The following is a 57,671-nucleotide window of genomic DNA, read 5'->3' as shown; positions in this document are numbered from 1 at the left end:
CTTTCAGATGTTAAATAACTCTGGTTAACGATCTCTCCTCTTTTCTCAATACATAAAGTCATTACAGCACCAACAAAGTCAGATTTTGTAATGATAGAAGCCTTAATAAAAGGTTCTTCTACTCTATCCATTGTGGAAGGATCCATCATTTCAGATGGGTTGTTAATCAAAATCGGAACTTCAGGTTCTTTTTTGGTATATCCGAAGTACGATACGTTAGGTACCGTAGTAATAACGTTCATATTGAACTCTCTGTCAAGACGTTCCTGAACGATTTCCATGTGAAGCATTCCTAAGAATCCGCAACGGAAACCAAAACCAAGGGCTGCAGAACTTTCCGGTTCAAAAACCAAAGAAGCATCATTCAGTCTTAATTTTTCAAGAGAGAATCTCAACTCTTCAAAATCTTCAGAATCAATCGGATAAATACCTGCGAATACCATTGGTTTTACCTCTTCAAATCCATCAATCGGACCATCTGCAGGTTTTTCGAAAGAAGTAATAGTATCTCCCACTTTTACTTCACGGGCATCTTTAATCCCTGAAACCAAATATCCTACGTCTCCACACTGAATGGTTTTCTTTGGAACCTGCTTCAGTTTTAGGGTTCCCACCTCATCTGCTCCATATTCTTTTCCTGTAGCAAAGAATTTGATCTTTTCATTTTTGGTGATACTTCCGTTGACTACTTTGAAGTAAGCTTCAATACCTCTGAATGGGTTGTAAACAGAATCAAAGATCAAAGCCTGAAGAGGACCGTCTGGATTTCCTACCGGCGCAGGAATTCTTTCAACAATCTGCTCCAGTAAGTGATGAACACCTTCTCCTGTTTTTCCGGAAACTCTCAATACATCATCATATTCACATCCGATAAGATTCATGATCTCATCAGTTACTTCTTCAGGGTTGGCAGACGGTAGGTCAATTTTATTCAAAATTGGAATAATCGTTAAATCATTTTCCAATGCTAAATATAAATTACTGATCGTTTGTGCCTGAATACTTTGCGCAGCATCCACAATTAGAAGAGCTCCTTCACAGGCAGCAATAGAACGGGAAACTTCATAAGAGAAGTCTACGTGTCCTGGTGTATCAATCAGGTTTAGAATATATTTTTCTCCTTTATATTCATAATCCATCTGGATCGCGTGAGATTTGATGGTAATCCCACGTTCCTTTTCCAAATCCATATCATCTAGCGTCTGAGACTGTAGTTCTCTTTGAGTAACGGTATTCGTATACTCCAAAAGACGGTCTGCCAAGGTACTTTTACCATGGTCGATATGAGCGATTATGCAAAAATTTCGTATGTTTTTCATTTAAGAATCTTGTAATTTGCAAAGATAAAAAAAAGAGAGAGATTATTGTCTTTCATCATCTTATTGTATCAATTTATTTAAAATAAGTGATAAGAACGATAAAGATAGTCGGGTATTTTCTCTTTAAATTAATTAAAAATATAACTTCCGGTTAATGAATCCAGATATACATTTGGCATTTCTGAAGTATCAACATTTTTACCTCTTCTACCAGGCCCAGAATCAATGGCTGCACCAATCATCGCTCCTACAATTCCTCCCGCCATTGCTCCTATCAATACTCCGTTTCCAGTATTGGCCGGAATAAGTTCTGTTTTAGTGGCAATAACATAAAACCCTTTATCGTCTTTTATCATTTCTAGATATCCTACCGGAGTAGATCTGTAAGCTTTACCATTTTCTATATACCCAAATACCTCTTCATTACCAATAACCTCGTTGTTTATATTTGCGTTAGTATCTTTAATATTGGTTACTCTTCCTTTTTTATTTTTATCTATAACGTAATTCGGTTCAGGCTTCTGCTCATAAAATGATCTGAAATCTTTATAAACTCCGTCTTTTAATTCCGTGCCACCAAAAAGCAGAGAATTCTTGGTAATAAAATTCTCATAATTCGTTAAATCTCCTTCAGACATTGCACCTCCTAAAGGCAAGCTCACATAAGATTCCCTAATCATCCCGGTTACAACATTAGATATCTGACTTGCGATATATTTAGGAAAATTGGAATCGGATGTGATCACGTTTTGGATACGGTTTAGAAAGTAATATTTATTGTTTCTTTTGATAAAACTTGAAAATTTAAATTTGATTTTTGTCATGGAAGTTTTTTCTTCCGGATCCTCATTATAAACCTTTAGGTCTTCCAGCATTAGGACAATATCATTATTACCTTTCACTTTGTTATCTTTTAAGAACCAATTTTCAATATAATTTTTCAAATCAACATTGGCAAATTTAAGAGTAAAGGTTTCTTTATGAAAAGGTATATTTCCTATTTCTTTATCGGGTCTGTTGTCAATAACTGTTATTGATTTTGTAGTTCCTTTTCGATCTTTAATACTTTGCTTCAATTCTACTACTTCTGTTTTCTGTGCGGATAATGAAACCGCCAACATTAAGAAGAAAAATACTTTTTTCATTTATTATTTTCCGGCAAAAGTATAGATTTAAAGGTAAAAATTAAACGGCTCTCACAAAAAAAGATTTGTAAGAGCCGTCTAACATTAAAAAAATAAACTATTATGGGTTTTGTTTAGGTCCCGAAGTATTATTGTGTACATGAGGTTTTCTTTCGTTCATTTTATCTCTCATCATCCCCTCAGATTGAAATAGCTTCAGAACTTTCTGGCAGGGAATCACCTGCTGCATTTTCTCTGCATATCTTTTTCTGTTATCCAAAAGCTTCTGCCCTATTTCAAAGCTTTGCTGCAATTTAGCCTTAGCTTCGTCATCTGATAATGTTTCAGGGTTAAAGCCTGGATCAAACTGACTTTTTATCTGTTTCTGACTGTCCAGATACTCGTTATAAAGCTGTGTAAATTCTGCCTTATCTCCGGGATCTACATTCAGATTATCCATGATCATATTATTCCTGAATTTTTTAAGGAGTTCCTTTCTTTCTTCAGGAGAAAGATTATTGATGACTTCCTTTCTCTGCTTAGGGTCCATCTTTTTCCAGTCATAATCTGTATTTTGAGCATTTAAGCCAAAACAATAAATAATAAAAAACGTCAATAGTATCTTTTTCATCTTTCTTTATTAGTTATATAAATCCAAATAAACATCCTGGGTTGAATTGCTCGCCAGTTCTGCAATTTCAGAATTGGAAAACGAGTCCAGATATTCATTCATCCGTGTTTCTTCTTTTTTAGTTACAGGTTTCACTATTTTTTGTGAAACAGTTTCTTTATCATTTCCTCCTTCGCTTTTCACAGCAAAAGAAGCATTATTTTTCTGACTTTCAACTGTTTGATTATTATTTTCAACAGAAGTTAAATCTCTTTTCAATGTTTCATAAGCAAGCTCACCCTCCGTTGTAGGCTCCCCTTTATGATTAGCATAGGTATCTTTTGAATTCAGATTTTTATCGGCCGAATCATTATTGAAATTAAGAATAAAAGTTATTCCAAAGATCAAAGCCAGTGATGCAGCAACTGCATACATCCAATTTAACTTAAAGACCGGCGCAGGTGCTTTTTGCTCCGGCTTTATATCATTCATAACCCTCTCCTGAATATTTTCAAACAAATTTTCAGGGACTGTGTAAATGTTTTTACGTTCTAGTTTTTCTATGTCGAACTCTTTCATCTTTGTTTTCTCAAAAATTATCTTTCGTAATTTTCCTTAATATATTCTTCTATTTTCTGTTTGGCATAATGATAATTTGTTTTCAGCGTTCCTACTGACATATCTACAATTTTAGATATTTCTTCATAGGGCAAATCATCATAATACCGCATCATAAATACCAGTTTCTGCTTTTCCGGCAGGCTTTGTATGGCGTTCTGCAGTAAAATCTGTATTTCTTCGGCATCTCCTTCCACATTATAGGCCACCAGGTTCTGCATGTGATACTCAGGATCTTCATCTGTTTTCTGCATTTTCTTCAGTTTATTAACCTGCTGTAATGCTTCGTTGGTAGCAATCCTATACAGCCATGTATACAACTGGCTATCGTTTTTAAACTGATGAAAATTCTGATAAGCTTTAATAAAAGTTTCCTGCAAAGTATCCTGAGCAAGATCTCCGTCCACAATAATTCTTCGTATGTGCCAGTACAATCTGCTTTGATAGGCATCCATCAAGGCACGAACACCTTTATTCTGTGTCCGCGGATCCTGCATCAACGAAATAATTTCCGCGTCCTTAATCTTCATAAGATGCCTTTCACTGTTTTGGATTACAAAAATAACTGAAAGTTAAATTAAATATTCAATTTTCAGTTTAAATATTAAAAATAATATGAGACAGTTACGCAATAAACGTGCCTCTATTTAAGTTTTGGGTTTCTGTACCGTTCTTCCTTTCCCGACTCATCTTAAAATCTTATATTTGTTAGATGCAAATTGTAATTATCGGTTCTGGAAATGTGGCCTATCACATGGCAAAAGCTTTCAGTTTGAAGGGCATTTTCCTTGCTCAGATTTTTGGGCGGAACGAAAAAGAATTGAGTAAAATTTCCGAAGAGCTGAGTATTCCTTATTCTACGGAACATCTGGAAGATGCAGATCTGTATATCATCTGTGTAAGTGATAATTCTGTAGGAGAAGTCTCGAAAATGATTACCAAAAAAGATTGTCTGGTGGCTCATACTTCCGGTTCTCTTCCTAAAGAAACATTAAGCGGAGCATACAGAAAGGCTAGTTTTTATCCGTTACAGACCTTTTCAAAATCCAAAGAACTGGAATATGATAAGATTCCGTTTTTTATTGAAGCCGAGTACGAAAAGGATACCAAAATACTTTTTGAGCTTGCTTTCAGAATTTCGAAAAATGTAATGGAAAGCAATCATGAGAAAAGAAAATACATTCATTTGACGGCTGTTTTTGCCTGCAATTTTGTGAATCATCTTTTTTCAAGAGCTAAAGAAATTTCAGATTCTCAGGAAATACCATTTGATTATTTTTTACCCCTGATTGACGAAACGGTTCAGAAGATCCATGAAATAGAACCTAAACAGGCTCAAACAGGACCAGCAGTAAGAAATGACCTTAGGGTTTTAGAATTACATGAGCAGCTATTACAAAACGAAGAAAGTATTAGCATTTATAAGACAATGAATCATTCTATTCAAAAAATGTATGAGTTATAAAGAGAAATTAAAGGATATTAAGGCCTTTGTATTTGATGTAGACGGTGTTTTTACGGACGGAAGTGTTTATCTGATGCCGGGAGGAAATATGTGCAGGGTAATGAATGTACTGGATGGCTATGCGGTTGTTAAAGCCTTAAAAAATAATTATTTAATAGGTATTATTACCGGAGGAAATGATGAAATGGTAAAACACAGAATCAATTACCTTGGTATTCAGGATTATTATCCGAAATCTCATAATAAAATTGAGGATTTTGAAGATTTTAAAAAGAAGTATAATCTTAAAAATGAGGAAATTCTGACCATGGGAGATGATCTCCCGGATATTCATATCATGGAAAGTTCTGCTATTGCAGCATGTCCTGAAAATGCAGTTCCTGAGGTAAAAGGGATATCTGATTATATTTCTACAAAGAAAGGAGGAAGCGGTGCTGTACGAGACGTTATTGAACAGGTAATGAAGGTTCAGGGCAACTGGCATGATGATAACACCCAATCTGTATAACGATATTTATGAAATTACTTTTAGCGTCTCAGTCCCCAAGAAGAAAAGAGCTTCTTTCCAGCCTTGGTTTTGAATTTGAAGTGGTAAAAATCGACTGTGAGGAAATTATTCCTGACTCGATTGAGATAGAAAATGCAGCAGCCTATTTGTCTGAATTAAAAGCAAATGCTTTCAGAGCTCTGACAGATGATGAAGTTTTACTAACAGCAGATACTGTAGTGGCCATAGATGGGCAAATTTTGGGTAAACCAAAAGATGAAGCTGATGCTCATAATATGCTTAAAAGCCTTTCGGGGAGAACTCATCAGGTGTATACAGGAATTACCATCAAAACTGCAGATAAAATATACACAGAAACTGATGTTGCTGATGTGATTCTGGCTGAGCTCACTGATGAAGAAATTCAGTATTATATTCAAAAGTATAAGCCTTTTGATAAAGCTGGAAGTTATGGGATTCAGGAATGGCTGGGAATGGCAAAAATTAAAAGCCTGACAGGTAGTTTTTACACTATTATGGGGCTTCCTACCCATCTTGTTTACAAAATTTTAAAAGAGATTTCCGTTATTTAAAAATCATAGCGGTTTCTGAGCTCCATAAAGATGTAATAAAATATTTCCGGGAGAAATATAAATATTATTCATTATAAAATTTTATTATTTTTACAAAATCATCAAACTGCTGATAATAAAAAGCAGATTAGCAAGTTATATTGAATAATGAAAAAGAATATATTGTTCCTTTTAGTGATTTGTCTCATTGCTTCCTGTGCTACCAAAACAAAGAAGCCGGAGCAGCGTTCAAAATTATTGAAAGGATTTTCCACATATTATAACACGCTGTTTAATGCCAAAGATGCCTTAAACAGTGAGTTTACAGCCAGAGATAAGGGACATAAGGACAATTTTTATGCGCCTTATATTCCTATTCTTACGTTTGAAGAACAGCCTTTAGGAAGTGATTTAGGGCAATCAACTGCTTTTGCAGAAAACTCCATGAAAATGGCAGAGGTTGCTAACAGACCATCCGGAAGAAATTCCGGAATTCCGAATATGCAAAACGGCCCGGTAAATGATTCTTCCAATCCTGATGGCGGCACTCCGGCTAAAGGAGCAACCACGCTGGAAATTGCTGAAGCTAAAGCATTAAAGGCCATCAATAAATACTCTGTTACCAGAAACGGGGAAGAAAAAAATAAGCAGATCTTTGATGCTTATATCATCCTTGCCCAATCCCGAATTTATAGAAATAAGCCGTTGGAAGCACTGGACGCCCTTAATTATCTTTTCACTCGTATGAAGGATGATAAAAGGATTCCATTGGCAAGAATTTACCAGGGTGTAGCCTATGATAAAATCAAAGACTACCACAGAGCTCATGAAACTTTTGCTAAGCTAAAGAGTGACGGAATCAATAAAACTTACTCCAAATTATTGAGTATTTATTATGCTGAATCACTTTTGGATGCTGGAAAAAAAGAAGATGCTGCCAAAGAACTCGATGTGGCTTTTGAACTGAACTCTAACAGAAAACTGAAGAGCAGAATTGCTTATTTAAGAGGTCAGGTTCTTGAAAATCTGGGACAAAATGACAAGGCAAGAGAAAGCTACACGGCTGCCTACAAATATTCCAGTGATTTTGAATTTGAAGTAAAATCTCAGATTGCCATTGCCAAAACTTTCAATGGTAAAGGAGATTACAACGGAGCAAAAAATTATCTGGAAGGAATCAGTAAAAAAGGAACATATGGTTCCAGGAAAAATGAATTTTACTATGCTTTAGGACTTATGGCCAATAAAGCAGGAAAACATGATGAAGCACAGCAGTTTTTCAGAAAATCATTATTTGAGAAGGTTTCTGACCCTCAAATCCGCGGGTTGACTTATTATGAAATAGGGAAAAGTTATCTTGAAAAGAATGATTATATCGGTGCCGGAACTTATTATGATTCTGCCCTTGCCGTAATGACCTATGAGCCTTCAAAGATCTTATTAAAGGATCAGTCTGCATACATTAAAAAGATTTCTAAGAACTATTATCTGATTAAAAAGAATGACAGTATCCTTTCTTTAGCGAAGATGGATAATGCTCAAAGAACTGACTTTTTCTCGAAACATATTGCCAAATTAAAGATCAAAGAAGAGAAAGAGGAACAGGAAAGAAAACGTGCAGAACGAAACAAGGGATTTGATACCGGCGATTATAATTCAAATTCTATTTTCGCCAATAATAATTCGAGTTCATTTGAAGATTTTGGAGTAACTACAAAAGGTTTTTATTTCAACAATACCGGAACCATAAGTAAAGGAACTTCTTCATTTAAGCAGGTATGGGGAGAAAGAGCACTTTCTGATAACTGGCGTTTTTCTAAGAAAATGGCTTCTATTGAGGATATGAAAAGTGAAGCTCTCGGGGTAACCACTGCTCCTAATCCAAGACGTTTTGAACCGGCATATTATATTGAGCAAATTCCAACGAATCAGGAAAAACTTTCACAACTTAAAAAAGATAGAGATACTGCATCTTTGGGCCTTGGTATTATGTATCAGAATTATTTTACCAATACTCCACTGGCTACGAAAACGTTGTATGATCTTGTGGATGTAAAACCGGAAGAAAAGGTAATGCTTCAGGCGTTGTATGAGATTTTTGCCATGAATTATGAGCGAACTCCACAGGCCGCTGAGAGAGCAAAACAAATTCTACTAGCCGATTATCCTTATACTTCATACGCTGAATTTGCAAGGAATCCTAAAAACAATTCCTTCGTAAAATCAACAGCGGACGTAGAAAATGAGTATAAAAAAGCCTATGCTTTATATGAATCTGAGAAATTTGTAGAAAGTAAGGAGATTATTGACCAAACGATCCAGAAGTATCCAAAAGATGCTTTAGTTCCGAAATTATACCTCTTGAATGCTTTTAATACAGGAAAAGCTACCGGAAAGGAAGTCATGATTCTTCAGCTTGAACAGATTGCTTTAAACTACTCCAAAACTCCGGAAGGAATAAGAGCCAAAGAAATGCTGAATTATCTGAAAAGTGATCTCAGCTTTCAGACTACTGACAATAAAGGAAACTTAGTTTCTCAACAGCCGGGCTCTCCTACTCCACCTGCCACTAAAAACAAAAATATTCCGGATATGGCAAATGGTCAGAATAGCCAAGGAAACTTAAAAGTCAACAATTCTGATGTCAAACAGGTACAACCTATGCCAAAAACAGAGAATATGATGAACAATACTCCTCAACAAAAATCTGATAAACCTAAATTAAGAAACAAGAATATCCCTGATCGGCCACAAAAACAATAAAACAAAAAAGCGAAGACTAGATCTTCGCTTTTTTTATATATTTTTTTCAGATTGCTTAGAACTCTATGCTCCCTTTTTCTTTACTCCGTGGAAATCTTTAAGATAAAAAGGCTCGAAATAAGCCGTATCTTCAAATTCTTTCTTTTCTATTTTCTCCAGAGTCTTTTTAATCAGGTATTGTGCGGATGGATAAATATTTTCCCTAAAGTCTGCATCAGGAAGATTTAAAATATCTTTGGCTTTCTTAGCACCGTCTCCTACAAAGACTACCTTCTTATCTCTAAATTCTTCAAAAGAAGTTTCATCTAAAATTTTTGCTTCCGTTGCAGAGATTTCCTTTCCTGTAGAACCGTCATAAACGGCCGTATAAACCTCCATTCTCCTTGCATCGATCAATGGCACTATAAATTCATAGTTTTGTCCTAAAAAGGGCTCTATCATGCTTTCAAGAGAATTAATAGCAATAAACGGAACCTTAAGTCCATAACAGAATCCTTTTGCAGAAGCAGCCCCAATTCTTAATCCGGTATAAGAACCCGGCCCTTTACCTAATGAAACGGCTTCAATGTCTTTCAGTGAAATTCCTGCCCCTTCCAGAGCCCATTCTACATAGGTATGAAGACTTTCAGATTGTTTATAGTTTTCAGAAACCTCTTCACATACGCATAGCAGCTTTTCGTTATCTGATACAGCTACTGAACAGTTTTTAGATGATGTTTCAAGATATAGAATTTTCATTTTCTTGTTTTAAGCTAAAATGGCAACCTTGCGGAAAGGCAAAATCGCTTTTAAAATTTTCTGCAAATTTAGTCCTTTATTTTGATACTATTTTTTATAGATCGTTCTGGGTTCAGCCTGAGCACTGGGGTAGATACACATATCAGCAATGGTAACGTGTTTTGGAGCGTTTACACAATATGCAATAGCATCTGCTATATCCTCAGCTTTTAAGGCTTCATAGCCCTCATATACCGTTGCTGCTTTTTCACTATCTCCTTTGAATCTTACCAATGAGAAATCTGTTTCTACAGCTCCCGGTTGAATATTGGTTATTTTAATCCCGAATTCAGTAAGCTCGAGTCTCATCCCTTCAGAGATAACATCTACTGCTTTTTTGGTCGCGCAATACACTACTCCATTGGCATAGGTTTGTCTTGCTGCCACAGAGCTTATGTTTACAATATGACCTAAGTTTTTAGTTTTCATGCCAGGGATGATCATTTTGGAAACATAGAGAAGGCCCTTCACATTCCCATCAATCATAGAATCCCAGTCATCTGTCTTACCGGATGAAAGCGGATCCAACCCATGAGCGTTCCCAGCATTATTAATCAGGACATCAATATCTTTCCATTCTTCGGGAAGCGAATTAATTGCAGTTTCTACTTCTTCAAGATTCCTTACATCAAACCTTAAACTAAATATTTCGGTAAGCTGAGATAATTTGTCATTTAAAGATTTAAGTACATCCTCTCTCCTTCCACAAATGATTATTCTGTTTCCTTGCTTTGCCAGAAGTTCTGCAGTGGATTTACCGATACCGGAAGTAGCCCCGGTGATTAATATTGTTTTCATACAACTGATTATTTATTTTGAATGTAGCAATGTATCAGTATAACAATTTACCAATGGCTGATCTTTATTGTTACACTGATATACTTTTATACTGATACATTATTTACTATATTTTTACTTGGTTAATTTGCATCGAATGCCTGAAAAGCGTCGGCAATATGGTCAATAGTTAAATTTCTGTTTTCATCCGGCAAAACGGAAATGATATCAAATCTCACCTCATTCTGTTTATCGAATTTCTCCAGATAATGGTTCGCAGCCAGGACAATGGATCTGATCTTTGTTTTGGTTACCGCTTCCTGAGGCAGCAAAAAGATATCAGTTGATCTTGCCTTTACTTCAACAATAATAATTAATCCCTCTTTTTCAGCAATGATATCAACCTCTGCTTTCTGAAATCTGAAGTTTCTGACCAGAATTTTATACCCGTTTTTCTGAAGATAATCAGCAGCCATATCTTCAGCTATCTTTCCAAAGTCATTATGATCTGCCATATCTTATAAATTCAATAAGTGAATAGAAGGGTAGTAGTCTTTAAAACTCAATCTTAACTTTAGTATCAGTCTTTATTTTAACCGTTCCACCAATTAAAAGTGGCCGGTTATCTTTAATATGTCCATTCGGGAACCCGAATACTACAGGGAATTTGTATTTTGAAATTCTTTCGGAGATCATTTTATAGGCAAATTCGTCAAAGCTGGATTCATACTCTTTATTCTCTTTTTCATCCCCCATATTGGTCATTCCGCCTACGATAAGTCCTTTGATCTTATTGAAAACACCTGCTAATTCAAGACTCATCATCATACGATCCAGAGCATAGAAGTTTTCTCCGATATCTTCGATGAATAAGATTTTATCTTTAAAGTCAAAAGAATATTTGGTTCCCAGAAGCGCATAGATAAGGGCTAAATTCCCTCCAACCAATTCTCCTTCAATATTCCCCTTTTTATTTAATGGATGAGATTTTAAGCTATATTTAAGTGTTTTCCCTTTTAAAATATCAAAGATCAGGTCATAGCTCTCATCAGTTACTCCAAAACTGGATGTTTTGATCGTCTGTCCATGGATGGAAGCAAAACCTTTTTTCAACAAATAGCTTTGTATAACGGTATTATCAGAGTAGCCAATATACCATTTCGGGTTTTCTGTAAAGTTTTTCAACTTCAGATGCTGAATCAGGTGCTGACATCCGTAGCCGCCTCTGGATGCCCAGATCGCCCCAATCTCTTTATCGTTTAAAGCCCAGTTGATATCTTTTATTCTTTCCTTTTCTGTTCCGGCGTAATTGTATCCGTTTGAAAATTTGGTGTAAAGGTGTTCTCCCAAAACAGGTTCAAATCCTTTACTTTTAATTAATTTTATTCCCTTTTCTAACTGAGAAGTATCTACAGCTCCGGCAGGGGAAATAACAGCTATTTTAGCTCCTTTTTTAAGAGCTTTTGGAAAGATATTTTTTTTCATTTTGTTTGTTGATATTTTACTTCTTTTTTCTCAGCTTCTTCCAGTTGTCTGTCAAACTGATTGAATGTTTTAAAGCTCTGAAGGAAGATAAAGAAACTGAATACGATAAGAATCACTCCTACAACTCTTCTGATCCTATTGGCCAGTTTCTGGGTAAGTTTATCGTGAAATTGCTTTGCCAAAAATATCTTCGCAAGATCAATGCCAAGATAAGTTCCTATTACAATGCTTATGTATAAAATAAAACTGCTGGTGTCCGGATATTGATTCCTTACGGAAATTACCGTTACCAACCAGAAAAGGATGACTCCGACATTTAAAAGATTAAAGAAAAAACCATTAAAAAAGGTTTTAATATAATTCTGGCTAATGATCTTATCTTCACCGGGCATATGCATTTTGGTCTTTGTAACCAGCATCACAATCCCATAAACAAAAATCAGAATAGAAGTGATCCTGTAAAATCCCGGATGTTTATCTATGAGTGTAACAATATCTGCACTGGCATAATAGGCTGCTACAATACACAGCAAATCTGCAGTGATTACTCCAAGATCCAATGACAAGGCATGTTTTGGGCCTCTTGAGAAACTGGTCTCTATTAACAGGAAGAATATAGGTCCTATAAAAACCAGACTCAACATGAATCCTAAAATAACGGCAGATAGTACAAGTTCAAGCATTTAATAAATTTTAAAATGAAAAAATTTCATTCCGATTTATACAAAGTTATACTTTATGATTTAATTATTCAATAAAGATGTGATATATCAACTTTTATTTTACCTGCTATTTGAGACTAAGATTTTAGAAAGGAAGCCGGAAGCGGGGAGAAGGGAAGTTATCATAGTATGAAAAAACTAACGGAGATTAAAGCATCATTTTTTACCTTTTCAAAAAAACAAAGAGGCTATTCCTGAGTTGGAACAACCTCTTATTATTGTTTTATTTTGGATTCCTGATATTACTCAACAATCTTAAAATCCAATTGTTTTTGGATCAGATTTGCTTTTACAACTTTAATCTGAACCTGATCTCCTAACTGGTATTTATTTCCGTGTCTAACTCCGTATACGGCATGTGTTTTCGCATCATACATATAAGAATCGTCCACCAAATCTCTTAACTTAATAAGACCTTCAGCTCCGTTTTCAGGAATTTCTACCCAGAATCCAAATTCTGCCACTCCGGAAATAACTCCTGTGAACGTTTCACCAAGATGTTTTTCCATAAATTTTACCTGCATGAACTTGATGGAATCTCTTTCTGCATCAGCAGCCAATCTTTCCATAGAGCTGCAGTGTTTTGCTTTTTCTTCTAATTCCGGTCTGTTTGGAGATTTTCCTCCGTCCAGATAATGTTGAAGAAGACGGTGGGCAAGCAAATCCGGATAACGACGGATAGGAGAGGTGAAGTGACTATAATAATCAAACCCAAGTCCGTAATGTCCGATAGGCTCTGTAGAATATACCGCCTTACTCATGCTTCTCATAGCAAGGGTTTCTATCATATTTTCTTCTCCTTTTCCTTTTACATCATGAAGAAGCTTATTCAAAGATTCAGCAACCTTTTTGGTATTGGCAAGGTTCATCTTGTATCCGAAAGTAGACACAAAGTCTCTTAATGATTCCAGCTTTGCAGGATCCGGATCATCGTGAACCCTGTAAATAAATGTATTTTGAGTAATATCTCCTTTCTTATTTAGCGATACAAACTCTGATACTTTTTTATTGGCCAAAAGCATGAATTCTTCGATCAGGTGATTGGAATCTTTACTGATTTTAAAATACACTCCAATCGGCTCATTATTTTCATCTAAATTGAATCTTACTTCACTTCTGTCAAAAGTAATAGCTCCATTTCTGATACGTTCATTACGCATGATCTTAGCCAATCTGTCAAGTACATTGATTTCCTCAGCCAAATCTCCTTGGCCAGTTTCAATACGTTCCTGAGCTTCTTCATAGGTAAATCTTCTGTCTGAATGAATCACCGTTCTTCCAAACCATTGCTTTTGAATTTCTGCCTGATCGTTCAGTTCAAAAACTGCAGAGAAAGTATATTTATCTTCATGTGGGCGAAGAGAACATACATCATTACTCAACACTTCCGGCAGCATCGGAACTACTCTGTCTACCAAATACACCGACGTTGCTCTCTTATATGCTTCATCATCAAGTATTGTTCCCGGAACGACATAATGGGATACATCGGCAATGTGAACCCCGATTTCCCAGTGTCCATTTTCCAGTTTTCTGATAGATAGTGCATCATCAAAGTCTTTCGCATCCTTAGGGTCAATGGTAAACGTACAGATATTACGCATATCCCAACGTTTTGCTACTTCTTCATCCGTAATGCTTCTGTCTATCTTATCCGCATCTTGTTCTACTTCCGGTGGAAACTCATAAGGCAAGCCATATTCTGCAAGAATAGAGTGTATCTCTGTTTCATGTTCTCCGGGAGCACCCAGTACTTGTGTAATTTCTCCTTCAGGATTTTTATCTCCAGGTCTCCATTCTGTCATCTTTACAATGACCTTATCTCCATCCCCTGCATTATTGAATTTTGTCTTTGGAATAAAGATATCTGTATTGATTGATCTTTTGTCGCAAACCACAAACCCGAAATCCTTGTGGGCTACCTTCTGAAAAGTCCCCACAAACTCTGTCCGGTTTCGCTCTAAAACCTCCAAAACTGAACCTTCCAGTTTCTTTCCTTTATAATGATAAGTTATAATAAGAACCTTATCTCCCTGTAGGGCATCCTTTACATTTTTGGCGTGAACGAAGACATCATCTTCTAATCCTTCTACCTTAACGTAAGCATTTCCGCTTTGGTTGAAATCGATAATTCCGGTTAACGTTCCTGCAATTTTCAGGTTTACGATATACTTTCCTCTTTCTACTTCTTTAATCTTTTCCGATCCCTGAAGTTTATGCAGTGCCTGGATTACAAGTTCCCTTTGTCTTGGATTTTTGTAATCTATTCCGTCAGCAATCTGCTTATAATTATAAATTTTTGATGCGTTTGCATTCATGAAACGAAGGATCAGTCTTCCGATCTCCATCAGTTTCAAATCATTTTTATGACTTATATATTTTCTTTTTTTTGGCATTTTAATTTTTTTAAAATTTCTTAAGTTGTTATATCATGAATGAAATTTCTTTAATTCCTAAATTTTCACATTCAGAATAACAGTCTTTATTGTTTACCCAAACTCCTGTTTTATTTTTAATCATTTTATTAAACAAAGCTATAAAATCTATATCAGGACTTTGAATATCTTCTTTATTTTTATGTATTTTTTTACAAAGCTCTTTTGGTATTTTTTTCAGCCATTATGATCTTTTTGCTTTTTACAGGTTAAAACAATTTATCATAAAAAATAAACCACAGATCCTTTTATTTTTATCAAACCTTAATGTTTAATTTAATCTTGTTTTTTCTAAATCTACTTTACAACGGAAGCTTTAGTTTTGTATAAATTTACTACAAATCTGGAGAAGAAAAGAGAAAAACCTTCTATAAAATATCTTTAAAAATATTACAAAGGTTCAGGAGAAGTATAGAATGTTATTTCTATTGAACACTGCAAATGTACAAATAAAAAATAAATAAGGCCTGCAATCAAATTACAGGCCTCAGTATATTTAGCAAACAGCAATCTTATCAACTCTGTTCTGGTGTCTTCCACCTTCAAATTCTGTAGAAAGAAATTTGTCAACAATTTCAATCGCCAGTTCTTTTGATATAAACCTTGCCGGTATAGAAATCATGTTCGCATCATTATGCTGTCTTGCCAGTGTTGCAATCTCCGGCATCCAGCAAAGTGCGCATCTGATCTTCTGATGTTTGTTCGCAGTGATCTGAACCCCGTTTCCACTTCCGCAGATCAAAATTCCAAGCTCATTTTCTCCGTTTTCCACAGAGGTTGCAGCAGGGTGAACAAAGTCTGGATAATCCACACTGTTTGTGGAAAACGTTCCAAAATCCTGAACCTCAAACTTTTCTGAAAGGTAGTTCTTAACAATCTCCTTATATTCATAGCCTGCATGGTCCGCTGCGATAGCAATTTTTCTTTTCATAATACTCTTATTAAGCTTTTTTAGATTTTATTTCCTTACAAAGGTAAGAATAATAACAATTCGTGTTAGTAAAGCGTGAGTTAATTGTGAAAAGGTATGTTAATAAGTGTGGAAAACTATTTCCAACTTTCTATTTTCAAAGATGAATTTATTTCGTAATAGAAAATCTATCCTAAACTTTTCCCCACAACTTTCCAGATCTTTTCTTAAGCTATCCCCAGGTTTTTCCATAATAAAATAACTAATAATGTTTTGTTCACAAAGTTATCAACAATTGTGAATAAGTGTCTGAATATACAGGTTTACAGAGATTTATATTGTGAGTTATTTATGAATTGTGTACCAGTTGAGTATTATGAACTTTATGCCTAAAACTTATCCCCGTTACTAACAATACATAACAACAACAGCTTTATTTTTTTTTTAAAAGAGAAAAGAATTGTTGATTAATGGATGATTGAGTTCGGGGAAAGTTTTTGAAAACTTTTATTTCGATCAATCTGTTGAAAAAGTTTAAAACCTTACATTTGTGAAACGAAAAATTAGAGAAGTTTATGGAATTGACCCTGCCGAAATTTGCTGAAATGTAACTTAGGCCGAAGTGGGCGATTGCCTGACATTTGAGAAAAAATAAATCTAAAGATAAAAATGAAAACAATTAACGACTTCAATTTTAAAGATAAGAAAGCTCTTGTAAGAGTTGACTTCAATGTTCCACAGGATGACCAGTTGAAAGTGACTGACAATACCAGAATTGTTGCGGTGAAACCAACCGTTGAAAAAATCCTTCAGGATGGTGGTTCTGTTATTTTGATGACACATCTTGGAAGACCAAAGGGAGAGGTGAAAGATGAGTTTTCTCTAAAACATATTATGGGTGAAGTTTCCAATGTTCTTGGAAAGGAAGTGAAATTTGTTGATGAATGTATTGGTGAGAAAGCTGAACAGGCGGCGGCTGATTTGAAGCCAGGAGAGATTTTATTATTGGAGAATGTTCGTTTTCACAATGAAGAAGAAAAAGGTGATGAAGGTTTTGCTGAGAAACTTTCAAAGCTGGGAGATGCTTATGTAAACGATGCTTTCGGAACGGCACATAGAGCTCATGCTTCTACAGCTGTTATTGCAAAATTCTTTTCACAAACTAAGTTTTTCGGTTTATTGATGGCTAAAGAGCTTCAGGCAATCGATAAAGTTTTGAAAAGTGGCGAGAAACCGGTTACCGCAATTTTGGGTGGATCTAAGGTTTCAACTAAGATTACCATTATAGAAAATATTCTTCCTGCAGTAGACAATTTAATTATTGGAGGTGGGATGGCTTTCACATTTATTAAGGCACTAGGTGGAAAAATCGGAAACTCATTGGTTGAAGAAGATAAAATTCCTTTAGCATTGGAAATTTTAGCTAAGGCAAAAGAACATAAAGTTAAAGTATATCTTCCATCTGATGCAATCATTGCTGAAAGTTTCAATAACGATGTTGAAAGAAAAGAAGTTGATATCTATGCAATTCCTGAAGGATGGATGGGATTGGACGCTGGTCACAAATCAAGAGATCAGTTTAATGATGTACTATTAAATTCAAGAACAATTCTTTGGAATGGGCCAATTGGTGTTTTTGAAATGTCAAACTTTGCCGGAGGTACTATTGCTCTTGGAGACAGTATTGCTGAAGCAACAAGATTAGGAGCTTTCTCTTTAGTAGGAGGTGGTGACAGTGTTGCATTCGTTAAGCAATTTGGATATGCTGATAAAGTAAGTTATGTTTCTACAGGTGGAGGAGCAATGCTTGAAAGTCTTGAAGGACTTGAGCTTCCTGGAGTAGCTGCCATCAATAATTAACAGAGAAAAAAAATCAATATTTCTAAGCCTGCTAATAATATTAGCAGGCTTTTTTATACCTATATTTTCATTGAGAAATTCTGAATTGATCGAGTATTTTAATGTTTCATGATATAACCTGAGGTTATATTGAATTATGGTGTTTTGATTTACTGAAAGTTATATTTTTATGCCGGTTAATAAAGGAAAATTTAGACTATGAATCTTAATGAAAAAGGAGTAATTACCATCATTTAATCATATTGTTTTGTTTCCGGATTATGGAGTATTTGGTTTGAATTTTATAATATTTTGAATGCTGGTTAGGGTAAACTTTAATTGATAAAAATTGCTTTTTTTAATCTTTATTTCGGCAGAGCTGAAGAAACATTTTTCTTGAAATTAGAAATAAAATATCTGAATTAATTACAGGAAAAAGTAAACTTTGAAATATACTTTAGAATTCAAATTTGGATATCATTCGTTAATGTTCCGATAGACTTTTCTTTAAAGTCGATCTCAATAATTTTCTAATATTTTTTTATCATTTTCTAAGAATTAATTTTAGTATAAGAATCCTAAAGAGATTAAGATATCGATACCATTTTTTTGAATGTAGAAAGAGGAGAGTGCTTTTACGTTTTTTAGCTTTGATAGCGCTTAATTTTTTAAGATGTATTCATTAGACCTTGAGTAAAGATCATTTTTATTTGACTGGTTTTAACTGTTTATATGTATAATTGAAATGAATAGTTAGTAATCTGATTTTTAATTGATAATATGAGTGTTACCTATCTAAGGTTTTTGTTTCCTAAATATTGTTTAAATGATGAATTTTATGTTTGAATATCATTGTTGTATTTATCTGTTTTTCAGTGATTAAACTATATTTATTTTTATTTATATCTCTTGTTTTTATCATTTTTTCATCCTATTTTTATCCTATTTTTTTTACATTGTATATGCTTAGTTTTTTATTTTAAGAAGTTGTATATCAGTGAATAAACTGTTATTTTTAAATATAAATAGCAGTAGTATAAGTGTATAACCATGATATTTTTGTTCTACTTTTTTTTAAAGAACATTTGTATTTTCAGTTTCACATGACATGATCATCATATGATAATGTAAATTTCCCTCATGGCTTAATTTCCTTACTATAGATTTTAAGTCTAAATTTTTGGTTTTTTTTTGAAGTTAAAAATATTCCGATTTCATTCAAATTATTTATTTTGTTCAGATTTTAGAAAATTTGAAAGAATTAACCTCTGAGAGTTTTCTTAATATAAAGCATTTCCATTTTCCACGATAGAGTAGGGGAATGTACTTGAGCTTTAAAATTTGGGATTAATTTGATTTCTGGGCAAAATCTAGATTTTATTTTTTAGAACTGTCTGAATATTTTTTAGAATAGCATAAAAATTGACTTTTAGAAATATACCTAAAATCTAAAAACTGTAATTTTTTGAGTGTTTATATGCAAAATAAAAATAAGCTCTTAAATGAGGTGTTTTTGTTAGAATTTTGGTTTTATAATTCAATTTTTATCTTTTCAATGTAAATTTCTCTCTTTTCAGCGTAAGCTTTTCAGAATTTAGTAAAATTTTTTTTTGAGCTGTGAGCCACTCAAAAAAAATTGAGTTTTTAGAAAAGTGGAGTAGGGGAGTTAAAAAAGTAAGTTGAAACTTTTCATCATTTTTGAATTAATATTTAAATTGGAACACAATTTAATTTTAATAAGAAATAAAAAACTCAGGAGATATTTTCCTGAGTTTTTTAGGTTTAAGAGTCGAAAATGCTGAAAAATGACCTTCAGAAATAGCTTAAAAATCGATTATCTATCTTTTTTCGATAATGTATATCAAACTTGAAAATTCGTTAGAAAAAGAGGCTTTTATGTTCGAAATCGTTCCGTAAATGCTTGCTTTTAGCCAGAATAGAGGAGATTTTTTATATTTTTCGCTTAACATAGAGATGTAGTAGGAGTCAAGGATTAAAGGTTTGATCTTTCTCATTTTCCAATCTGTTTTTTTAGAAATCAGATTTTCCATTCCGTTTTTAGAAAAATGATAGATGTGTCTCGGTACATCATAGGCAGCCCAATATTCTTTATAATGTTTTGCATCATAAGAAGTAGGATTGGGAACCGCAATAATAAGAAGTCCTTTGTCTTTTAATTTCGTGTGAAAAATATTGAGCATTTCATCCTGGTTCTCTATATGTTCAAACACATGCCATAATGTAATTGCATCAAGGCTTTTGTCTTCAATTTTTTGAATATCGTCCAGGATCTTTGCTTTTGTAATTTTTCCCTGTGCTGCTTTTCTTGCATCTGCATCCGGTTCAAATCCTAAGGTTTCAAAATCATTTTCTATATACTTTACAAATTCTCCGGCACCACATCCATAGTCTAATACTTTTGATCCTTGTTGAATTCTTTCAATAAGGATATTTTTTTTGTACCGCAGATTAAATGACTGAAGAAATTTATATAATTTTTCTTTCAGGCTTCCGGAATCTTGGTGATGGGAAATGTAATCTTCGCTTTCGTAGTATCTGGAAATATTGGAAGGAATAGGGGAGGTTTTGTAGACTCCTTTGGTTTCTGTTTCTTTAATTTCAAATATTTCCTGTGAAAGAAAATGATCTTTTATTTTCATTGAATTCGCTATCTGTTATATTTAAAAATTTCTAAGTATATACAAATCTACATTCATTTTATATTATTCTGAATACTGGCAAAGGTTTGCGGAAGTAGTCCAGAAAGTGAAATGAAATATCTAACCTATGTTTGATATTCTTCATTCGGATAAATAATGGTAGATATGTAATAGTATATATCCATCTAAAAAATTAAGATATTCATAAACTTTTATAAGCTTTATAAATACCTTAATTTTCGTTTTTATTGTAATAAATGTTTCACGTGAAACATTTTTAATTTAACGTCCCAAATACACTAGTAAAACGTTGATGTCGGCTGGAGAAACACCACTTATCCTTCCTGCTTGTGCAATGGTCTTTGGGCGTACATTGGACATCTTTTGTTTTGCTTCTGTAGAAAGGCTTGAAAGCTTCGTATAATCAAAATCTTCTGGAATTTTAATATTTTCCAGACGGTTTAACTTGGCTACATTCTCCTTTTCTTTTTCAATATATCCTTTATACTTGATGTTGATCTCAGCTTGTTCTCTTACTTCTTCGTTATATTGAGAAGAGACTTCTTTAATGAAATCTATTCCATCAAGTTTTTCTAGAGTTATATTAGGTCTTGTAAGAATTTGGGCGGCTCTGTAGGCTTGATCTACGGGGTTGCTTTCTATTGATTCTAAAATAGGGTTAATGACACCCGGTTTTAAAGAAGTTTCACGTAAAAACTCTTCAAGTCTCTGACTTTCAGATATTTTAGTTTCAACTTTTCTTAGTCTTTCTTCTTTTGCAAGTCCAAGGTGGTATGCTTTCTCAGTTAATCTGATATCTGCATTATCTTGTCTCAATAGAAGTCTGTATTCGGCACGTGAAGTAAACATTCTGTATGGTTCTTCAGTTCCTTTTGTAATCAAATCATCAATTAATACTCCAATATAAGCTTCATCTCTGTTAAGAATAAATTCACCTTTTTCATGAACTTTGTTGTGAGCATTGATTCCTGCAATCAAACCTTGGCCTGCTGCTTCTTCATATCCTGTAGTTCCATTGATCTGTCCTGCGAAATATAAATTGTCAATCAATTTTGTTTCTAAGGTATGTTTCAATTGGGTAGGAGGGAAGTAGTCATATTCAATAGCATATCCCGGACGGAAAACTTTTACATTTTCAAATCCTGGAATATGTTTCATGGCTTTGATCTGTACATCTTCCGGAAGTGAAGAACTAAATCCGTTTACATAAATCTCAACAGTTTTCCATCCTTCCGGTTCTACGAAAAGCTGGTGTCTGTTTCTTTCTGCAAAACGATTAATTTTATCTTCAATACTTGGACAGTATCTTGGGCCTAAACTTTGAATAGTTCCATTAAACATTGGACTTCTATCGAAACCTTCACGAAGAATATCATGAACAATTTCGTTAGTATATACAATATGACAACTTAATTGTTTGGTTAATTTTGGAGTATCAAGATAGCTGAACTTCTGAGGATTTTCATCACCTTTCTGTTCTTCCATTTTTGAATAATCCAAACTTCTTCCGTCAACTCTTGGTGGAGTACCGGTTTTCATTCTTCCGGCTTCGAAGCCTAAGCTTACCAATTGTTCGGTGATACCAAATGCTCTTGGTTCACCCATTCTTCCACCACCTAGTTGTTTATCTCCAACGTGAATTAATCCGTTAAGAAAAGTTCCGTTGGTAAGTACAACTGATTTTGCTTTAATTTCAATTCCTAATGAAGTAACTACTCCGGTTACTTTATTATTTTCAACAATCAGTTGTTTCACCATATCCTGAAAGAAATCAAGATTAGGTGTATTCTCTAAAGCTAGTCGCCATTCTTCGGCAAAAAGCATTCTGTCATTTTGGGTTCTTGGGGACCACATGGCAGGACCTTTTGAAAGATTGAGCATTTTAAATTGGATGGCAGATTTGTCTGCTACGATTCCGGAGTATCCACCCATTGCATCAATTTCTCTTACGATCTGTCCTTTTGCGATTCCGCCCATTGCCGGGTTGCAACTCATCTGTCCGATGGTCTGCATATTCATTGTAACCAATAGCGTTTTTGAACCCAGGTTGGCTGCTGCTGCTGCTGCTTCACATCCTGCGTGTCCTGCACCTACTACGATTACGTCATATATTTCTGAAATCATTTTTATCTCGCTGTTTAAGCTTTAAACCTTAACTTTAATTATCAATGTTTCACGTGAAACATTTTTGAAGAATGCACTCTAGGTAAATGTATATTGTTACTAGAATTGAGTACTTTAGATATCGGACTTTAAGTGATTATTTAATTTTAATTCTTTAAATCCCTATATTTAGTTAAGTACAGATCCTCCATTCTTCGCATCTCTTTTTCCTCTTCTTCCGTCTTGTCTTTATAGCCAATAAGGTGTAAAATTCCATGGGCTAAAACCCTTCTTAATTCATCTTCATAATCTCGGGAAAGGGTAGAGGCGTTATCAGAAATGCGTTGCAAAGATACGAAAATCTCAGCGCTTATTGTCTTGCCTTTTACATAATCAAAAGTGATGATATCGGTATAATAATCATGCTGTAAATAATCCTGATTAATCTTTAGAAGATATTCGTCATCGCAGAAAATGTAGTTGATTTCTCCTAGTTTTTTTCCTTCTGAAAGTATTAAATCTTCCAGCCATTGTTTGTAATCTGCATCTACCGACTCCGGTAAATTTTCGTAAAAGAATTGTATCATTGTATTAAAACCAGTGTCCTAAAATAACACTGAATATGCCTTTTTGATTGTTTTTAAGTGAATGGCTGAAGTTTACTTTAATCTGCCCGAATGGAGATTTGTAACCAGCCGTAATGCCAAGCGAGCTATAATTTACTTTAACCGCATCTTCAAATTTAATGTCATTGGAAAGGTTGGCAAAGCTGAAATTTCCGCTGATAAAATAATTTTTATTAAATCTGAACTGAAGATCATTGGATGCCAAAATTACGTTATTCGTATGTAATTGGGCAAAGTAGAACCCTCCAAAACGTTTGAAATTGATAATATTCTGTTCAAATATTCCACCCAGTCTGTATTGGTAATAGATCGGAAGATTTTCTCCAAGAGTAATTCCTCCGAATAAGTTAAGACGATAGGTAAATTGTTTTCCCAATGGAATATTGATTTTTAAATCTGCCTTTATCTGAACGATTCTTTTTTCTACTTCAGATTTTAAAAGGTCTATTACTTTTCCTTCAGCTGCAAAATAAACGCCTTTTGTTGGAAATTCTTTGTCATCCTGTGTATCTGTCTTCAGAAATACATAAGGATTTAAAAATCGACTGTAACGTCTGTTATCACCATTAATTTCAGCTTTAAAGTAATCGTGGCTTATACCACCGCCAATAGCGTATTTATCCTTCCATACAGACTGTATATAGGCTTCGTTTCTCATCCATTCCCATTTATCTATAATATTATTATCCGCATTTTTCAGATCAAAGCTCATTCCTGATGAATAAATACCAAAACCGGGAATATAGCCATTGTCAATGAAATAGTTCAGATAATACCTTAACTTATCACCTACAATAACATCTACTGAAAGGTTAGAGTTTTTAAATAAAAGTCTCTTTGCTGAATAATTTAGAAGTAAACCTGTTTTGAAAACTTCATCATAATGCAGCCCAAATTTTAAAAAATGTCGAGCATCGTCTTCGGTTACATAAAGCTTTAAATAATTAGCATCATTTTCCTGAACAATATCATAGTTAATGAACTTGTAATTATTCGTAGCAACAAGCTTGTCAACCATTTTATTAATATTTCCATAGGTCTGCAAAGAGGGTAGACGGAGTCCCATTTTCCCCAAAGTATAGTTTTTACCGTAAATTTTGCTTCCTTCTATGGAGATGCTGTCAATCTTATATACATTGGAATATATTGGATTTACGCGCTGTCTGAGACGGTCAAATTGGCGCTTAGGCAGTTGATCCAGGATCTGAGAATATTTTAAACCTTCCACGTAGCCACTATCAAGAATTTTCTTCTTTTCATCATAGCTTGTAGCAGACATCCCTTTAAGGTTAGGCTTAATATTAATGTCTGTATATTTATATTGTTTTCTAGTATCTCTTTTGATTCCGAAATCAATAACCTGGTTCAGAATGGATATAATGTTGTTTAAATCCTCTCTTTTGGATAGATCCTGGTTCAGGTCCACACCAATAACGATATCAATTCCTCTGTCCTTTAAGGGCTTTGAGGGATAATTTACGGTCATTGCTCCATCAATATAAATACTGTCACCAATTTTAACCGGATCCATTAAAGAAGGAAAAGCAGAACTGGCCATGATAGACTGTACCAGATCTCCCTTTTCGAAGATCTGCATATTACCGCTTTCAAGGTTGGTAGCAACGCATAAAAAAGGAATAGGCATTTTAGAAAAGTCTTCAATATTGTCAACATTTTTCAAAAGTTCCTTCAGAAGATAAACATTTCTCTGTCCTGTACTGATGGAAGATGGAAGAGTAATTTTCCCGTTTTTTAATGGAATAGATAAAAGATATTTGTCTACAGATTTATTAAAAAAGCTGGCTTCCTGTCTGGATTTCGGATCCATAATTAAAGAATAGAAATCCGTATCCATTACGATTTTTTCTATTTCTTTACCAGAATATCCGGAAGCATACAGACCACCAACAATGGCACCCATACTGGTTCCGGCAATATAATCCACTTTTACTCCTAATGAATCTAATACTTTAAGTACTCCTACATGTGAAAATCCTTTGGCACCACCACCGGCAAGCGATAGTCCTATTTTAGGGTTTTTTGGAATCACCAGGTCTTTTTTTACCTGAGATTGCATCCATAGTAATGGGAATATGAAAAGAAGAATCAGGAGTTTTCTCATAGTTAATCTTTTATATAAATCCGTTTCACCCGTGGCGAAATGGATGTTAATACTTCATAGGTTATCGTTTTGCAGTAGCCTGCAAATTCTTTTAAACTTGGTTTTGCATTAAAGACGGTTACCATGTCGCCTTCCTTTACATTCGGAACATTTTCCACGTTAATCATCATCATATCCATACAGATATTCCCAACAATAGGAGCCAATGTTTTATTTACGCCCAGGCTTCCAACCTGGTTTCCTATCAATCTTGGAATACCATCTGCATATCCAACAGGAATGGTAGCGATCTTGGTAAGATGATCTGCTTTAAATCTTCTGCTGTATCCAACAGATTCACCGTTTTCAACCATTGATATCTGTGAAATTACGGTTTTAAAACTTACCACAGACTGTAATTGTTTCTGAATTTCAGAATCCGGGGATTCTCCAAGCATTCCGATACCGATTCTTACCATATCATATTGGTGATCCGCATAGCTTGTAATTCCAGAAGAATTTAAAATATGTCGAAGAGGAGCATAACCTAGTTTTTCTATCAGGTAGTTTGAGTTCTTATCAAATACCTTGAATTGATTCATTGTAAATTCCCTTTCCTCAGGCACATCCGAAGAAGATAAATGGCTGAACATACTCTGAACTTTAAGATTTTTTTCACTTAAAGTTTCACTCAACTGATCCAGCTCAAAACCTTTAAACCCAAGACGGTGCATTCCTGTTTCGAGTTTAATATGAATTGGATATTTTTTATCATACCCGGATTTTTGAACAGCTTCATAGAATAATTCTAAAACCCTGAAGCTGTAAATTTCAGGTTCCAGGTTATATTCTATGATGGTTTGGTAACTGTGTTGTTCCGGATTCATTATTATAATAGGAGTGGTGATTCCTTTTTTACGAAGTTCTACACCTTCATCCGCAAATGCTACACCCAGATAATCGATGTGATGGTGTTGCAGGAATTCTGAAATTTCATAACTCCCCAAACCGTAAGCATTGGCTTTTACCATAGCCATCATTTTCGTTTCTGGCTTGAGCAGTGATTTGTGATAATTGATGTTATGAAGAATAGCATTCAGGTTAATCTCTAAAACTGTATCATGTTTTCTGAGCTCAAGAATATCTTTTAGTTTTTCAATTTCAAATTTTCTGGCTCCTTTGAGAAGAATAATCTGATTTTCGATTTCTGAAAGATGTTTGCTTTCGATCAGTTCTTTGGTATCGATGAAAGTATATGTTTTAGAATTAAATAATTCACTAAACTTTGAAATTTCATCACCAATCAGAAATACAGAATCGAAATGTTGCTCATTCACCAATTCTGAAACTTCTTCATACAATTCCTGAGAATTGGTATTCACTCCTACGATGTCTGTTAAGACCAGAGATTTTTTCGGTTTATTATATTCCTTTAAAAATTGAAGGGCAGTTTTCAAAGAATCAAGATCTAGGTTAAAAGAATCGTTGATGACAATATTGCCCTTAATTCCTTCAATTGCTTCAAGCCTCATTTCGACGGCTTTTAAAAGGTTGATTTTTTCAACGATCTTTTTATTTTCGATCTCCAACACCTTAAGGACTGTGATAAGCGCTGTAGCATTGGTTAACGTTGATTCGTCTCTCTGATGGGCAGGAAAACTGATTTCTTCACCAAAATAGTCAACAATGATGTTTTCATCCTTTGTATTTTTTTTGATGAAGACCTGATTTTCTTTTTTGAACCCGTAAGAGATTAATTTTTTATCAGCGTATAAATTTTTTATTTTTTGATCTACCAAAGAATGGTCACCATTATAAATGATCACTTCAGAATCTTTGAAAAGTTTAATCTTTTCATCAATCAGTTCTTCTTCGGAAGAAAAGTTGGCCGCATGAGCATTTCCGATATGTGTTAACAATCCGATTTGAGGATGGAAAATATTTTCCAGCTTTTCCATTTCATTTGGATGGGAAATCCCTACTTCAAAAATTCCCAGCTGGTGAGAATCGTTAATTTGAAGGAGAGAAAGGGGAAGCCCTATCTGAGAATTAAAGCTCTTTGGACTTTTTACCGTTGAAAATTCATTCCATAAACATTGATACAACCATTCCTTTACAATGGTTTTTCCATTACTTCCTGTGATTCCGATGGATTGTAAATGAGAGTTTTCGAAATGATACTTTGCTAATTGTTGTAGAAAATCTACAGAATCCTTAACAATAATCCACGTTATGTTTTCAAACTGCGGATACTGATGTTCAGAAATAATAATGTTGATCCCCCTGTCTATAGCAGCTTCAATGAACTTTTCGCCAGAGTTTTTATGAGTGTTGATAGCAATAAACGCGGTATTCTTAATTGAATAAATAATCCTGCTGTCATAGGCTATATTTTTAACCACTAAATTCTTGTCTCCAATAACCTCGGCATTGGTGATCTTTGCAATTTGTTGTACGGTATAGTTCATTGGTACCCTTTCTGCTTTATTTTTAATGCGAAATTGCAAAAAGGTAAAATTGCAAAGAGGGTAGAAGAGCTCATTATTTTAAGCAGATCTCCTTTTGAAATTTTACAATATTGCTTTTTCGTTTTTCATTTATATTATATGAAGTGAATATATTTTATGGTTTTGAGCTTTTATCTCTTTTAATTACTTCCTTTTTGAAAGTACTTCATCAATAAAAACACGACGGCTTACGGCTTCGTAGCTTTCAGTTTCACCCAGCTCTACCAGATTATCTCCCTGTGAGGTTCTCATAGAGTAGTTGGCAAGGTTACCTGTTCTCTTGCAAATAGCATGCACTTTCGTTACATATTCTGCAGTAGCCATTAAATTTGGGATTGGCCCAAAAGGACGTCCCAGAAAATCCATGTCTAATCCTGCAATGACCACTCGAACGCCGCTGTTGGCCAGTTGATTGGCTATCTCAACAATGCTTTCGTCAAAAAACTGAGCTTCATCTATCCCTACCACATCACAATTGGATGCCAGCAGAAGAATCTCATTCGGATTATCTACTGCGGTACTGCGGATTTTATTCTGATTATGAGAAACAACGTCCTCTTCAGAATACCGGATATCCAGTTTCGGTTTAAAAATTTCTACATTCTGTCCTGCCATTTCTGCTCTACGTAATCTTCGGATCAACTCCTCGGTTTTACCCGAAAACATAGAGCCACAAATCACTTCCATCCAACCACTTTGTTTGGAATGATTAATTGTATTTTCTAAAAACATTTGTTAAATTAGCCGTATATTTTCAACATCAAAAGTAAGCAATTTTAATAAGAATCTTATCATGCAAAATATCCAAGATTTAAAGGAAAAGATTTTATTTGAGTCTAAGAATATCATTGATAATCTGGACAAAATAAATAATATAGACGAATTACTTTCCAAGCAAGATCTTGTGGATGAGCTTGCGAACAGGATTTCTTTTTTGAAATTGCTGGAGAAAAACATCGAATATTTCGTAACAGAAGAACCTGCCCTGAACTCAGACAGTCATTCTGTTTCTTTCATTTCAGGTGAGGCAGATCATCATCATGATTCAGGAAATGAAGTAACCGAAGAAGAAGCCATTTTTAATAATGAGCTGAATGAAATTGACGAGCATGAAAATAATAATTTTATTAGTGGAATGGATGAAGAAGAAGCTTTTAATAATCAGCTTAATGAAATTGTTGAAAATAAATTCCATGAAAATATCATAAGTTTTGTAGCAGAAAATAATGAAGAAAGTGCTCTTGAAAATGGTCAGACTCCCATTGCTTCTACAGATGCAACAGAAGAAGAAGCCGTTTTTAATAATCAATTGAATGAAATTGATGAAAATGAGCATTCTATTGCGAATGGAGCTGTTTTAAGCTTTGTGGATGAAGAGAAAATTCTTGCGGATGCACATCCTGATTCAGATGAAGATATTAATGAAGATATGTTTAAGAATGAAGTAACAGAAGAAGAAGCGATCTTTAATAATCAGCTGAATGAAATAGATGTTGATGATGAAGCTGAAGATAAAAAAGAGGTAGATTTTGCAGCAGTAAGTGACACCAAAGAAAATAAAGTCAGAGAAACCATTCCAAGTATCTTCGATACTGAAATGCTGGATGATGAAATACTGATTGAAGAAAATGAAGAACAATTTGTAACGTCTAATATATCTTTAGAACAGGGAGAACTGGCCTCTGAAACTTCGAATGTTGAAAATATTGTAAATGACATTAAAAATGATCATTTCGAAGAGGAAAAACAGGAAGAAAAAGTTCTTGCTGAAGTATATGACAGAAGAAAAATTGTTGAAATAGACAAACCTGTTCCCGAAGAGACAGAAAAACATCCTTCTGATGAAAGTTTTGAAAATTTAGACGAATATCATCAGGAGAAAAAAATAAAATTAGCCAATATCAAAGGATTGAAAGCAGTTCAGTCCCTGTTTGATGATGATCCGCTGGAAAGAGATTTTCCAAAAGAAAACCAGCCAGAATCTGTAAAAGAAGATGGCGGAAGTATTCTGAAATCTAATATTCCTACCAACTTTATGGAAGCTGATAAGCCGAAAACGGAGTTTAAATTGGATTTGAATGACCGAATTGCTTTCTCAAAAATGTTGTTTGAAGGAAGTCAGGCAGATCTGAATGAAACAGTAGCCCATCTGAACCATTTCAGAACATTGGAGGAAGCCAAGGAATACCTGAGCGATCTTTATTATGAAAGAAAATGGAGTAAAGTGGATGAATATGCTCAGCGACTTTGGATATTGGTGGAAAATAAATTCTTATAATTTTGAGCGGAATCCTATATTTTGTTCCCACACCCGTTGGGAATCTGGAAGATATGACTTTCAGGGCAATCAATGTCCTTAAAGAGGTAGATTATATTTTATGTGAAGATACCAGAACTTCTGGAATACTTTTAAAACATTTTGAAATCTCCAAGCCTTTAAAATCCTATCATTTACACAATGAGCATCAGGCAACGGAGAAAGTAATGACAGACCTTAAAAACGGTCAGAATATCGCAATAATAACTGATGCAGGAACCCCAGGAATTTCAGATCCGGGGTATTTATTGGCAAAAGCAGGGGCAGACAATAATATTGAAATGATCTGCCTTCCTGGGGCAACAGCTTTAATCCCGGCTTTAGTGGTTTCGGGGCTTCCGAACAATGAATTTTTATTTGCTGGATTTTTACCGCAAAAAAAGGGAAGACAAACCAAGTTAAAGCAGCTTGCTGAAGAAAAGAAAACCATTGTACTGTACGAAAGTCCACACAAGATTAATACAACATTAGAACAGATCAAGGAATTCTTTGGTGAAAATACCAAGGCAAGTTTAAGCCGTGAAATTTCTAAGAAATTCGAAGAAACCAAACGCGGAACAATCAATGAGTTAATTGAATTTTCCAAGAGTAAAACTTTAAAAGGAGAGATTGTTCTTATTGTCAATAATTCTATTTAATTTTTAATTGAAAAAACTAATTTTTGTATTGTGTTCTACAGTTTGTATAGCGCAAACTAACCAATACACTAAGGTTCTTCTTTCCAAAAAGACTGGGAGGGAGGTAAGTTCATACTCTGATGGTTTTGGAATAGCTTATGATCCTGTTTCCAAAAAGCAGGGCATTGTAGATGCTAGGGGAAATATTACCTTCGAATCTTCGAATAGAGGTGGAATTTCTCACATTTTTAAAAACAGATTTATTCTTTATTCTGAGGAAGGAAACACAAGAAAATCTGCAATTATTGATGAAAAAGGGAATGAACTGCTTCCTCTTGAAGATCAGGATTTCAATACGCCATGGTGGAGTAAAGAACGTATTATTGCTTCCAGACAGGGAAAGGAAGCTGTTTATGATTTTAGCGGAAAACTCATTATTCCAGATTCAGACAAGGTTCGTTTTGCCGGAAAGGATGCTTTCTTTATTTTAAAGGATAAAAAATGGTTTCTGTATGACTTTAATGGAAAGCAGCTGAGCGATAGGGAATTTAAGGATGATTATAGTTTTGAAAATGGAAAAGCTCTTATTAGTAATGAAGAGAATCAGAGCGAGATCATTGGGAAAAACGGACAAACCTTACATAAGTTTTCAAAGAATGTGGTAGATATAAATGGCTACCCTTATCTGATTACCCAAAATAAAGGCACAGGAAAATATGGCCTGATTGATGCGGAGGATAAAATCATTGCTGATGAAATCTACAGTGATATCACTCCCGAATATTTTGGTAATAAAGAATATATTTATCTTAGAAAAAGCAATAAAACAACTGTTTTTTATAAGAAAGATCAAAAGCTTTATCCCAATAATTTTAAATATTTATACGCGTTATCCAATCATTTTTTCAGAGTTTACAGTGATAAATCAGATCAATCGGGTGTTGTAGATCTACAGGGGAATATAGTGGTTTCTCAGGAGTATGATTTTATTAAAAACTTTACCATCTCGGGAAAGGATTTTATTTATCTTAAAAAAGGAAATGAAGAAAAATTTTTAGATAATGAACTTAAAAATATTCTGAATAAAGACGATCAGATTGTCGGGTTTTATCCTGAAAATCTGATTATCCGAAGACAAGATCGTTATTATCGATTTTTGGTGACAAACAAGACTACAGTCGAACTTAAGGAGGTAAAACAGGTGAAGAATCAGGATGTTGAATACTTTAATATTCTGAATGAGTATTCAAAACCTCTTGTCTGCATGAATAATGCTAATCTTTATGGTATTCTGGATGCAAAGGGTATGGAAATTGTTCCCTTTGCTTATGAAGATATCATTGCCTTTGAAAACTTTGAAAATGAAATTGTTGTAAAGAAAGAAGGTAAATACGGCGTCTTAAATTTTCAGAATGAACCTTTAACAGACATTATTTACGATAAATATAGCTGGATGAAAGAAGTATTAAAACTGAGCAAAGACAAAAAAACAGACTTAATTTATTTCACCAGATTTAGAAATGATGCATCAGAACTATAGCTAAATCATAGAAACTGAACAAAAAAGTTCAGTATTTTTACGTTTTCAATGTGTTGAATAACAATTTATAATATCTTTGCAAACCGTTTAATTCTGAAAAAGAATTATGATACTAAATGAGTCAGCTTTCACTAGCTGAGAGAGTTATAAAAAAATAATCGTCAAGAGATATGAAATTATTAGAAGGAAAGGTAGCACTAATTACCGGAGCTACAAGAGGAATCGGGAAGGGTATTGCTGAAATGTATGCTCAACAGGGAGCAAAAGTAGCATTTACTTATGCCGGTTCTGTAGACAAAGCTAAAGAATTAGAAGCAGCTTTAAGTTCTGTAACCCAAATTAAAGGATACCAGTCTGACGCATCAGACTATGATGCCGCTCAAAAATTGGTAGAGGAAGTAATGGCAGAGTTTGGGCAAATTGATATTTTGGTAAACAATGCTGGGATTACAAAAGATAACTTATTATTAAGAATGTCTAAAGAAGATTGGGATCAGGTAATCAAAGTAAACCTTGATTCAGTTTTCAACCTTACAAAAGCGGTTATCAAACCGATGATGAAGGCAAGATCAGGATCTATCATTAATATGACTTCTGTAGTAGGAATTCAGGGACATGCAGGACAAGCGAACTATGCAGCTTCTAAAGCAGGTGTAATTGGATTTACAAAATCTGTTGCTTTAGAACTAGGTTCCAGAAATATCAGATGTAACGCTATCGCTCCGGGATTTATTGAAACAGAAATGACAGCTATTTTGGATGAAAAAATAGTTCAGGAATGGAGAGATGGAATTCCAATGAAAAAAGGAGGACAACCTGCTGATGTAGCAAATGCCTGCGTTTTCTTAGGAAGTGAAATGGCATCATACATTACCGGACAGACATTAAACGTTGACGGAGGAATGTTAACTTAAAAATATAAAGAGGCTACGCAAAATGTGCAGCCTCTTTTTTTGTCTTCTTTGGCACAAGCCTTTAATCTGAAAAATCTGCGAAAGAAATATTTTATCAGTTAAAAATCTGATTTTCCTGCTCCTGAACCCTGATAAAGGTGGTTCGTTTAGAAAGTTCTTTAAGTTTGGACGCTCCTACATAAGTACAGGTAGAGCGTACTCCTCCTAAAATATCTTTCACCGTTTCAGCAACTGGTCCTTTGTAAGCTACTTTTACAGTTTTCCCTTCTGAGGCACGGTATTCGGCTACACCACCTGAATGCTTATCCATTGCTGTTCTAGAGCTCATTCCATAGAATAGACGGTATTTTTTACCATTCTCTTCAATCATTTCGCCACCACTTTCATCGTGACCGGCAAACATTCCACCTAGCATTACGAAATCGGCTCCGCCACCAAAAGCTTTGGCAACATCTCCCGGAACCTTACAGCCTCCGTCTGCAATAATATGACCTCCTAAACCATGAGCAGCATCAGCACATTCAATAATAGCAGATAATTGCGGGTAACCAACTCCTGTTTTTACACGGGTAGTACATACAGAACCAGGTCCGATTCCAACTTTTATGATGTCTGCTCCCACTAAAAGAAGCTCTTCCACCATTTCTCCGGTTACTACGTTTCCGGCTATGATAATTTTATCAGGAAAATTAGCCCTTGCTGTCTTCACAAACTGAACGAAATGCTCAGAATAACCATTGGCAACATCTATACAAAGAAACTCGATTTTTGGATGCTTTTCAAGGATTAAACGAATTTTCTCCTCATCAGCTTTTCCGGTACCTGTGCTTAATGCAATATACTGATGAATGCTTTCAGGCTGGCTTTGCAGAAACTGATCCCATTCTTCAGGAGTATAGTGTTTATGAACTGCTGTGATGATCTTATCTTTGGCCAGTTCAACAGCCATTTCAAAAGTTCCTACGGTATCCATATTAGCAGCGATAACAGGAACTCCACTCCATTTCTTTTTGGTATGTTTAAAGATAAACTCCCTTTCCAGGTTTACTTCTGAGCGGGATTTCAATGTAGAACGCTTAGGGCGGAACATTACATCCTTAAATCCCAGTTTTATGTCATTTTCTATACGCATTTTGTAATTATTTGTCAGAATAAAGGTAGTAAATAATCTGAAATGGATTATTTTTGAAGCAATGGATTTTCCTGTAACCTTTCATATTTTTGACCAAACCATTCTTGCCCATCCTCTTTTTGAGGCGGTTGGAATGTTTCTGGGCATGCGGTATTATTTTTATCTTAAAAGAAAATCAACAGAGAAGCTATCGTTCAATACTTCTGCTGCGGTTTTGATAGGAGCAACTGCCGGAGCATTATTGGGATCCAAACTCATCGGAAATCTGGAAAATCCCTACACCATGTTTGAAAACTTCAGCTTTCAGAAATTCTGGTCCAGTAATACCATCGTTGGAGGACTGGCTTTTGGATTATTGGGAGTGGAATTGGCTAAAAAAGTAGTCGGACATAAAGAAAGTACAGGAGATCTGATTGTTTTCCCCTTAATGCTAGCCATAATTATCGGAAGAATTGGCTGTTTTCTTACAGGAATTCATGAGGAAACTTATGGTATTCCAACAGATTCTGTTTTTGGGATGCGTCTGGGAGATCAATATCTCAGACACCCTGTCGCCTTATATGAGATAGGTTTTTTGATTGGTCTTTGGATTGTTTTGAAATATATTCAGAAACAAAAGAAATATCCGTCTGGATTTCTTTTTCAGCTCTTTATGCTCAGTTATTTTACTTTCAGATTCTTTTTAGACTTCATTAAGCCAAGGGTGGAAATTGTGGGAAACCTTGGGACGATTCAACTTGTATGTATTTGTGTAATTATTTACTACATTTATACTATTAAAAACATTCAAACCACTCATTTAAAATATTCAAAATGAAACCTTTAACACTTTTGGAAGTTGGTGACCTTACCGGTGTAGTAGTCATGATCGTTGGGATGATGATTATAGGCGCCCTGTTTTTTTCTATTATCGTTACATTTATTGTGAAGTTTGTCTATGAAAGTAAGGATAGCAGAAAATTCAGCAGAAAACAGTTTATACAGACTTTTGTTATTTGTTTATTAGTCTGTGGGCTAATCAGCGGATATATTTGTGGATAAGCCTTTTAAAAATTAATGATGCCAGTAAGAAACTATACTTATTACGATTATACGATCAGTCTTTGTCCGGAATGCCTGAAAAGGGTAGGAGCGAAGATTATTATAGAAGACGAAGCCGTTTTCATGACCAAAAGATGTCCGGATCATGGCTTTTTCAAAACAAAAATTGCTTCTGATGTTCATTATTACAAGAACATCAGAAATTATAACAAAGCTTCCGAAATGCCGCTTCATTTCGGAACCGATGTGGAATATGGATGTCCCTATGATTGTGGTCTTTGCGTAGATCACGAGCAGCATAGTTGTCTTTCCATCGTAGAAGTTACGGACCGTTGTAATCTCACCTGCCCAACCTGCTATGCGATGTCTTCCCCACATTACGGAAGCCACAGAAGTCTGGAGGAAATTGAGGCCATGTTTGATGTGATTGTAAAAAATGAAGGGGAGCCCGATGTGGTCCAGATCAGTGGTGGAGAACCTACTATTCACCCTGAGTTTTTCAAGATTATGGATATTGCCAAATCAAAACCCATTAAACATTTGATGTTGAATACCAATGGAATAAGAATTGCCAATGATCCTGGTTTTGCTGAAAAACTGGCAACCTATGCACCTGAGTTTGAAGTGTATCTTCAGTTTGACTCTTTTAAACCGGAAGTTTTGGAAGATTTCAGAGGAAAAGATCTTACTTCTGTAAGGATGAAGGCTTTGGAAAAACTGAACGAACTCAATCTTTCTACAACCTTGGTGATTGTTCTTCAAAAAGATAAAAATATTGATGAGATCGGAAAGATTATTGAATTTGCCCTAAAACAGAAATGCGTAAGAGGAATTACCTTCCAACCGGTAGAAATTGCCGGAAGGAACAGAGAAGATTCTGCTCATGAGAAAATCACTTTAACGGAGGTAAGACAGGAGATTTTGAATCAGTTCCCGCTTTTAAACTCTGATGATATTATTCCCGTTCCGTGTAATCCGGATGCGCTTGCAATGGGCTATATATTAAAACTTCAAGGGGAGGTTATTCCTTTAACCCGATATATCAATCCTGCCGATCTTCTGAATAATGAATCCAAAAATACCATTGTTTACGAACAGGATGCAGGGCTTCATATGCAGTTACTGGATATCTTCAGCACCGGTATTTCTGTAGATAAGGTACAACCTAAAGTTAACCAGCTACTTTGTTGTCTTCCTGAAGTATGTGCTCCGGATCTGGACTACGATAACCTGTTTAGAATTATCATTATGAACTTCATGGATGCTCATGATTTTGATGTAAGAGCAGTAAAGAAATCTTGTGTTCATATCGTCAATAAGGACCTAAAATTAATTCCGTTTGAAACCATGAACCTTTTCTACAGAGATGATAAGAAAAGCTATCTGGAAGAATTAAGGAACGAAGATAAGGTGTTATTTTAAACACAAAAATAAGTATTATTTCTAGCTAATTTCTACATTTTCTGAAGCGCAAACATCTGTGCCCATCTGCGTAAATCTGTGGTTAATCAATGAATTTAAAATCTTTTTATGTTTTCCCACAGATGACACGGATTCTCACAGATTATTGTGTATGAGTTGTCGACATAACTATGTAAATCTGCGTTATTTGCCCAATCTGCGAGAACTAAAAAAATAAAAAGCGTGAAATTTGATTTCACGCTTTTTCTATCTTTAAATAACAGTATTACTTAGATTCCTTTACGGCATCAAAAGCCATTACTTCTTCTAGTGTTTTCATGTATTCATACGCTGTAAGGTCAAATTTTACAGGCACAATCGAAATATATCCGTTAGCCAAAGCAGTTTCATCCGCATCTTCAGAATCATCCATATTGTTGAAGTACCCTGTTAACCAGTAATACTTTTTCCCATGTGGATTCACCCTCTCATCAAAGCTTTCTTCCCATTTAGCATTCGCTTGTTTGCAAACTTTTATACCTTTTATTTCCGATGCAGGAAGTTTCGGAATGTTCACATTCAGAACGATTCCTTTCGGCATTGGATTTTCAAGCGTTCTTCTTACAATATTCTGAATAAATTCTTTAGCCTGGGTAAAATCTGCTTCCCAACTAAAATCCAGTAATGAGAATCCGATCGCAGGAATTCCTTCTACACCTGCTTCTACAGCGGCAGACATTGTACCTGAATAAATTACATTGATGGATGAATTGGCACCATGATTGATCCCTGAAACTACAATATCGGGTTTTCTTGTCAGAATTTTATCAAGAGCCATTTTTACGCAGTCTACAGGCGTTCCACTGCATGAATAATCTGTTTGTGGCCCCTCAAGCTTCACTTCTTCGTAGCTTAGCGTAGAGTTAATAGTGATAGCGTGGCCTTTACCACTTTGAGGAGAGTCTGGGGCTACCACAACTACTTCTCCAATTTCGTTCATAAAGCTGATTAGATTTCTGATACCGGGAGCTGTAATTCCATCGTCATTAGTAACCAGAATAAGCGGTCTTTCCATATATTATCTTAATTTTTTATACAAGTGCAGTACAATCTGTTCATTTTAGAATAGAACAAAAAGAATTTTCAACACATCAAATGTAGTTAAAAATAAGACGCAATAAAACAGTGGATTTATCATTCACTGATTTAATTTTAGTAATAAACCGTCTGTATTTTAGTAAGAAAAGAAAGCTGAATGCTGGAAATGGAAAGATTTCAAAGCGAAAGAAATCATCGAATTTTAGCATAAGCTTATTATCTTCCAAATGCTAATTACCATTGAAATTGAAAAATGGGTCCTTCCATCACTAATCAATTATCATTCATCACTTATTACCTATTCCAGCGGCTTTTTCCCTGTAATAATGTTATAAAGAACAACAATAATGGCGATAACAAGCAATACATGTATTAAATACCCTGTACTGATTCCCGGAATAATTCCCAGCATTCCTAAAAGCCATACAACGATGCAGATCACTGCAATTAACCATAATAAACTTCTCATGACACTATATTTTAAAGTTATCCGACTAAATATCAGTATGTTTTATGCCTTTGTGAACTGGAATTATCTTTTGTGGTACTTCTTTATGAATTCTTAAGAATACTTTTTACTGATTATTTTTTTAATAGGAAAGAAATACTATGTATTTACTTTGTATGTAATGATAGGAAAGTGTTCGCAAAATAAAAGATAATAATTTCATTGAATAAAAATTCTTAAAACTGTGCGATATTTATAAATAAGGTATTAAATTTGATCGTTTGTAACAGTCTGCAAATTATTGCTACTTATTACAATACTTACTTTTTCAAAAAATTAATAAATAAAGACAGTTTATGTGGAAAAATTTCAAACTGAATAAATTTTTACTACTGATTCCATTAACCAGTCTAATGTTTTGCTTCAACTCGCCGAAGAACGATGATGAAAAGATGCAGACAATAATGGTGAGCGTAAAAAACACTCTTTCTTACCTGCATTATAGTCCGAAGCCTATCAATGATGCCTACTCAAAAGATGTTTATAAGCACTATTTCGAATTGGTAGATCCTGCCAAAAGATATTTCCTGCAGTCTGATATGGATGAATTCAGCAAGCATGAAACAAAGCTTGATGATTATATCAACCAGGGTGATTTGAGTTTCTATAAACTTACGATTGACAGACTTTACCAAAGAGTAGACGAGATTGATAAGATTACTCAGGACATTTTCAGTAAGCCTATTAACCTTCAGGAAGAAGAAACGCTTACGCTGGAGCCAAAGCTTAAAAAAGTACCTGCCAATAAGCAGGAACAGTATAATGAATGGAAAAAATTCATCAAATACAACATCCTTCAGGAAGTTGAATCGATGAATAGCAAAGAAGAAGCTCAGAAAGAGAAGAAAGATTCTGTTCAGAAGTACAAATTAAATGATACCATCAAGCTTAAAGTTCTTACTCAGGACGAGAAGATCAAAAAAGCTACAGATGAGGTAAAAGATCTTGTGAAAGAGACCTTTACCAGATTCAAAAAGAGAAAGAAAATGGATTGGTTTACCGTGTATATGAATGCTTATACTGAGGTATTCGATCCACATACCAACTATTATTCTCCAAAAGATAAAGAAGACTTTGATACTCAGTTTACAGGAAAAGTAATCGGTATCGGAGCATTGATTCAGGAGAAAAAAGGGAATCTTTATCTTGGTGCTCTTACTATTGGTGCACCAGCATGGAAATCCAAGCAGCTTTCTGAAGGGGATAAGATCCTTAAGGTAAAATCTAAACCAAAAGATGATGCTGTAAATGTGGTAGGAATGCTTTCTGATGAAGCGGTAAGATTAATCAGAGGAGAAAAAGGAACGCCTGTTACCTTAACCGTTCAGAAAAAAGACGGAACGATTAAAGATGTAACCATGATTCGTGAAGAGGTTGCTATTGAAGATACTTTTGCAAGAAGTATTGTAGTGAATGCTCCGAACGGTAAGAAATATGGATTTATCAACCTTCCAAGCTTTAACGCTGATTTTGAAAATTCAAAAGGAAGAAATGCTTCTGATGATATTAAGAACGAGATTGTTAAACTTAAATCTCAGAATATTGAAGGAATCATTCTTGACCTTAGAAACAACGGTGGAGGATCATTAACGGAAGTAGGAGATATTATGGGACTTTTCATGGATGCCGGACCTTATGTACAGGTAAAGGATGGAAATGGAAAAATACAGACTCTAAAGAACAAATATGAGGCTCCAATCTGGACAGGTCCGCTTGTTATTATGCAAAATGAGCTTTCTGCATCAGCTTCTGAGATCTTAGCAGGTGTAATGCAGGATTATGGAAGAGCAATGGTGATTGGATCTCCACAGTCTTTCGGGAAAGGAACCGTTCAGACGTTTGTTGACCTGAACAGATTCCTGAATACTGAAGATGATTTCGGATCTTTAAAACTGACGATCCAGAAATTCTATAGAATTACGGGTGAATCTACACAGAGAAAAGGAATTGTTTCTGATATCCAGATGAAAGATTTCTTTACGTATGCTGAAGTAGGAGAGCGTTATGACGATTTTGCGCTGGCTTGGGATAAAATTCCGGCTACCAAATTCGAAAAACTGAATTTCTTTAACATTCAGGCTCTTGAAAAAGCAAGTGCAGACAGAATGGCTAAGAATAAGAATTACCAGCTTCTGTTAGAATCAGCCCAATGGAGAGAGAAACTGGATAAAGAAGAAAATATTACGCTGAACATCAATAAATTCAATGAGGTAATGAAGCACAGAAAATCCCAGATTGAAAAATTCAAAGTGCTGACTAAATTTGAGAACGGATTACAGTTTATTATGTATCCAAATGAAATTGAAAGAGAGAAAAAAGATGAAGCTTTCAAAAAGAAATCTGAAATGTGGATCAAGAATCTGAAAAAAGATCTTTACCTGCAGGAAGCAATGAATATTGTATCAGATATGGGAGTTAAATCATAAACATAAAAAAACCGATAATGAAAATTATCGGTTTTTTTATTGTGTAAATACTTGATTATTTAATTTCTACACATCCCACTCTTCCGCCTGCATTCCCAGTAGGCTGAGTATGGAAATCATCTGCTGCAGCGTGTACAATAAGACCTTTTCCGATGATGTTTTTAGATTCATCTGTACAGCCAAGACACCATTTGTCGGTCTTGAAGGTTAAAATGGCCGTACCATTCTGATCAGCCACCAAATTTCCTATATCTCCCATATGGAAGTGCTCAGCTCCCCATTTTCCATGATCGTTCTTAGATGGATTCCAGTGTCCGCCTGTAGAGGTTCCGTCTGCTGCAGAGCAGTCTCCTTTTTCATGAATGTGTACTGCATGGATTCCAGGGGTAAGATTGGTTACATTCAGTTTCATGATTACATCATTTCCCTGTTGGGTAAACTTTGCCGTTCCTCCTGTTTGTGTTCCGCTTTTGGCATTTACGCTGTACGTTTTTGTAGTTCCGCATGAAACGGCTAAAAACGCACATCCTGCCAATAATGCTAATGTTTGTACTTTCATTTTTAAATGATTTATAGTGATATTTAGGTTAAATTTATAAAAGATTTTCCAGAACGCTTTATGATTACAGTCTTTTTTCTGAAAGAATATCTGAGGGAGCCATTTAATTTTATTCCGTTTAACCTCAGAATGTGTAGGTTTAACCTCTTAATAATCTAGATTGAAAGACGGATAAAATTGTTTATTTTTATCTTTTTGAGTAAAGGATCACAGTTTTCTTTTACCATCAATACAACAACATTTTTGAAGAGCATTAAAGATGGTTATTCTATATACATTTATCAGTGAAGAAAAGCATCAGTATTTTTTAGATCGGTATTTAAACTCTTTTCCAGAGGAGTTTAGACAGAATATCTTGAAATACAGAAGATGGCAGGATGCTCAGCTTTCCCTGCTGGGAAGAGTTCTTTTACAGGTAGGATTAAAGTCTCATTTTCACATTGATGAAGCACAGATTATGCGGTCTCCTGATAATAAACCTTATTTAAAAGATCAGCATGTCCATTTCAATATTTCTCATTCTAAAGAACTTGTAGTTTGTGCTATTGCAGAATTTCCCATAGGAATTGATGTTGAATTTATAGACCATACAATCAATTATCGGGACTTTCAGTTTCAGATGACAGAGGGTGAATTCCATAAAATTGACCGTTCTGAAGCTCAAATTGGGGATTTTTTTTCATATTGGACTCATAAAGAATCGGTAATGAAAGCTCATGGAGGAGGAATGATGATTCCACTAGATTCTTTTGAAATTGTAAATGATGAATGCGAAATTGAATGTAAAAAATTCTTTACAAAGGAGATATTTATTGATGAAAATTATCAGACTTGCATAGCTTCGGAGGATAAAAACATTAAAAATATAATTCCTTTTCTAATGGCTGTTGAAATTTGAGTTAATTGTTTTTAACACCTTGTTAACCCTTTTATTTAAATGAATTTCAATTATTTAAAATTAATTGTAAAATCATTGTTTAGTGATAAAGTTTATATTTTTTACCTTTTTTTTTTGAAAATTCATTTTTAACTTATATCTTTACTCAGAGAAAAAAAATTATTTAGACACTAAGATTTATACAAATGAAAAAAAATGTATTACTGCTGATTACCCTCAGTCTCAGTGTGCTTTCTTTTGCACAGGTAGGTATCAAACAAACCAATCCCAATCTCAGTTCAGATCTTGAACTGGGCTCTACGAACAAGACACTCCTTTTAAACAGAGTTCCCAACACTGCTGCGGTCGCAAACCCGGTTAATGGGATGATGATTTATGACCAATCAGAAGAATGTGTAAAAGCATATCAGAATGGTAAATGGTCTAAATGTCTCGGAAAAGGATTGATCGGAAAAAAAGCATTAGTTAGTCCGGTTTCATTATTATGCACTTCTGCTACTTTATCTCCCAATCCGGTTGCAGGTCAGGCTTTTAAAGGGACTTTGACAATTCCTTATACAGGAGGAAATGGTGGAAGTTATGAAGCACAATCTATTCAGAACAATGGATTGATTGCTACTTTATCTGCCGGAAACTTCGTGGTAGGGAACGGAAGCTTACAGTATTCTGTTACCGGGACCCCGGATAGGACTGGAAATATTACATTTAATGCAAATATTGCAGGAAATTCTTGTGCTGTTGTTTCTAAATGATATAGTAGATATTTTCCGGTGACCAGTTTCAACTCATTGCAATATCTTTAAGTAATTTCAATGAAAGTCTGTCATTACCTTTATTAATGTACAGGGTGCATGTAGTACATCTATACAGATATTTTCAGAACCTGTTTACTGGAATTTGCTATTCTTTATTTTCATTGCAACATCAATGAAAGAATACTTATATAGACAAATTTTATTAAACCACAACAAAAATTCAACATGAAAAAAAAGTTTTTATTACCTATTTACATTAGTATTAGCTCTTTTTCCCTTGCTCAGGTTGGAATTAATCAACCTAATCCCAATCTAAGTGCAGATCTTGAACTTGGATCTACCAATAAGAGTTTATTACTGAACAGAATTCCAAATACAGGAGTGATTAATAATCCGGTTAACGGGATGTTGATCTATGATGTATCAGAGCAATGTGTAAAGGCTTTCCAGGGAGGCGCCTGGTCTCAATGCTTTTGGAAAGAGACGCCTGCTTTTACCCTAAATTGCGGAGCCGCTACATTTACTCCTAGTTCAGCAACACAAGGATTATCTTATACAGGAACTTTAACTATCCCTTATACTAATGGAGACGGAAGCGCCTACGCTGGACAAACTTTTCAGTCGAATGGGCTAACTGCTACACTTGCTCCGGGAACTTTTGCTGTTGGAAATGGAACCTTACAACTCTCTGTAGCAGGTTTTCCTATCAGTTCTGGAACAGCAACATTTAATATTACCATCAATGGAAGTACTTGTTCTAACCTTACTCTAGTAGTAAATCCGGGTACCCCTATAATTCCGCCCAATATAACAATAGAAGGGCGTTACTTTATTGCTTCTGTTTATGATCAGGACTATTCTCCATTTACAACTCCTACTGGGCCAGCTACAACCGCAAGACCAGTTGCTGCTGACGGAACACCTGAAACATTAGTTGATCTGCAGGGAATAATTCCTACTTCTGGCCTTACGGTCTATGTTCCTGCAACAGCTACCGGAAGTGGAACTGTAGGGGCTTGGAGCCAAACCATTAATATACCAGCCAACCTTACAGAGGATGGAATTTCAAGAAATATTACCTTATCATGGAATTCTCAATCATATAATGCTTCTACTAAATCAATTACTGCAACACTGAAATCCGAAGTTGGGACTTTAAATGCCCGCAAGCTGGATGTAAATGCAGGAATTGGAAATGATTACCTTGGAGTATTATTAGGAAAATTCTTATTACCTAATTCTGGAACTCCAAAAGGATATGAAGTCCGTATCATAGCAGCTATTCCTGATAGAATGTTTAATGAACCTGATGTTCAGGGGAATTTCAACCATAACTTCCTTTATCTTCCTATACAGGCTGAAGATAATAATGTATGGCTGAATCACAATTTAGGAGCAGATTATACCAATGTGAACGGACCTAATTTCAATCTCGGTCAAAAAGCAACATCTTCATCAGATTATCGTGCTTACGGATCTTTATTCCAGTGGGGAAGAAGACCAGATGCTCATGAATTGATTAACTGGACAGGGCCAAACAACGGAACTCCTGTTAATGGGACTACTGGAGTGAAAAGTGATGTACCGGCTAATCCATTGTTTATTGCTGTGGGTGGAGACTGGAGAGTAAATCCTAATTCAAATTTATGGGATAATTCAACTTCTACCAACAATCCATGTCCTGTAGGATTTAAAGTTCCAACAAGAGCTCAGTTAACAAACTACTTGAACATGAATGTTTTAAATGGAGCTTCTGGAGCTTCTGCAAGTAAACTAGGCTTAACTGTACCTGGAATACGAGATGCAGGGCAGGGAACACTGTCTTCTGTATATACAGGACAACAGGGCTTCTATTGGAGCAGTACAACTGATGCTGTAGCCAATCCAGCAGCTTATGTTCTACAGATTCCAACATTTGGAACTGCCAATACAACCAGTGGATCTTCCAAATCACAAGGAAATTCAGTTCGTTGTATTAAAGAATAAAGAGAATTATTGAAATACCATTTATTTAATAGCGACCAGCACTTTGTTGGTTGCTATTAAATAATTATTAAATAACCATTAACAGTAAAAAAACATCTTTTTAAAATATTATTTTTGAATAAGAAAACACGCTTAATAGATTAACAAACATCTCATTCTTAATGAGTTTAGATTCTGTTAAAAATAATATTGACTCAAGCATTGATCTCTCTGGCTAATACCAGCAGTTTTATGTTTTGACTCAGTAATGCTGTTGGAAGAAAAGTCTATACTCACTTAAATTCTAAATATTCACTCTTATATGCAAAGCTTGTTATAAAACAGGCTCTGGTTATTCTCTTTTGTAAATTCTAAAGGGTGGCAGTTGATTTGTGACATCCTAAAATAGGTATTCAGAAGGGATTCCAGAGTATGAAGTGAATAAAAAACGTACCTAACCTAACCTAACCTACCGTCCTTCGGGATATATTGCTATGAAGCTAACACCTTATCAATCTACCTTTTATAATGAATGGATATTGAATCCATCCAGAAGTGACTATAATATTATCTTTGATCAGTCTATGTCCGGATTTGTTGATATCCAGCGACTGAATTCAAGTTTAGTCAGATTTGTTAACAATAATTTACTGTTGAACAGTAATGTTGTAAGTGAGTCAGAAAATTTAGTTTGGAAGCGAAGACCTTTGCTTTCTGAAAAAGCCCAAATATTAACATTTATTGCGGAAGAACCCAGCCCCGGGGAAGTTTTACAGCTTGCCTTACAGCCTTTTGATTTAGAAAAAGAGCAGTTAGCAAGATTTTATGCTATTAAACTGAATAATGGCGGCTATAGAATTATTCATATATTTTCCCATATTCTTGTTGATGGATTGAGTGCAAATAGTATTTATGCAGAACTCAGCACGTTTTACAATGATCTTAGCTATGTAAATCCTATCAGTCTTACAGAACAGGGAGAACGATATGAAAAGCTGAGAAACCAGCTTGAAGATATATTGGGCAATGGGAAAAAAGAAATGTCAGATTTCTGGAAATCCGGATTAGAAGAAGTTGAAAATATAGGGTTTAAATTTTTACAAACCACAGAATCCTTTCTACCAAACTCTCCTGAAAAAGAACAGCCCCTGATTAATCCGGTAAGTGAACTGCGCTTTCACTTTCCCGAATCAGTATTTCTTAAGGTAAGACAATTGATTTCAAAATATAAACTGACACCCTATACTTACGGACAGTTGGTTTTTGCTATTTTACTTCATAGAATTTCAGGAGTTAATAATTTGGTGATAAATTATCCTGTTGGAATTACAGAAGGACAGAACTTTATCTTTGGGGCTCATATTAATACGATTTTAAAAGGATACAGATTCGAAGCGGAATCTTCTCTTCAGGATCTTATCCAACAAAATATAGAATATACCAATCAATTAAAGACAAGTAAGGCACGATATATGCCTATTGAAGAGCTTATCAGCTATGCACCAACTTCCAATATATTAGAATTCGGCTTTGTTCAAACCAGTCTTAAAGATGTGGTAATTCATTATGAAGGAGCCAGCAATGTGATTATTAATAGTGATCTGAATGTGGATTTGGTAGGAAAGTTATCATTTGAACAGGAAGTAAGAGATGGACAAATTAATTATAAAGTTCGTTACGCGAATCAAAAACTAGATGCTGAATTAATTTCCAATTTTGTAGATACTTATAAAAGACTGTTCATTGAAATACTGGAAGATTTATTGGAAGAAAAGGCTGATAAGCTGATCTCTCAATACTCCCTTTTAAGTGAAGATTTCCATCAGACTGTGATAAATAATTGGGATACAATTAATTGGGATACAGAAACAGCCAAAACAATTCATCAGGCTTTTGAGGAACAGGTTATAAAAAATCCTGAGAAAACAGCATTAGTTTATCAGGATATTAAGCTTACCTACAAAGAACTTAATGAGCGTTCAAACCGTTTAGCCCATTATTTAATCAATACCTTTGATTTTAAAGTGGATGAGCTTGTTCCGCTATGTCTGGAAAGATCAGAAAATATGTTGATTGCGATTTTAGGGGTATTGAAATCCGGAGCAGCATATGTTCCTATGGATCCTTCATATCCTGCAGATAGAATTGAGCATATTCTCAAAGATACGGGAGCAAGAGTTATTCTTGCTGAGGAGTCCACCATAGAGAAGATAAATCACCTTTCAGTACAATATCTTTCTTTAAATGACCAGAACTTTAACAGCTTGATGGGCTCACAGGAATCATCAGACCCTATCACGGAAGTTTCTGCAGATCATTTGGCATATGTGATTTATACCAGCGGAACCACAGGGCTTCCGAAAGGCGTAATGGTGGAACATCAGAGTGTCATCAATGTTGTGGATGAAGTTAGAGAAGCATATAGCTTTTCCGAAGGAGAAAAAATAACTGCCTATACTTCTTATGTTTTTGATGTTTCCGTATCTGAATTTTTTAATGCTTTGCTGTACGGAAATGAGCTTCATGTATTGGACGAAGCCACTAAAAAAGATGCAGATCTGATCAGTAAATATTTACTAAACAATGATATTGCCTATACTTATTTACCTCCGGTAATGTTATCTGTTTTACCACGGGTAGATTATCCTTCACTGAAAGGCCTCCTTTATGCAGGAGAGCCATGTGATTATGAAACAGGAAAGTACTGGTCAGAAAAAAAGGTGCTTTATAACCTGTATGGTCCTACCGAAGCAACTATTTATGCAGTCTACAAACAGGTGGAACATGGAGATGTTCATGTTATCGGTAAACCTGTAGGAAATAGTTCTGCATACATTCTGGATGTATATCAACAACTGTCACCAGTAGGAGCTGTTGGGGAATTATATCTGGGTGGAGTGGGAATCGCAAGAGGGTATCTGAATCGTGCCGACCTTACTGAAGAACGTTTCATCAAAAACTCTTTCCAAACGGAAATTCAAAAACAAAAAGGGGTAAACGGAAGATTATATCAAACAGGAGACCTGGTGCGATGGCTTCCGGATGGAAATATAGAATATATCGGCAGAAACGATTTTCAGGTAAAAATCAGAGGCTACAGAATAGAATTGGGTGAAATTGAAGAAAGATTGTCTCAGCATCCTGATATCAAACAGTCTGTAGTTTTAGCCAAAGAAAACAATACAGGAATGAAATACCTGGCAGGGTATTATGTTTCTGAAGAAGAACTGGATGCCGAAAAGCTAACAGAATATTTATCAGAAACATTACCTGAATATATGGTGCCAAGTGTTTTTGTACAATTAACAGCTTTACCCTTAACCATCAATGGAAAACTGGACAGGAAACAGCTGCCTGAACCTGAGTTCAGTGGAGAAAGAGAGTATACAGGTCCTGAAAATGAGCTACAGGAGAAATTATGCAGTATTTATAGTCAGATTTTAGGACTTGAATCTGAGAGTATTGGTATTCATGATGATTTCTTCCGTCTTGGAGGAAATAGTATTATGGCTATTAAACTCATCAGTAAGATCAAGCAGGAGCTGGAAATTCCGGTAAATGTATCTATGGTGTTTGGGCATAAAACAGTGGCTTCATTGTCTCATATCCTTGATCAAAATACTTTTGTTCCTGAATCAATAATCATCAACGCTATACCGGTTTCTGAACCTGAAGAACAGCGTTTATCTTTTGCACAGGAAAGACTTTGGTTCATTGAGTCTTACGAAGGAAGCAGCAGTGTTTATAATGTTCCGATGGTGTTTAAACTAGGAAAGAATGTTTCTCAGGAACTTCTTCAGCAGGTTTTTGACGTGTTGATGCAGCGTCATGAGATATTGCGTAGTGTCATTCTTACAGCAGAAGACGGAGTGGGATATCAGAAGGTAACCAACCAAAAGATTAAGATCCATTTCGGGCAAACAGAAACCAGAACAGAACTTGATCAGGCCCTGGATTATGTAGCCAATAAAATTTTCCATTTGGATCAGGAACTGCCAATAAGTGTTTCTGTTTTCAGAATGGAAGAACATTCTTACTTATCAGTGGTCATCCACCATATAGCCTTTGACGGATGGTCTACAGAAATTTTTATCAACGAGTTTAATGCTATTTATCAGGCTCTTATCGAAGGGAAAGTTCCTCAGTTACCGGAATTATCTATTCAATACAAAGACTTTGCATTATGGCAGAGAAACTATCTTTCCGGAGAAATACTTGATGAGCAGTCCTCTTATTGGAAAAATAAGCTGGATGGCTTCCAGACGCTGGATCTTCCTTTAGATTTTAAGAGACCGGCTCATGTTTCCTATACCGGGGCAACAACCTATTTTGACCTTCCGGAACAGCTTGCATCTGGGTTACAACTCCTTTCAAGAGACCTCGGAGTAAGTTTATACAGTGTGATGCTGAGTGGATATTATCTGATGCTATCCGCTTATTCGGGACAGGATGATATTATTGTAGGAAGTCCTGTTGCTAACCGTCATCACGCCGGTCTTGAAAATATCATAGGATTCTTTGTTAATACCTTTGCTTTAAGGGAAACAATAGATCCTGATCAGCATATAAAAGATTTCGTTAAACAGGTTTCAGAGTCTATCATCAATGCTCAGTCTCATCAGGATCTTCCTTTCGAAAAACTGGTAGAGGAGATTGGGGTAGAGCAGGATAATTCAAGAAATCCGATTTTCCAGGTAATGTTTGGGATTCAAAGCTTTGAAGAAAAGGTCTCCCATCAAAATAACGATGCAATACTTCTTCCTTTTGATGGGGATATTGATTATAAATCTGCCAAATTTGATCTGACAATGATGATTGATGTTCATGGAGACAGTATCCGTGGAATATTCAATTATGCAGTAGCTCTTTTCAAAGAAGAGACTATTATCCGTATGAAAGAGACGTATATGCTTATCCTGAACCAATTGGTTGAAGCAGGAAATACAGTCTCAAAAAATAATACAATTAAAAGCCTCCGGCTTCTGAATGATGAAAATTATCAGAAGGTTACAAAGGATTGGAATACTGCAGAATACGATTATCCTGAAGAGTATACCATTCATAGATTATTTGAAGATCAGGCCGCAAAAATACCCAATGCTACGGCCCTGGTATATCAGAATATCAGATTATCTTATCAGGAATTGAATGAGAGTGCCAATCGCCTGGCTCATCATCTCATTGATGTATATCATGTTAAACCTGATGATCTGATCCCAATATGTTTAGAACGATCAGAAAATATGCTTATAGCTATTTTGGGTGTCTTAAAAGCAGGAGCTGCATATGTTCCAATGGATCCTCAATATCCGGCAGACAGAATTCAGCATATTCTTCATGATACCCGGGCGAAAGCAGTCCTTACAGAAGAAGCTTTAAAAAATAAGATAGAAGGAGAATCTGTAAATATAATATCCCTAAATGATCTTGTATTTAAAGCAATTCTGGAAGCAACATCTTCTCATAACCCCGTTACAAAAGTTTCTAAGGAGAACCTTTCATATGTAATTTATACCAGTGGAACAACAGGTATGCCTAAAGGAGTAATGATTGAGCATCAGAATGTAGTAAATGTTGTTTCACAGATCAGAGATGCTTATGGATTCAGTGAAGGAGAAAAGATAACAGCCTATACCTCTTATGTTTTTGATGTATCCGTATCAGAATTCTTTAATGCCCTGTTATATGGAAATGAGCTGCATATCCTTGATGAAACCCTTAAAAAAGACGCAGACTCCATTAGCAAGTATCTTTTAGATCACGATATTGCTTATGCTTATCTGCCACCGGTGATGCTTTCGGTATTGCCGCGTATAGAATATCCGAGCCTTAAAGGGCTATTGTATGCAGGAGAGCCCTGTGATTATGAAACCGGTAAATACTGGTCAGAATATACCAATCTCTACAACCTTTACGGGCCGACAGAAGCAACTATTTATGCGACTTATAAACAGGTAGAACATGGTGATGTACATCTTATAGGACGTCCGGTTGGAAACACTTCAGCTTACATACTAGATGCAAATTACCGCCCAGTTCCTGTAGGGGCTATTGGTGAACTTTATCTTGGAGGAAACGGAATTGCAAGAGGATATCTGAACAGACCGGATCTTACTTCAGAACGTTTTATTTCAAACCCTTTCCAGACTCCTATACAGAAAATAAGAGGGAAAAACGGAAAAATTTATAAAACCGGAGACCTGGTGCGTCTTCATCCGGATGGAAATATTGAGTATATCGGCAGAAACGACTTTCAGGTAAAAATTCGTGGATATAGAATTGAATTAGGCGAGATTGAAACCAGGCTTCAGGAATATCCCGGTATAAAACAGGCTGTGGTTCTCGCGAAAGAAAATAAGGCTGGAATGAAATTTCTTGTCGGATATTATGTATCTGATGAAGCTATAGCTGAGGATAAGATTATAGAATTTTTATCGGAAACATTGCCGGAATATATGATTCCTGCAGTCTATGTACAGCTTGATGCTCTTCCTTTAACAATCAACGGGAAATTAGACAGAAGAGCTTTACCGGAACCAGAATTTACCGGAATCAAAAAATATACAGCTCCACAAACTGAGCTTCAGGAAAAACTTTGCCGTATTTATGGGGAAGTATTAGGACTTGATGCTGAAGAGATCAGTATTCATGATGATTTCTTCCGTTTGGGAGGAAACAGTATTATGGCCATAAAGCTGATTAGTAAGATTAAAAATTATCTGGATATCCGTATTCAGGTAACTTCTGTATTTAATCATAAAACAATTGCTTCACTTGCCTCTTTTCTGGAAACCGAATTCCAGGAAGAAAATATACATATAGAGCCTGTGATGGTTTCCTCACCTGAGGACCAGCGCTTATCTTTTGCACAGGAAAGACTTTGGTTTATTGAAGCGTATGAAGGTGGAAGCAGTGCTTATAATATTCCAATGGTGCTTACTTTGAGTCCGGATGTCCGGTTGGAAGAACTACAAAAATCCTTGGAAACAGTCATTATACGCCATGAGATCCTTCGCTCTGTAATTAAAACAACAGCAGAAGGGATAGGCTATCAGGTTGTTACAGACTCTATGCCGGAATTCAAAATAGTAGAAGTAAATACCGGAGAAGCACTGGAAACAGCTATCAATTCCGTGGCCAATAAGGTGTTCCATCTGGAAGAAGAGCTTCCTGTAGATATCACTCTGTTTAGGCTGAAAAATCAGTATTATTTATCTATAGTAGTTCATCATATTGCATTTGACGGATGGTCTGTAGATATTATTTTGAAAGAAATTCAGGCAGTTTATGAAGCCTTAATTAACAAAACTCTTCTTCAGCTTCCTGATCTTGCCGTTCAGTATAAAGACTTTGCCCTTTGGCAGAGAAATTATCTGAAAGGAGAAGTCCTGGATAAGCAAATTAATTATTGGAAGGGGATATTAGAAGACTTTGAGTCTCTTAATTTACCTTTGGATTTCAAACGTCCGGCTCAGATTTCTTATGAAGGCGCTGCCATTTACTTTGATTTGTCTCCGGAGGTAGCTTCAGGATTGAGAAAAATTTCCAGAGATCTTGGAGTAAGCTTATACAGCGTAATGTTAGGTGGATATTACCTGATGCTTTCTGCTTATTCAGGTCAGGAGGATATTATTGTTGGAAGCCCGATTTCCAACCGTCATCATGCAGGTCTTGAAGATATTGTCGGTTTCTTTGTTAATACATTGGCACTGAGAGGAAATGTGAATTCTGAACAGAGTTTTAAAAACTTTATTCTTAAGGTATCTCAATCTGTAGCAGAAGCGCAATCGCATCAGGATCTTCCGTTTGAGAAGCTGGTGGAAGAACTGGGTGTGGAACAGGATATGTCCCGTCATCCGGTATTCCAGGTGATGTTTGGTGTGCAAAGCTTTGGAAGGGAAGCTCAAAAAGATACCTTATTCTCCCTTTTTGAAGGGGAAATAGATTATCAGGCTGCAAAATTTGATCTGACTACGATGATCGACGATGGAGAGGAAAAGATAAAAGGAATGTTCAATTATGCAGTTTCTCTTTTCAGTAAAGATACCATCCTGAAAATGAAAGACACTTATGTTCTGCTTTTAGAACAGATTGCAGCGATAAGTACTGAAAATGCAGCGAATATTAAAATTAATGATTTCCAGTTCCTTAATACTACAGAATATAAAAAAGTAATAGAAGACTGGAATGACACCGTTACTGAGTATCCAACCGGTAAAACTATTCATAAGCTCTTTGAAGATCAGGTGATAAAAACTCCGGATCATATTGCATTGGTATATCAGGATATTCAGCTTTCTTACAGAGAATTAAATGAAAAATCAAACCGATTAGCCAATTATCTGATCGGAAAATATAATGTTCAACCGGACGAAATTATACCTCTATGTCTGGAACGCTCTGAAAATATGTTGATTGCTATTTTAGGCGTTCTGAAATCCGGAGGTGCATATGTACCGGTTGATCCGTCATATCCTTCAGACAGGATCAGCCATATTCTTGGAGATACCTGTGCCAGAATTGTAATAGGACAAGAGAGTACAGCCGGGAAATTGAAAGATCATGACTTAGAGTTTATTTCTCTGGATGAGGTTCAGTGTAAAGCACAATTGGAAATAGCAGATCTAAACAATCCAAGAACTAATACAAAAGCTGAAAATTTAGCGTATGTGATTTATACCAGTGGAACCACAGGACTTCCGAAAGGAGTAATGGTAGAACATCGGGGAGTCTCAAACCTTGTAACTCAATTTGCCAAAGACCTTGAGTTGAATACCACGCTGCCCACCTTGAAGAAATGTCTTTGGTATGCCAATTATGTTTTTGATGCGCATGTAGCCGAACTGTTTCCAGTCATTACTCATGGCCATAGCATTTATCTGCTGGATAAAGAAAAGCAGACGGATATTGCTGCTTTACAGCACTATATCAGAGAGAATGATATCAGGATTGCGACAATTCCTCCTGTATTGCTTACCAAGGACTATATTTTACCCCTGGAAAAGCTTATGGTAGCAGGAGATGTAACCAATCCGCAGCTGATGGCTCTTTATCAGGCTGAAGGAGTGAATATTATTAATGCCTATGGCCCTACAGAAGGTACAGTATGTGCCACCCTTCATTACTACAAAGAAGACAACAATCCAATAAATATAGGTGGTCCTATTGGAAATATGACCTCATATGTCTTGGACGATACTCTACGCCCGGTTCCTGTGGGAGCAATAGGCGAACTTTATATTGGAGGAGCAGGGATTACCAGAGGATATCTGAACCGCCCGGAGCTTACGGAAGAACGGTTTATTATCAATCCTTTCCAAAGTTCAGAAGAAAAAACAAAAGGTCTTAACGGAAGACTATATAAAACAGGTGATTTGGTGCGCTGGCTTTCTAATGGAGAGCTGGAATATATGGGCAGAAACGATTTCCAGGTAAAAATCCGTGGCTATAGAATTGAATTAGGAGAAATTGAAAACACACTAGTACGCTACCCGGGCATTCGCCAGACAGCAGTTTTAGCTAAAGAAAATAAAGCAGGATTAAAGTACCTGGTGGGATATTATGTTTCTGATTATGAGATAGACTCTCATCTTCTTTCAGAATATGTATCAGAATCTTTGCCGGAGTATATGGTTCCCGGAGCTTTCGTTCATTTAGAGGCCCTTCCGCTCACGATTAACGGAAAGCTGGATAAAAAACAGCTTCCGGAACCTGAATTTACAGGAAGTAAAAATTATATTGCTCCACAAACTGAACTTCAGACCAAACTATGCCAGATTTATGGAGGTGTATTGGGAATTGATGCCGAAACTATTAGTATTCATGATGATTTCTTCAGATTAGGAGGTGATAGTATCATCAGTATTCAGCTGGTGGGAAGAATCAGGCAGCAGCTTGATATCAAGGTGAGCGTGAAAGAGGTGTTTACATCCCGAACAACCGCTGCTTTGTCTTTGCTTATTGAAGAGAAGAAGCAGAAAGAACAAACACAGATTATAGCAGAGCAGGGAATACTAGAAGGAGAAGTTTCCTTACTTCCTGTCCAGGAATGGTTCTTCAGTCAGAAAGAACAGGGATATCTTGAAGATTTCAACCATTGGAATCAGGCTTTCCTGATGAATGTTCCTGAGCTTGATCATGCATTACTGGAAGAGTCTATCCGGCATTTGATAGAACGGCATGATGCATTCAGGTTAAAATTTGAAAGAAACAATAATGGATTTATTCAAATCTATGGAAATACTCAAATTTTTCCGTCTCTCAAGTATTTAGATGTGTCTGTTCTGAATAAAGAAGAACTATCAAAAATCCTTACAGAATGGCAGTCAGGTTTTGATATTGAGCAAGGTCCATTGTATCAGATAGGATACATCAGCGGTTATGAGGACGGCAGTGCCAGATTGTATTTCGCGTTTCATCACTTGATTATTGATACAGTAAGCTGGAGAATTATTGCAGAAGACATAAAGAATATTTATCAGTCTCTTGAAAAAGGAGACAGAGAAAAAGTCCTTTCTCATACAAAAGGCAGCAGCTACCGTCAATGGGTGAATGCTATAAAGACCTATCGTTCTGAAGATCCGGAATCCAGAAACAAAGAATTGCTATACTGGAATAGAGGTGCAGAGACCACAGAAGTTCATAATAAAGCGCTGAATCGTTTCATAATAAAAGATTCTTATCGCAGTAGTCTGATTTTAAATAAAGAAATAACAGAAGCTTTAATCCGAAATACCCATCACGTTTATCAGACTCAGATTAATGATCTGCTGCTTTCGGCTTTATCGGTTTCTCTTTCAAAATTAACGGGCGAAGAAACTCATTCTGTTCTTTTAGAAAGCCATGGTCGTGAAGAAGTATTTCAACAGCTTGATATTACAGAAACTGTAGGGTGGTTCACTACGATGTTCCCTTTACTTTTGAAAAATGGAAAAGGATTAACGGATACCATCATTTTGACGAAAGAATCCCTTAGAAGCGTTCCTCACAACGGCATTGGATATGGAAGTCTGGTAGGATATACAGAACGAGAGCTTCCAAAGATCAGCTTCAATTATTTAGGGCAATTAGATCAGGAAACAGGAGAAAAAAGTTGGTTTATTGCAGCTGAAGATGCAGGATTGGGAATAGGAAAAAATAACCGCGACAGTCATTATATCAGTATGAATGGTGCTGTTGTGGATGGACAGTTACGCTTTGACGTTGCAGGATATTTATCAGAAGAACAGATTGAACTGTTTACGGAAAACTTTAAACACAGTATTGAAACTATTGTTGAAACCCTTTCCAGGGAAACGCAAAGTTATCTTACTCCATCCGATGTAGATTATGTGGTAGATTTTGAACAGCTTACGGAAATCCAAAAGACAGCAGAAATAGAAGGCGTATATCCTGCCAACAGTTTGCAGGAAGGATTTGTGTATCATGCTTTAAATCAGGGAGAAAAAGATGATGCCTACAGAGTTCAGCTATTGTGGGATTATCATGCTGTTCTTGATGTTGAAAGTCTTAATAAGGCCTGGAGACTTACCCAGGCTGCTTATCCCTCATTAAGGTTGAGGTTCGATTGGAACGGTGAGATTGTTCAGGTCATCAATAAAAATGGAAATGTAGACTGGCGCTATCAGGATATCAGTGATATGGCTGAAGCAGCTCAGGAAACATTCATTAAAGAAATTACTGCAAAAGACCGTTTTGAAGGATATGATCTTTCCAAAGGGAACCTTTTCAGAGTGTACCTGTTTAAACGTTCAAAAGACCAATATACTTGTCTGTTCAGTAATCATCACGCAATCCTGGATGGATGGAGCATACCTGTTATTCTGAACAGTATTCATACAAATTATCTTAATCTTACCAAAGGTCAGGAGATTGCTGTTGTACCAGACCATGCTTATACAGATACCCAGAAATACCTTCGGGATCATAAAGAAACAGCCAGAGGGTTCTGGAACACCTATATGAAGTCTTTGGAGGATCAGGAAGACTTAAGCGGATTAATTAAAACATCTCAGAGACATATTGATTTAGGGACATACCGCCATATCCAGGATCATCAACAGGTAAAAATGACGATCAGCGGAGATAAGTATAATTTGCTTAAAGGCTTTACAAAGACCCACGGATTAACCGTAAATGCTATACTACAATATCTATGGCATCAGCAGTTGAGAATCTATGGAGGTCTTAGTACAACGGTTGTAGGAACAACGGTATCTGGACGAAGCCTGCCGGTAGATGGAATTGAATTGTCTGCAGGGTTATACATCAACACATTACCATTAATCATTACCCATGAGGAAGGAAAAGTAGTTGATCATATCAAAGAAATTCAGAACAGAATCAGTGATATTAATACACATAGTGATATTAACCTGGCAGAACTTCATCATGATGGACGAAGAATTTTCAGCAGCTTATTTGTGTTTGAAAACTATCCTGTACCTGACGGAGAAGATCATGATGAACTTGGTTTTGTTTTCAGAGATTCGGTGGAGAAGCTGGATTATCCTCTGGGTGTTGTGGCATTTGAAAGAGGAAATGAAGTTTCATTCTCCTTAAACTACGAGGGTCATCTGT

The 57,671-nt window shown here is 35.5% G+C and carries 39 protein-coding genes (2 of these 39 running past the window's edge); 17 read left to right on the top strand and 22 right to left on the bottom strand.

From position 1 onward, the window contains the following. The 5 genes from lepA to CHSO_RS02920 all read right to left on the bottom strand — a co-directional run. Positions 1 to 1,319, bottom strand: the 5' portion of a protein-coding gene (lepA, locus tag CHSO_RS02940) for a translation elongation factor 4 (RefSeq protein WP_045492188.1). The gene continues 478 nt to the left of window position 1, outside the view; 1,319 of the gene's 1,797 nt are visible here — the first part of the coding sequence; its start codon is at positions 1,317 to 1,319; its stop codon lies beyond the left edge, outside the window. A 128-nt stretch (positions 1,320 to 1,447) separates the two neighbouring features. Beyond that, a complete protein-coding gene (locus CHSO_RS02935) occupies positions 1,448 to 2,464 on the bottom strand; it encodes a hypothetical protein (protein WP_045492186.1) in 1,017 nt (338 codons plus the stop codon). Positions 2,465 to 2,564: 100 nt separating this feature from the next. Continuing rightward, entirely contained in the window at positions 2,565 to 3,074 is a 510-nt protein-coding gene (locus CHSO_RS02930) for a hypothetical protein (RefSeq protein WP_045492184.1), read from the bottom strand. Positions 3,075 to 3,083: 9 nt separating this feature from the next. Further along, on the bottom strand, positions 3,084 to 3,632 hold the full coding sequence (locus CHSO_RS02925) for a hypothetical protein (RefSeq protein ID WP_045492181.1): 549 nt from the start codon (positions 3,630 to 3,632) through the stop codon (positions 3,084 to 3,086). A 17-nt stretch (positions 3,633 to 3,649) separates the two neighbouring features. Then, positions 3,650 to 4,201 (bottom strand): RNA polymerase sigma factor, encoded by a 552-nt coding sequence (locus tag CHSO_RS02920; protein WP_045492179.1) that lies wholly within the window; start codon positions 4,199 to 4,201, stop codon positions 3,650 to 3,652. Positions 4,202 to 4,383: 182 nt separating this feature from the next. Here CHSO_RS02920 and CHSO_RS02915 point away from each other — a divergent pair, with 182 nt between their 5' ends. The 4 genes from CHSO_RS02915 (at position 4,384) to CHSO_RS02900 (ending at position 8,958) form a co-directional block, all read left to right on the top strand. Then, a complete protein-coding gene (locus CHSO_RS02915) occupies positions 4,384 to 5,136 on the top strand; it encodes a Rossmann-like and DUF2520 domain-containing protein (RefSeq protein ID WP_045492177.1) in 753 nt (250 codons plus the stop codon). Continuing rightward, complete coding sequence (locus CHSO_RS02910) at positions 5,126 to 5,644, top strand: KdsC family phosphatase (protein ID WP_045492175.1); 519 nt, start codon at positions 5,126 to 5,128, stop codon at positions 5,642 to 5,644. Before CHSO_RS02915 ends, CHSO_RS02910 begins: the two co-directional genes overlap by 11 nt. 8 nt (positions 5,645 to 5,652) lie before the next feature. Next, positions 5,653 to 6,216, top strand: a complete 564-nt coding sequence (locus tag CHSO_RS02905; protein WP_045492174.1) for a Maf family protein — start codon at positions 5,653 to 5,655, stop codon at positions 6,214 to 6,216. Between the two features lie 147 nt (positions 6,217 to 6,363). Beyond that, complete coding sequence (locus CHSO_RS02900) at positions 6,364 to 8,958, top strand: tetratricopeptide repeat protein (protein ID WP_232509144.1); 2,595 nt, start codon at positions 6,364 to 6,366, stop codon at positions 8,956 to 8,958. 63 nt (positions 8,959 to 9,021) lie between these two features. Here CHSO_RS02900 and tsaB read toward each other — a convergent pair whose 3' ends face one another. The 7 genes from tsaB to rpiB form a co-directional block, all read right to left on the bottom strand. Further along, positions 9,022 to 9,696: a tRNA (adenosine(37)-N6)-threonylcarbamoyltransferase complex dimerization subunit type 1 TsaB gene (tsaB, locus tag CHSO_RS02895; RefSeq protein WP_045492172.1), complete on the bottom strand. Its 675-nt coding sequence runs from the start codon at positions 9,694 to 9,696 to the stop codon at positions 9,022 to 9,024. 87 nt (positions 9,697 to 9,783) lie between these two features. Beyond that, positions 9,784 to 10,533 (bottom strand): SDR family NAD(P)-dependent oxidoreductase, encoded by a 750-nt coding sequence (locus tag CHSO_RS02890; protein WP_045492170.1) that lies wholly within the window; start codon positions 10,531 to 10,533, stop codon positions 9,784 to 9,786. 122 nt (positions 10,534 to 10,655) lie between these two features. Further along, a complete protein-coding gene (locus CHSO_RS02885; protein WP_045492168.1) occupies positions 10,656 to 11,027 on the bottom strand; it encodes a YraN family protein in 372 nt (123 codons plus the stop codon). Between the two features lie 40 nt (positions 11,028 to 11,067). Next, positions 11,068 to 11,997, bottom strand: a complete 930-nt coding sequence (locus tag CHSO_RS02880; RefSeq protein WP_045492166.1) for an LD-carboxypeptidase — start codon at positions 11,995 to 11,997, stop codon at positions 11,068 to 11,070. Then, complete coding sequence (locus CHSO_RS02875; protein WP_045492164.1) at positions 11,994 to 12,680, bottom strand: LysE family translocator; 687 nt, start codon at positions 12,678 to 12,680, stop codon at positions 11,994 to 11,996. The genes CHSO_RS02880 and CHSO_RS02875 overlap by 4 nt, the downstream gene beginning before the upstream one ends. A 281-nt stretch (positions 12,681 to 12,961) precedes the next feature. Next, complete coding sequence (gene rnr, locus CHSO_RS02870; protein WP_045492162.1) at positions 12,962 to 15,115, bottom strand: ribonuclease R; 2,154 nt, start codon at positions 15,113 to 15,115, stop codon at positions 12,962 to 12,964. 535 nt (positions 15,116 to 15,650) lie between these two features. Further along, positions 15,651 to 16,085 (bottom strand): ribose 5-phosphate isomerase B, encoded by a 435-nt coding sequence (gene rpiB, locus CHSO_RS02865; RefSeq protein WP_045492160.1) that lies wholly within the window; start codon positions 16,083 to 16,085, stop codon positions 15,651 to 15,653. A gap of 648 nt (positions 16,086 to 16,733) precedes the next feature. On the opposite strand from rpiB, the gene CHSO_RS02860 reads away from it, so the two are divergent. Next, a complete protein-coding gene (locus CHSO_RS02860) occupies positions 16,734 to 17,924 on the top strand; it encodes a phosphoglycerate kinase (protein ID WP_045492158.1) in 1,191 nt (396 codons plus the stop codon). A 1,817-nt stretch (positions 17,925 to 19,741) separates the two neighbouring features. On the opposite strand, the gene CHSO_RS02855 is transcribed toward CHSO_RS02860, so the two are convergent. The 6 genes from CHSO_RS02855 to CHSO_RS02830 form a co-directional block, all read right to left on the bottom strand. Further along, the gene (locus tag CHSO_RS02855; RefSeq protein ID WP_045492156.1) at positions 19,742 to 20,563 is read right to left on the bottom strand and encodes a class I SAM-dependent methyltransferase; all 822 of its coding nucleotides are present in this window, start codon (positions 20,561 to 20,563) and stop codon (positions 19,742 to 19,744) included. 282 nt (positions 20,564 to 20,845) lie between these two features. Beyond that, the gene (gene mnmG, locus CHSO_RS02850) at positions 20,846 to 22,708 is read right to left on the bottom strand and encodes a tRNA uridine-5-carboxymethylaminomethyl(34) synthesis enzyme MnmG (RefSeq protein ID WP_045492153.1); all 1,863 of its coding nucleotides are present in this window, start codon (positions 22,706 to 22,708) and stop codon (positions 20,846 to 20,848) included. 146 nt (positions 22,709 to 22,854) lie between these two features. Beyond that, positions 22,855 to 23,274, bottom strand: a complete 420-nt coding sequence (gene ybeY, locus CHSO_RS02845) for an rRNA maturation RNase YbeY (RefSeq protein ID WP_045492151.1) — start codon at positions 23,272 to 23,274, stop codon at positions 22,855 to 22,857. A 4-nt stretch (positions 23,275 to 23,278) separates the two neighbouring features. Further along, positions 23,279 to 25,435: a patatin-like phospholipase family protein gene (locus CHSO_RS02840; protein WP_045492149.1), complete on the bottom strand. Its 2,157-nt coding sequence runs from the start codon at positions 25,433 to 25,435 to the stop codon at positions 23,279 to 23,281. A 2-nt stretch (positions 25,436 to 25,437) separates the two neighbouring features. Next, entirely contained in the window at positions 25,438 to 27,882 is a 2,445-nt protein-coding gene (locus CHSO_RS02835; RefSeq protein ID WP_045492147.1) for a bifunctional UDP-N-acetylmuramoyl-tripeptide:D-alanyl-D-alanine ligase/alanine racemase, read from the bottom strand. A 183-nt stretch (positions 27,883 to 28,065) separates the two neighbouring features. Continuing rightward, positions 28,066 to 28,653 carry a thymidine kinase gene (locus tag CHSO_RS02830; protein WP_045492145.1) on the bottom strand — a complete coding sequence of 196 codons (588 nt, stop codon included), beginning with the start codon at positions 28,651 to 28,653 and terminating at the stop codon, positions 28,066 to 28,068. Positions 28,654 to 28,714: 61 nt separating this feature from the next. Between CHSO_RS02830 and CHSO_RS02825 the strand changes: the two genes are divergently transcribed. The 4 genes from CHSO_RS02825 to fabG all read left to right on the top strand — a co-directional run bounded on the left by CHSO_RS02825 (position 28,715) and on the right by fabG (position 33,309). Continuing rightward, the gene (locus CHSO_RS02825; protein WP_045492143.1) at positions 28,715 to 30,199 is read left to right on the top strand and encodes a hypothetical protein; all 1,485 of its coding nucleotides are present in this window, start codon (positions 28,715 to 28,717) and stop codon (positions 30,197 to 30,199) included. Between the two features lie 2 nt (positions 30,200 to 30,201). Beyond that, positions 30,202 to 30,876, top strand: coding sequence for a 16S rRNA (cytidine(1402)-2'-O)-methyltransferase (rsmI, locus tag CHSO_RS02820; RefSeq protein ID WP_045492141.1), 675 nt, complete (start codon positions 30,202 to 30,204; stop codon positions 30,874 to 30,876). Positions 30,877 to 30,883: 7 nt separating this feature from the next. Continuing rightward, positions 30,884 to 32,395, top strand: coding sequence for a WG repeat-containing protein (locus tag CHSO_RS02815; protein ID WP_144428842.1), 1,512 nt, complete (start codon positions 30,884 to 30,886; stop codon positions 32,393 to 32,395). Positions 32,396 to 32,565: 170 nt separating this feature from the next. Next, positions 32,566 to 33,309 carry a 3-oxoacyl-[acyl-carrier-protein] reductase gene (gene fabG / locus CHSO_RS02810; protein WP_045492138.1) on the top strand — a complete coding sequence of 248 codons (744 nt, stop codon included), beginning with the start codon at positions 32,566 to 32,568 and terminating at the stop codon, positions 33,307 to 33,309. A gap of 94 nt (positions 33,310 to 33,403) precedes the next feature. Here fabG and CHSO_RS02805 read toward each other — a convergent pair whose 3' ends face one another. Further along, positions 33,404 to 34,441: a GMP reductase gene (locus CHSO_RS02805; protein WP_045492135.1), complete on the bottom strand. Its 1,038-nt coding sequence runs from the start codon at positions 34,439 to 34,441 to the stop codon at positions 33,404 to 33,406. A gap of 61 nt (positions 34,442 to 34,502) precedes the next feature. Between CHSO_RS02805 and CHSO_RS02800 the strand changes: the two genes are divergently transcribed. From CHSO_RS02800 to CHSO_RS02790, 3 genes are read left to right on the top strand one after another with little or no spacing between them, the layout of a single operon-like run. Next, positions 34,503 to 35,258, top strand: coding sequence for a prolipoprotein diacylglyceryl transferase (locus CHSO_RS02800; protein ID WP_045492133.1), 756 nt, complete (start codon positions 34,503 to 34,505; stop codon positions 35,256 to 35,258). Then, complete coding sequence (locus tag CHSO_RS02795) at positions 35,255 to 35,482, top strand: hypothetical protein (protein ID WP_045492131.1); 228 nt, start codon at positions 35,255 to 35,257, stop codon at positions 35,480 to 35,482. The genes CHSO_RS02800 and CHSO_RS02795 overlap by 4 nt, the downstream gene beginning before the upstream one ends. A gap of 18 nt (positions 35,483 to 35,500) precedes the next feature. Beyond that, positions 35,501 to 36,904, top strand: coding sequence for a radical SAM protein (locus CHSO_RS02790; protein WP_045492126.1), 1,404 nt, complete (start codon positions 35,501 to 35,503; stop codon positions 36,902 to 36,904). A gap of 265 nt (positions 36,905 to 37,169) precedes the next feature. Here CHSO_RS02790 and surE read toward each other — a convergent pair whose 3' ends face one another. Then, entirely contained in the window at positions 37,170 to 37,958 is a 789-nt protein-coding gene (surE, locus tag CHSO_RS02785; protein ID WP_045492124.1) for a 5'/3'-nucleotidase SurE, read from the bottom strand. Positions 37,959 to 38,279: 321 nt separating this feature from the next. Beyond that, complete coding sequence (locus CHSO_RS25540) at positions 38,280 to 38,450, bottom strand: lmo0937 family membrane protein (RefSeq protein WP_045492122.1); 171 nt, start codon at positions 38,448 to 38,450, stop codon at positions 38,280 to 38,282. Between the two features lie 335 nt (positions 38,451 to 38,785). On the opposite strand from CHSO_RS25540, the gene CHSO_RS02775 reads away from it, so the two are divergent. Beyond that, positions 38,786 to 40,915: a carboxy terminal-processing peptidase gene (locus tag CHSO_RS02775; RefSeq protein ID WP_045492120.1), complete on the top strand. Its 2,130-nt coding sequence runs from the start codon at positions 38,786 to 38,788 to the stop codon at positions 40,913 to 40,915. A gap of 55 nt (positions 40,916 to 40,970) precedes the next feature. Here CHSO_RS02775 and CHSO_RS02770 read toward each other — a convergent pair whose 3' ends face one another. After that, entirely contained in the window at positions 40,971 to 41,474 is a 504-nt protein-coding gene (locus CHSO_RS02770; protein ID WP_045492118.1) for a superoxide dismutase family protein, read from the bottom strand. A 259-nt stretch (positions 41,475 to 41,733) separates the two neighbouring features. Here CHSO_RS02770 and CHSO_RS02765 point away from each other — a divergent pair, with 259 nt between their 5' ends. The 4 genes from CHSO_RS02765 to CHSO_RS02750 all read left to right on the top strand — a co-directional run. After that, complete coding sequence (locus CHSO_RS02765) at positions 41,734 to 42,372, top strand: 4'-phosphopantetheinyl transferase family protein (protein WP_045492115.1); 639 nt, start codon at positions 41,734 to 41,736, stop codon at positions 42,370 to 42,372. A gap of 185 nt (positions 42,373 to 42,557) precedes the next feature. Then, a complete protein-coding gene (locus CHSO_RS24870) occupies positions 42,558 to 43,124 on the top strand; it encodes a hypothetical protein (protein WP_052480472.1) in 567 nt (188 codons plus the stop codon). A 228-nt stretch (positions 43,125 to 43,352) separates the two neighbouring features. Continuing rightward, complete coding sequence (locus CHSO_RS02755) at positions 43,353 to 45,113, top strand: FISUMP domain-containing protein (RefSeq protein WP_045492113.1); 1,761 nt, start codon at positions 43,353 to 43,355, stop codon at positions 45,111 to 45,113. A 473-nt stretch (positions 45,114 to 45,586) separates the two neighbouring features. Further along, positions 45,587 to 57,671, top strand: partial view of a non-ribosomal peptide synthase/polyketide synthase gene (locus CHSO_RS02750; protein ID WP_045492111.1) — the 5' end (the start) only. The gene runs 32,156 nt beyond the window's last position; only the first 12,085 of its 44,241 coding nucleotides appear in the window; it begins with the start codon at positions 45,587 to 45,589; its stop codon lies beyond the right edge, outside the window.

Source organism: Chryseobacterium sp. StRB126, assembly GCF_000829375.1.
Lineage (GTDB): Bacteria > Bacteroidota > Bacteroidia > Flavobacteriales > Weeksellaceae > Chryseobacterium.
The sequence above is the reverse complement of the archived record's forward strand: the minus strand, read 5'-3'. Positions and strand labels throughout refer to the sequence as shown.

What these genes read in the sequence shown, in the direction of transcription:
- CHSO_RS02905 (WP_045492174.1), top strand. Translation starts at nt 5,653, where the DNA reads ATGAAATTACTTTTAGCGTCTCAGTCCCCAAGAAGAAAAGAGCTTCTT.
- CHSO_RS02825 (WP_045492143.1), top strand. Translation starts at nt 28,715, where the DNA reads ATGCAAAATATCCAAGATTTAAAGGAAAAGATTTTATTTGAGTCTAAG.
- CHSO_RS02795 (WP_045492131.1), top strand. Translation starts at nt 35,255, where the DNA reads ATGAAACCTTTAACACTTTTGGAAGTTGGTGACCTTACCGGTGTAGTA.
- CHSO_RS02855 (WP_045492156.1), bottom strand. Translation starts at nt 20,563, where the DNA reads ATGAAAATAAAAGATCATTTTCTTTCACAGGAAATATTTGAAATTAAA.
- CHSO_RS02830 (WP_045492145.1), bottom strand. Translation starts at nt 28,653, where the DNA reads ATGTTTTTAGAAAATACAATTAATCATTCCAAACAAAGTGGTTGGATG.
- CHSO_RS02920 (WP_045492179.1), bottom strand. Translation starts at nt 4,201, where the DNA reads ATGAAGATTAAGGACGCGGAAATTATTTCGTTGATGCAGGATCCGCGG.
- CHSO_RS02790 (WP_045492126.1), top strand. Translation starts at nt 35,501, where the DNA reads ATGCCAGTAAGAAACTATACTTATTACGATTATACGATCAGTCTTTGT.
- CHSO_RS02765 (WP_045492115.1), top strand. Translation starts at nt 41,734, where the DNA reads ATGGTTATTCTATATACATTTATCAGTGAAGAAAAGCATCAGTATTTT.
- CHSO_RS02770 (WP_045492118.1), bottom strand. Translation starts at nt 41,474, where the DNA reads ATGAAAGTACAAACATTAGCATTATTGGCAGGATGTGCGTTTTTAGCC.
- CHSO_RS02800 (WP_045492133.1), top strand. Translation starts at nt 34,503, where the DNA reads ATGGATTTTCCTGTAACCTTTCATATTTTTGACCAAACCATTCTTGCC.
- CHSO_RS02840 (WP_045492149.1), bottom strand. Translation starts at nt 25,435, where the DNA reads ATGAGAAAACTCCTGATTCTTCTTTTCATATTCCCATTACTATGGATG.
- CHSO_RS02900 (WP_232509144.1), top strand. Translation starts at nt 6,364, where the DNA reads ATGAAAAAGAATATATTGTTCCTTTTAGTGATTTGTCTCATTGCTTCC.
- tsaB (WP_045492172.1), bottom strand. Translation starts at nt 9,696, where the DNA reads ATGAAAATTCTATATCTTGAAACATCATCTAAAAACTGTTCAGTAGCT.
- fabG (WP_045492138.1), top strand. Translation starts at nt 32,566, where the DNA reads ATGAAATTATTAGAAGGAAAGGTAGCACTAATTACCGGAGCTACAAGA.
- CHSO_RS02835 (WP_045492147.1), bottom strand. Translation starts at nt 27,882, where the DNA reads ATGAACTATACCGTACAACAAATTGCAAAGATCACCAATGCCGAGGTT.
- CHSO_RS02910 (WP_045492175.1), top strand. Translation starts at nt 5,126, where the DNA reads ATGAGTTATAAAGAGAAATTAAAGGATATTAAGGCCTTTGTATTTGAT.
- CHSO_RS02890 (WP_045492170.1), bottom strand. Translation starts at nt 10,533, where the DNA reads ATGAAAACAATATTAATCACCGGGGCTACTTCCGGTATCGGTAAATCC.
- CHSO_RS24870 (WP_052480472.1), top strand. Translation starts at nt 42,558, where the DNA reads ATGAAAAAAAATGTATTACTGCTGATTACCCTCAGTCTCAGTGTGCTT.
- ybeY (WP_045492151.1), bottom strand. Translation starts at nt 23,274, where the DNA reads ATGATACAATTCTTTTACGAAAATTTACCGGAGTCGGTAGATGCAGAT.
- CHSO_RS25540 (WP_045492122.1), bottom strand. Translation starts at nt 38,450, where the DNA reads ATGAGAAGTTTATTATGGTTAATTGCAGTGATCTGCATCGTTGTATGG.
- CHSO_RS02805 (WP_045492135.1), bottom strand. Translation starts at nt 34,441, where the DNA reads ATGCGTATAGAAAATGACATAAAACTGGGATTTAAGGATGTAATGTTC.
- CHSO_RS02935 (WP_045492186.1), bottom strand. Translation starts at nt 2,464, where the DNA reads ATGAAAAAAGTATTTTTCTTCTTAATGTTGGCGGTTTCATTATCCGCA.
- CHSO_RS02880 (WP_045492166.1), bottom strand. Translation starts at nt 11,997, where the DNA reads ATGAAAAAAAATATCTTTCCAAAAGCTCTTAAAAAAGGAGCTAAAATA.
- CHSO_RS02775 (WP_045492120.1), top strand. Translation starts at nt 38,786, where the DNA reads ATGTGGAAAAATTTCAAACTGAATAAATTTTTACTACTGATTCCATTA.
- rnr (WP_045492162.1), bottom strand. Translation starts at nt 15,115, where the DNA reads ATGCCAAAAAAAAGAAAATATATAAGTCATAAAAATGATTTGAAACTG.
- CHSO_RS02755 (WP_045492113.1), top strand. Translation starts at nt 43,353, where the DNA reads ATGAAAAAAAAGTTTTTATTACCTATTTACATTAGTATTAGCTCTTTT.
- CHSO_RS02930 (WP_045492184.1), bottom strand. Translation starts at nt 3,074, where the DNA reads ATGAAAAAGATACTATTGACGTTTTTTATTATTTATTGTTTTGGCTTA.
- rpiB (WP_045492160.1), bottom strand. Translation starts at nt 16,085, where the DNA reads ATGAAAAGAAAAATTGCTATCGCAGCGGACCATGCAGGCTATGAATAT.
- CHSO_RS02875 (WP_045492164.1), bottom strand. Translation starts at nt 12,680, where the DNA reads ATGCTTGAACTTGTACTATCTGCCGTTATTTTAGGATTCATGTTGAGT.
- CHSO_RS02860 (WP_045492158.1), top strand. Translation starts at nt 16,734, where the DNA reads ATGAAAACAATTAACGACTTCAATTTTAAAGATAAGAAAGCTCTTGTA.
- mnmG (WP_045492153.1), bottom strand. Translation starts at nt 22,708, where the DNA reads ATGATTTCAGAAATATATGACGTAATCGTAGTAGGTGCAGGACACGCA.
- surE (WP_045492124.1), bottom strand. Translation starts at nt 37,958, where the DNA reads ATGGAAAGACCGCTTATTCTGGTTACTAATGACGATGGAATTACAGCT.
- CHSO_RS02885 (WP_045492168.1), bottom strand. Translation starts at nt 11,027, where the DNA reads ATGGCAGATCATAATGACTTTGGAAAGATAGCTGAAGATATGGCTGCT.
- CHSO_RS02915 (WP_045492177.1), top strand. Translation starts at nt 4,384, where the DNA reads ATGCAAATTGTAATTATCGGTTCTGGAAATGTGGCCTATCACATGGCA.
- CHSO_RS02925 (WP_045492181.1), bottom strand. Translation starts at nt 3,632, where the DNA reads ATGAAAGAGTTCGACATAGAAAAACTAGAACGTAAAAACATTTACACA.